Raw genomic sequence first — 56,291 nt, forward strand, 5'->3', positions numbered from 1 at the left:
CTGGAAGAACCTGGTCGCCTGGAAGAGGAACGCCGTCTGGCCTACGTGGGTATTACCCGGGCCATGCAAAACCTGGTGATGACCTATGCTGAGACCCGACGCCTGTACGGCAGTGAAACCTACAACAAGGTTTCCCGCTTCGTACGCGAAATACCGAAAGGGCTGATTCAGGAAGTGCGGCTGTCCAATAGCGTCAGCCGACCGTTCGGCGGCCAGAAGCAAAGTTCGAGCAGCATGTTCAGCGGCACGGAGATCCCGGAAACCGCGTTCAGCCTTGGCCAGCAGGTGCGGCACTCGGTATTCGGCGAAGGGGTGATCCTCAACTTTGAAGGCGCCGGCGCTCAGGCACGGGTCCAGGTGAACTTCAGCGAAGGCAGCAAGTGGCTGATGCTGGGCTACGCCAAACTGGAAGCAGTCTGAAGACTGCCTGAAAAAAACTTTGTGGGAGCGTGCTTGCTCCGGGCGGCGATCTGACGATGACGCGGTGTTTCTGATAAACCGCGGCGCTGCCATCGCGAGCAAGCCCGCTCCCACAGGTTTGATCTGATAGAAAGTGGTATTGGTCAGCCTGGCCTTGATTTTGTACGCCACGGGCCAATATGCCTTCAGGCGCTAGAAAAAAACATTCCTACAGATTTTATCCACCGGCCCTACAACCCAAACATTACTGGCCTTACGCCCCCGACTGAGTTTACTCACAGGCGGCCAGGCAAAAGCCCGAAACACTCTGCCGCTAGCCAGCAACACCTCACCTGTGCAACATGGCGCGAGTGCCATCCACAAATGGGAATTCCCTTTATGAAACGTTTTCTTAGCATCGCCATGGCGTTGTGCATCGGCCTGACGATGAGCCTCGAGGCCAACGCCGCCAAGCGCTTTGGTGGCGGCAAAAGCTCCGGCGCTGCGCCGACGCACCAGACTAGCCAGATGGCTCCGTCCTCCACCGGTGCCGGCTCTGCAGCCGCTACCGCAGGGGCTGCCGGTGCCGCAGGCGCTGCCGCCAAAGCTGGCGGTGCTTCGCGCTGGCTCGGCCCTCTGGCCGGCATCGCTGCCGGTGGCCTGCTGGCCTCCATGTTCATGGGCGACGGCTTCCAGGGCATGCAGATCCTCGACATCCTGATCATGGCGGTCATCGCCTTCCTGGTCTTCCGCTTCATTGCCGCTCGTCGTCGCAAGCAGCAAGAGCACATGGCTCCAGCTGGCCACGCACCGATGCAGCGTGAAGTGTTCGAGCAAAAGCCGGCTCAAGGGTCGATCTTCGGTGGTTCGGCCGCACCCGCAGCCGTTCGTCCGGTGATCAACGCACCGGCATGGTTCAACGAAGAGCGCTTCATTGAAGCGGCGCGCAGCCACTTCCAGTCCCTGCAACAGCACTGGGACGCCAATGAAATGGACAAGATCGCCGAATTCGTCACGCCACAGCTGCTGGAGTTCCTGAAAAAGGAACGTGCCGATCTGGGTGAAGGCTTCCAGTCCACTTACATTGATAACCTCAATGTACAACTGGACGGCGTGGATGATCGCTCCGACAAGACCGTCGCCACCCTGACCTTCAGTGGTGTGTCGAAAACTTCGCGCTTCGACCAGGGCGAAGTGTTCAACGAAAGCTGGAACATGGAACGCCCTCAAGGCGAAAACCAGCCATGGCTGGTTGCAGGTATCCGCCAGAACGGCTGATCCCAAGCACTGCGTTGAGTATGTTGAAACAAAAACCCCAGCCTCGGCTGGGGTTTTCTATTTCACGGTTGCACTTATACCGAGCTACTGTATAAACCGCCCCATACAAACCGCGCCATAGAGCAAGAGGATTGAGGTCGTGGAAGAAGTCATTGAAGAACTGCGTGAAAAAAATGAACCTGTGCCGGTCCCGTTGGAACTGCCAGATGAAGATTTACTGGTGGAGATCGAAGAACAGCTGTTCATCGACATTCCCTTTGTCTTCAAAGAGTTCCTGCTGACCGTCAGCGATGTCGTCTACGGCAGCCTGGAGCCGGTCACCGTTACGGACCCCCAGTCCCATACTTACCTGCCCGAGGTGGCTGCCAACGCTTGGGATGCTGGTGTTCCCCGGGAATTGATCCCGATCTGCCAGGATGGTGACGATTACTACTGCGTCGAGGAAGACGGCACCGTAGTGTTGTGGTCGGCCGAAGAAGAGCTGGTCACTGAAGAAACCTGGGAATCGGTGTGGCACTGGGCGCGGGACGTCTGGCTGGAAAGCTGATACCGCGAGCCCGCTCCAGCCTCGAGCTGGAGCGGGCCTCAATGCTCGTCAGAGCTCCTTGTGGTTATCCAGGGTCTCCAACAAGGCGACCTGCATCCGCGTATGCACTCGAATAAACCAGCGCCACAGCAGCGCCACGACCGCCGCCGCCACGATGGCAATCACTATCAACAGTTCGTTGGTTGGCAGAATGCTCGACGACAAGGCCGCCAGCAGCAAAAAGATCACCAGCAACGATAGAATCGGTATCACCTCGGCGATCACACGCCGCACGCGGTAAGTATGACGCCCCGCCATCTCCGGTTTCACCCCCATCTCTGCCAACAGCATCGACAAGGCCTTGAGCTTGCGATACGCGGCGATCAGGAACGGCAACGACAGCAGCAGAGCGCCGCCCCAGATCAATCCCTTCTGCCAACCAGGATCGCTGATCCAGCCTTGAAGGTAGCCGCCAAGGCGCTCGGCGAAAAAACCGCCAGACAAAAAGATCGCCATCACCAACGCCAGATTGACCCCCACTTGCAGCAGGATCCGCCGAATCATTTTCGCCAGCAGCGCCCCCTCCCCATGGGGCTGGATGCTGCGCAGCCATTCGCCGTACATCCCCAGTACCCGAGCCAGACTTCGTGGCATCAACGCCGCAAGCTTCAGCGACAATGGGTCGGCCGCGCGAATCAGGTAGGGGGTCAGCAACGTCGTTAACACCGACACGGCCACCGCCACCGGATAGAGGAAGTCGCTGGTAACCTGCAGGGTCATGCCCAAAGCGGCGATGATGAAAGAGAACTCGCCAATTTGCGAAAGCCCCATGCCAACCCGCAGTGAGGTGCGTCCGTCATTGCCGGCGATAAACGCGCCCAGCCCGCAGGACAGCATCTTGCCCAGCACCACGGCGACCGTGATCACCGCGATCGGCCAAGCGTATTGCAGCAGGATCTGTGGATCGATCATCAAGCCGATGGCGACGAAAAATATTGCACTGAACATGTCGCGAACTGGTTCGATAAGCCGTTCTATTTTCACCAACTGACGGGATTCAGCCATGATCGCGCCGATCAGGAAGGCCCCCAGCACCATGCTGTATTCCAGCTTGACCACCAGCAGGCAGAAGCCGAAACACAGGCCCAGCACAGTGATCAGCAGCATCTCGTCGCTTTCGAACCTGGCCACATAGGCCAGCAACCGCGGTACCAGCAGAATGCCGATTACCAAGGCAACAATCATGAACAAGGTAAGCTTGCCGACTGTGGAAAACACTTCGCCGGAACTGACCGTACCGCTGACTGCGATGCTCGACAGCAGCGCGATGATGCCGATCCCGAGAATATCCTCGACGATCAACACGCCGAAGATCAGCTGCGCAAAGCGCTGGTTCTTCATCTTCAGATCGTTAAGCGCCTTGACGATGATAGTGGTCGAGGAGATCGCCAGAATTGCGCCGAGGAACAGCGAGTCCATGGTCTTCCAATCGAACCAGCGGCCGATTTCATAGCCGATCCAGATCATCAGCACGATTTCGAGAAAGGCTGCGATAAACGCCGTGGCACCGACCTTGAACAATTTGCGCAGACTGAATTCCAGACCCAGGCAGAACATCAGTAAGATCACCCCGAGTTCGGCAAGCGTCTTGATCGTGCCTTCGTCGTGGATCAGGCTGAATGGAGGGGTGTGCGGGCCGATGATGAACCCGGCGACGATATAACCGAGCACCACCGGTTGTTTGAACCGATGAAAAAGAATGGTCACCACACCCGCGACCAACATGATCACTGCCAGATCCTGAATAAAACTGATGGCATGCATGGGGTGGGACTCCTTGGGTGCCGTGCTGAAGCTGTTGCTCAATCGCCCAGGCATCAGCAAAGGCCTGATTGAGCCAGATAAAATTCTCTTGTCCCGGTAGGAAAATGCCTTTTTCCCGGGCTTTTGAAGGGTAACACCGCGACTTCCGGGAGAAAGGCGGTGCAATATATGGAAACAGATCGATCCGGGCGTGACGGCTGCCACAAGCGCAGCGTCCCGTTAAGGATAGTTTTGAAAAAGTCATCAAGCGCCCGCAGAGGTGCCTCCCGCAATCCCTGCCTAGAACCGTGAGTGTGCTATGGAACCCGGAAACGCCCAGCTGTCGATGACGGTACTGATGACCCCCGACATGGCCAACTTCTCTGGCAATGTCCACGGCGGTACCCTGCTCAAGTACCTCGACGAAGTCGCCTATGCCTGCGCCAGCCGCTATGCCGGGCGCTACGTGGTCACCCTGTCGGTGGATCAGGTGATCTTTCGTGAGCCGATCCATGTCGGCGAACTGGTGACCTTCCTCGCGTCGGTCAACTACACCGGCAACACCTCGATGGAGGTGGGGATCAAAGTGGTGACGGAGAATATTCGCGAACGCTCGGTGCGCCATACCAATAGCTGCTTTTTCACCATGGTCGCGGTCGACGACCAGCGTAAACCTGCGGTCGTGCCACAGCTGCAGCCGGTAACCAGCGAAGAGCATCGCCGGTTCATCCAGGCCAAGCAGCGTCGGCAAATCCGCCAGGAGCTGGAAAAGCGCTATCAGGAAATCAAGGCGGAGCCTGAGGGCAGTGAGTAAAGCAAGGTAAGCCGAGCGCCTGACCTGTGGCGAGGGGGCTTGCCCCCGTTCGGCTGCGCAGCAGTCGCAAAACCGGCGAACGCGGTTATACCTGAAAAAATGTGATTGCAGATTTTAGGGCCGCTTCGCAGCCCAGCGGGGGCAAGCCCCCTCGCCACAAAAGTGATCGCCAGACTTGAGATCTGCTTAGCTCGGTTCAGAGGCTGATCGCTGTGGCCTCGAACCGCACCCGCGGGTGGGCGATCCGGTCCTGGGCGCGTACCAGTTCGAGCTCGTAGCTGGCACAGGCCTGGGTTTCCAGCAGCACCTCATGCACCGCCGCGGCGGCAAACTCGAAGGCTGCCAGCAGGCTGTCGCCCAACAGTACCCGGGCCAGGAACAGGCCAGACGTCAAGTCGCCGACACCCACCGGTTGACGCGGGAAAGCCAGCAGCGGCCGCCGCAGGTGCCAGCTACCCTCGGCGGTCACCAGCAACATCTCGAAGCAATCGGGCTGCTTGCCGGGATAATCCAGATGCTTGACCAGCACCGCCTTCGGGCCACGGGCCAATAGCGCTCGCGCCATGGCCAGGCAATCAAACAATGACTTCGGCTTGCGCCTGGAGAAGCTGTCCAGTTCCAGTTGATTCGGGCATATGAAGTCAGCCATCGCCGCAGCTTCTTCCAGCAGGAAGTCACTGACCTCGGCCGGCACGCTGCAGCCTTTTTCCGGATGCCCCATCACCGGGTCGCACAGGTACAAGGCCTTGGGATTGACCGACTTGATCCGCGCTACCCCAGTGAGGATCGCCCGGCCCTGAGCCGCGCTGCCCAGGTAACCGGACAACACCGCATCGCAGTTACCCAATTCGCCAATCGCCGCGATCCCTTCCACTAATGCCGGAATCTGCTGCGGCGCCAATACCTCTCCCGTCCACTGACCGTATTGAGTATGGTTGGAGAACTGCACGGTATTGAGCGGCCAGACATTTACCCCGACCCGCTGCATCGGAAACACAGCAGCGCTGTTGCCGGCATGGCCGAATACCACATGGGACTGAATGGCGAGCAAATGGGGTGTACGTTTCATGCGAGCTTTCCGTAAACCGATTGAAATTCGAGCGGCGCAGTATGCGACTAAACACAGCCTGTACGACAGACCAAAGACGCAGTTAAGCTGACACTACTTTGTTGGAGCGCGCGTTCATGCTGACCTTGGGAAATATCTTCGTGCTGATGTTGCTGGCCACCGGCGGCGCCTGGCTGTGGCACAACCACGGCTTGCGAGAACGGGCACTGGAGCGGGTCAAGCAACATTGCGCCAAGCTCGATATCGAGCTGCTGGACGGCAACGTGGCGTTGAAGCGGATCGGCTTCGTCAAGGACGCCAACGGTCGTCGGCGCCTGGCCCGCATCTATAATTTCGAATTCACCGTGACTGGCGAAACGCGCCACAGCGGCACCATCACTCAGTTCGGCGCCCACAGCGCGCAGATCGAGCTGGCGCCCTACCCGTTCGAGGTCAAGAATCCGACGCCGAGTGCCGAAGTGATCGAATTGAGCCAGTGGCGTCAGGAACATAACAAGTGGCGTAGTTGAAGGGGGACGCGGTCGGCGTAGATAGCGTTTTTTATGCCTGGGCGGCACGGCACGCTGCCAAGGCCTTTTGTAGCCCCTGCGCATCCTGCGGCTCGCTGAAAATCAACTCGATACGCGAATCACGCCGCCATTCGCTGGGTTGCCAGTGCAGATCCGGGTTATCCACCGCATTGGCAGAAACCCAGCCGTCGGTGCAGTGGATAACCAGCTTGGCTCTTTGCCAATCGAGGCTTTCAAGCCATTGCAGTACCTGCCTTGCCTGGAATTGCTGACTCGGATGCCAGCGCCAGCCAATACTCCAACCACCCTCCTGTTGCTGGCTAAGGCAAATCGGCACCCCTGGATCAGACCAGATCGCCGGTATCTGCGCCAGGCCTGGGGGCGCGCGGAAACTATCCACTCCCGCGCTCGCCCGGGTCTGCACGCCTGGCAATTGGTCGAGCGGCAAGGCAGCCTGTCGGGTCCAGTACAGCGGACAATCCGGTAACTGCGCGATGATCCGCTGGCGATCAACATCATTGAGCTGCTCGTCCTTGTTCAGCAACAACAGGCCGGCACTGGCCAACGCTTCCTGCTGCGCCGCAGGCAGAGGTTTTCCGGCGGCCAGTGCCTGGGCATCGAGCACCAGCACGCACGGCTGAACCACCAGCACGCCCTGCCACGGAGCATCGCGCAATAGCTTGAGCAGCTGTGCCGGATGCCCCAACCCGGAGGGCTCGATAAACAGCCGGTCGGGTCGCGCCTTGCGTAGCAAGCGACCAAGCCCGACCTGGAACGGCGCGCCATTCACACAACACAAACACCCCCCGGCGACTTCCCCCAGCGCGATACCATCGGCATCCTGAGTCAGCAGCGCAGCATCCAGGCCGATCTGACCAAACTCATTGATCAGCACCGCCCAGCGCTCATGGGCCGGCCGTTGCGCCAACAGGTGCTTGATCAGACTGGTCTTGCCGGCGCCAAGCGGCCCGGCAATGACGTGGGTAGGAATGTTCTGCAACATGTTCGACGGTTTCTAAGGAGGTGAAGGATGCGGGTGAATTGCTTGCCACTGCTATTGGCGCTTAGCTCCGGCGAGGTGCTGGCCCAGGCCTGTGTGGTCCACAGTCAGGCAGACCGACTCGATGTCAAAGTCTGCCAGCAAAACCGCAACATCCCGGAAAAACTGTTCAACGACGGCTTCTGCCAACCCAAACTGGCCGGTCAAAAAGTCGACGTTACGTTCACCGAGCAATGTCCCGCTGGCGCCTTTGGCGTTTGCAGCAATGCCCAAGTAGCCAATATGCCTTACCGGCAGGATATTCACTATTACGGCGTGGCGACCGATGCGGCGTATTTGCAGCCGTTCTGCGAAAACCAGAGCCAGGGCAAATGGCTGAAACCTTGAGTGTGCCTAACTCAGCCAGTCGAGAGTCAGGATCAACCGACGTTCACCCGGCGCCGGTTGCGGCGAACGATGGATCAGGCCGAAGCCTTCGTTGCCGTGCCATTTCTCGCCCTTGAGCAAGGCCACTTCACCACAAGCGACTTGCTGAATCGGTGAGTCGTCCTGGGGCTCGGCATCGGCCTGGCCCAATTGCCGGCGATCCATTGCCCCCTCCCGCAGCCATTGGCTGCCGATGCCGGCATAGGTGGTGATCAAGCGCACCGGCACATGATCGACGTGAAAACGCGGGCACATGGCCTTGTCCAGCACCTGCAGGCGCAAACCGATGCGCCTTGCGCCCAGCAGGCAGGCGAAGGCACTGACCAGCCAGGAGACGTCGGCGATGAAGCCTTCGTAGCCTTCCAGATCACTGAAGCCCGAGGCCAGGCCGCGCAGGTTTGGCTGCGCATCATCACTGCCCAGCTCCAATGACAGTGATTCGGCCAAGGGCTGACCGAGGGAGAGTAGCAAGGCGCCGAAGTCGGCGATATGAACAGGTAGTTGGCGCTGCCAGAGGGCGAGATTGACGTTGTCTTTGAGTATTTGGGTGAAGACTTCGAGGGTTTCGCCGTGAATTTGACCGGGTTTGTGCCGCAGGGGCTGTACCGGGAGCAGGATTGTCTTCGCGGGCAAGTCGGATTGCCGCACCGCCGCTCCCACAGGGTTCTTTAGCGGGCGTAACATCAAGCCGCCTCCTCTTCATGCCACGGACCGAAAGGGTCGATCATCAGTCGCCAGCCTTCCACGCCCAGGGCCATTTCGTCATCGGTCAGCAGGCAGTTATCGAGCTCTTCGGTAAGCCGGGCGAAGTCGATGTTCTGGCCGATGAACACCAGTTCCTGACGGCAATCACCGGTGGCCGCAGTCCAGTTTTCAATGATCGCCGAAGTGCTTTCCTGGTCCTGCGGCCACTGCGGTTTTGGCACAAATCGCCACCAGCGTCCGGCAAACCCATGACGCATCAAACCGCCAGCCTGGGACCAGCTTCCGGCGTCCTGATGTTTGCTCGCCAGCCAGAAAAAGCCCTTGGAGCGCAGCAGTTTACCGTTCACCCAAGGGCGGTCGATGAAGCTGTAAAAGCGCTGAGGGTGAAAGGGGCGCCGCGCTCGATAGGCTATCGAGGCAATGCCGTATTCCTCGGTTTCCGGTACATGTTCACCGCGCAGTTCCTGCAACCAGCCGGGTGCCTGGGCAGCACGTTCGAAGTCGAAACGACCCGTATTGAGGATCTTCTTCAATGGCACTTCACCCATGACCATGGGAATGATTTCAGCCTTGGAATTGAGCCGTTCAAGGATAGCGATCAGTTCCAGACGTTCACTGCTGCTGATCAGGTCGATCTTGCTGATCAGTATCACGTCGGCAAATTCGATCTGCTCGATCAGCAGATCGGTAATCGAACGCTCGTCCTCTTCACCCAGGGTTTCACCACGGGAGGCAAGGCTCTCGGCAGCCTGGAAGTCGATCAGGAAGTTCATGCCGTCGACCACCGTGACCATGGTGTCGAGCCGGGCAATGTCGGCCAGGCTCTGGCCCTCGTCGTCACGGAAGGTGAAAGTTTCCGCCACCGGCAACGGCTCGGAAATCCCGGTGGACTCGATCAGCAGGTAATCGAAACGGCCGTCCCTGGCGAGCTTGCTGACCTCTTCGAGCAAGTCTTCGCGCAGGGTGCAGCAAATGCAGCCGTTGCTCATTTCCACGAGTTTTTCTTCAGCGCGATTGAGCGTGACATCGCGCTGAACCTCGCTGCCGTCAATGTTGATTTCGCTCATATCGTTGACGATTACCGCCACCCGAAGATTCTCGCGATTGCGCAGGACGTAGTTGAGCAGCGTACTTTTACCTGCGCCGAGAAAGCCGGACAGCACGGTAACGGGGAGGCGATTGGGCACAAGGTGTTCCTCAAGTCAGGCTTTTATTGATGTTATATTATAACAATACAATTAAGCCAATCCCCCTTTCACCATCAGTTCTACGCCCTTCTGATCTCGCCGAATAAAAGCATCGCCCGACCGTAAAGATATGATATAACATAATTCAACACCCGCAACGATGGACCTGCCCATGAATGCGTTGACTCTGCCGGATATCGCCGCGCAAGCCTCACGCCAAACCTTGCCACTCGAATGGGTGGGCATGTGTGGCATTGCGCTACCGGTATTGTTCGATGGCCAGCGAATCCGCGCCAAGGCGGATGCCGGCGTCAGCCTCGATGATGGCGAGGCCCGCGGTATCCATATGTCGCGGCTGTACCTGGCGCTGGAAATGTTGGAACAGGAAAACCTCACCCCGCTGCTTTTACACCGGGCTCTGCAACGTTTCCTCGACAGCCATGGCGAATTGGCCAGCAGCGCCTACCTGCGTATCCACACCGAGTTGCTACTGAAACGACCCGCCTTGGTCAGCCCGTTGGCCGGCTGGAAAACCTATCCAGTGAGCATTGAAGCGCGGCTGAAAAATGCAATGTTCCACGTGGAACTAAAAATTGAAGTGACATATTCCTCAACTTGCCCGTGCTCAGCCGCACTGTCGAGACAGCTGATTCAGCAGCAGTTTGTCGATGACTTTGCCAACAAAGCGTTGCAGCATGCCGATGTGCTGGCTTGGCTCGGGTCTTCAAAAGGCATCGTTGCGACGCCCCATAGCCAGCGAAGCAGCGCGCAGTTACAGCTGCGTTTGGACAACTGTTTCGAAGGCCTGCCATTGATCGCCGTCATTAACGACACAGAAGCCGCCCTCGGCACCGCGGTTCAAACCGCAGTGAAGCGCGCCGACGAACAAGCCTTTGCCTTGGCCAACGGCCAGAACCTGATGTTCTGCGAAGACGCTGTCCGACGACTGAACCTGGCCATGAAAAGATCGCCAGGCATCAGCGCCTTCTACCTGCGAGTTGTCCACGCCGAAAGCCTGCACGCACACGACGCCGTGGCCGAAAGCCGCTGGAACTGGGAGACCGCATGATTCGCAAGAATCCGTCAGGCGATCTGCCGGTGATTGCCGAGTCCGCCTATATGGATAAAACCGCGATCATTTGCGGTAAGGTTGTGATCGGCAAGAACGTCTTCGTCGGCCCTTACGCGGTGATTCGTCAGCATCAGTGCTTCGGAATTTTCCGAGGACGTGGCGCGGACCAACGTTGACCTGGTTCGCGGCTACAAAGCCCTGCAGAACGAGTTTTAATCATTAGCAGTGTGCTGATTCGCAACGCCCGGCTGGTCAATGAAGGCTGTGAATTCGAGGGTGATTTGCTGGTGGACGCCGGGAAGCCAAGGTTACTCAGTGCATTTAATGGTGCCTGATCTGACGTATCCGCGGCAAACGAACGTCGCCCGGCCCTTCCCACAGGGTTCGCGCTGAACCTGTGGGAGGGCCGCTGCCGGCGAAGCTTTTAAGCTCTCGGTTTGACCGTTCCGCAATCCTGCCCCATCCATACCGCGCGGGTATCCAGGCTGCCCTTCTGCTGGATGCCGGTGGCATTGAAAGTGCCATTTACCTTGGTCGTGAACTCTCGGTCGCTAAGGAAGTTGGCCACACCGGTACCTTGGGCTTTCGGGCAGCTGAAGCGGAATTTCCACTGGTTACCCATACGCTCGGTGACTTCCTGTTTGCAGCCCGATTGCGGGTCTTGCAGCGGAATGGTGTCGGACTTTACCTGTTCCGGAGTCAGGCAAACCCGAATACCTTTGCCACCCATGGTGATGCCCTGCTTCTCCAGCGCAGCCCGTTGCTGCGGGGTCATCTGGTTCTGCAACTGACCAAGGATCAGTTGCAGATCGGGCAGATTCTGATCGTCGACTTTCATATTGCTCGAAGTCAATTCCCACAAGCCGGGTTGCAGCATCTGTGCCTGAGCAGCCACAGGAAGCGACAAACCAACAGCCATGGCCAAACCCAGCAGACGAACGTTCATCGAGTAACTCCTAGAGAATAGTGGCCGTTAGACGTCAAAAATCTACTTGGGTTGCATGGCGAATTAAATAGCGACAATCGCCGCAGAACATGGTCTGTTAAGCATTGAATCATCAGGAGTCAGGCTGCCCCCATGGATTATTTTGGCCCGCATTTTTTCGGTTATCTGATCGCCATTATTCACTCGCTGGGCACGATCGCCGCTATCCATGCGGTGTTCACCGTCCGCACCGCTCAAGGCGCGATTGCCTGGGCCCTGTCACTGCTGTTCATTCCTTATCTGACACTTATCCCCTATCTGGTCTTCGGTCGCAGTACATTTGATGCCTATATCAAGGCCAGGCGCCAGGCCAACGAAGAGATGCGCAAAGCCATTGCCGACCTGAACTGGCGCCCTTGGGTCGAAGAAGCGCTGGCCGCCCGCGCCTCAAAGGCCTATGCCTCGCTACGAGCCATGCCCAAACTGGGACGCATGCCGTGCCTGGCGAATAATCAGGTGCGCCTGCTGATCAACGGCGAAGCCACGTTCACGGCGATTTTCGAAGCCATCCGTAACGCTCGGCAAGCGGTATTGATCCAGTTCTTTATCATCCACGACGACCGGCTCGGTCGCCGGCTGCAGGACTTGTTGAAGGAGAAAGCCGCCGAAGGCGTCGCCATCTATGTGCTCTACGACCGCGTCGGCAGCCACTCCCTGCCTCACAGCTATGTTCAGCCGCTGCGTGATGCTGGCGTGCAGGTCAACGCCTTTGCCACCCGCAGTGGCTGGCTGAATCGCTTCCAGGTCAACTTTCGCAATCACCGTAAAATTGTCGTGGTCGATGGCCTGCTCGGTTTTGTTGGCGGGCACAATGTCGGCGACGAGTACATGGGAGAGAAACCACCACTGGCGCCCTGGCGCGATACCCATATAGCTGTCAGCGGACCGGTAGTGGCCTGCATGCAGGAGTCGTTCGCCGAAGACTGGTTCTGGGCTGCACGCCAGCTGCCGCCATTGATCCTGCCGGACACATTTCCGGACGCCGGCGTACTCTGCCAACTGCTCGCCAGCGGCCCTGCCGACTCCTATGAAACCTGCTCGCTGTTCTTTGTCGAAGCCATTCATGCCGCCAGCGAGCGGGTCTGGATCACCAGCCCGTATTTCATTCCCGATGAAGCGGTGTTCGCTGCGCTGCGCCTGGCGGTATTGCGCGGTGTCGATGTGCGAATTCTGCTGCCCTCGCGACCAGATCACCGCATCGTCTATGCCGCCTCCAGCCTCTTTGCTTTCGAAGCAGTGCGAGCCGGGGTGCGGGTGTTCCGTTATGAGCCAGGTTTCCTGCATCAGAAGGTGGTGCTGATCGACAGCGAAATCAGCGCAATTGGCAGCGCGAATCTGGACAATCGTTCATTCCGGCTCAACTTCGAAGTGATGCTGCTGACTGTCGACAGCCAATTCGCCGCCGAAGTAGAACAGATGCTCAACGCTGACTTTGCCCTGGCTCATGAGATCGCCAAGGGCGAAAGCCGGGAAACCCGCCGCCTGCAACAACTGGGCATGCGAGTCGCCCGGCTCATATCGCCGATCCTTTAAGGGATGTAGATATCGTCGCGAGTCCACGGCAGTTCATGGCTACCGTCGGGGTGGGTCTTTACCGCGAGGATCTGGTGCAGATTGATCCAGCCCCTGGCGAACGCGTAAGCACACCCGGCGAGATAAAGCCGCCAGATGCGTAGCGCTTGCTCTGGAACCAGTTTCGCGGCGGCCTCCAGATTGTCCTCCAGACGCTCGCTCCAATGGTCCAGGGTGCGCGCGTAATGCAGGCGCAAGCTTTCGACGTCGACAATTTCCAGCCCGGCCTCACTGATCTCGGCGGAGATCATCGACAGGTGTGGCAGCTCGCCGTTGGGGAACACATAACGTTCGATGAATTCACCGGCACCCCGCCCGACTGGCCGACCATCAGTGTGCTTGGCGGTGATCCCGTGGTTCATCACCAGACCACCCTCGCGCACCGCGCCGAACAGGGTCTTACAGTACTGCGCCAGATTCGCGTGCCCCACATGCTCGAACATGCCGACACTCACCACCTTGTCGAAACGGCCGTCTTGGGGCAACTCGCGGTAATCGAGCAGCTGCAATTCGACCTGATCTTCAAGGCCCTCGGCCGCCACCCGCTCACGAGCCAGGGCCAATTGTTCCTTGCTCAAGGTGATGCCGAATACCTTTGCGCTGAACTCCCGGGCAGCGAAGCGCGCCAGCCCGCCCCAACCGCAACCGACATCCAGCAGGTACTCGCCGGGTTGCAGGCGCAGTTTGCGGCACAGGTGACGGAACTTGGCTTGCTGGGCTTGCTCGAGCGTCTCGCTACCGGTCTCGAAATAGGCACAGGAATAGACCATGTCGCTATCAAGCCAGAGCTGATAGAAGGCATTGGACAGGTCGTAATGATAGGAGATGGCCGCCGCATCAGTGGCTTTATCGTGCTCGGAACGCACCGGCTGATACTCGTCGCCCTCATTCAGAAGGGCCTGGCTCAGAGCATCGCACACCCGTATGACTTCATGGATCGAGCCTTCGAGTTCCAGTTTGCCCTCAACAAAAGCGCTGCCCAGCAGATTCAGGTTGGGATGAGTGAATTGGGCAACCATCTGTGGATCCTTGACCACAATGGTGACGCTGGGTGTTGGGCCCAGATTGAACTCATGACCATCCCAGAGTCTGAGCCGTAATGGTACCTGCAGATTCTGTAAGGCCGGTGGCAGATGCGCGAGCATGGCTAGTCCCCTTGTTTCAGGCGTCTGATGTGAGGGTAGACCATCCGAGAAAACTAGCAGGCTATCGAATTCATAACCGCTCGCTATGACCCGCGACGCCGATCAAACTGCTGTAGACCCACTGTTTCAGCCAGGTTACAGCCTGTAATGCCGCTCCCTCTTCACAAGTGACTGCCAACTCGCCGCACAGTTCGGAAAAACTCCAACCGTGGTTCACCATACCGCTCAAGGCCTGAGCCTCCGGGCTCGGCAGGCTGCGGTATTGGCACACCTGGTCCGCGCGCCAGACCAGGCAAACCTGCGGTGTTGCAAGCAAAACGCTGTCGGGAAAATCGGTCTGGTCTTTCACTGCACGCCACAACGCCACGCTGTTGAAACGACATTCCAGCCACTGCACGCTGGGTCGCAAATTGATCTGTAACTGCGGCCATTCTATAGCCGGCAGGCTGGCCAGCGCCTGTATCGTCAGCGGTTCGCCCTCTGGCGCATCAAATGCCAGGGTAAACGCCCATTCCAGTTGTGCCAGCTCCGCCAAAGGCGCGCTTTGCTCTTCTATCAAATGACCGCGAATGAAAGCCTCGAAACCCTGGCCCAACCAACGCAGGCTGTAGTGGACTGAAGGGCACTGGCGGATATACGCCGCTGCCAATTGCTCGAACTCATGGTCGCCTAGCCAATGCCGAATTGTCGGGAAGTCCGCGCGCAATACTTCCTGGAGCCTGGCCTGATAAGCATTGTGGTAAATCGCCAGGCCCGTGCCGACGTCCAGGGTCGGGCCGCCAATCAGACTCTCGCCCAATTGCCTGCTGGCCGCTGAGTGCTCGCCCAGCAGGTAATCTTCGAAGGCCAGCTGCCAATCATTCAGGCGCATTTCAGCCTCCGGGCCAACGCGACATCGCCCAGTTCTCGGGCCTTTTGCAGCTCGACGAGCAGCTCGTCAAAGGGTGGAAAATGATCGTCGCGTTCCAGCAAGGTCGCAACCGGACCAAGGTGTTCGAGGGTACGTTGATAGAGCGCCCACACCGGATCACTGACCGGCTGATCGTGGGTGTCGATAACATAATCGCCATAGTCGCTGTGGCCGGCCAGATGCAATTGGCGAATGCTTTGGGCAGGCAAGCCCTGAATGAAGGTCCACGGGTCGAAGCCGTGGTTGCGCGAACTGACGTAAACATTGTTGATATCCAGCAACAGCTCGCAATCACTAAGACGGCTCAAGGCTTCAAGAAACTCCCATTCGGTCAACTCATCGCTGGCAGCACGCACATAGCTGGAGACATTTTCCAGCACCAGCGGCCGCTGCAATACGTCCTGAACCTGGCGAACCCGGCCGGCTACGTAGTAGAGACTTTCTTCGGTATATGGCAGCGGCAACAGGTCATGCAGCTGATGTGCATTGCCGCGACTCCAGCACAAATGATCGGAGATCCACGCCGGTTTGACCCGCTCGGCCAGCTGTTTGAGTTGCATCAGATAATCAGGATCGAGGGCGTGAGGGCCACCGATGGAGAGAGACACACCATGCATCACCAGTGGGTAGCGTTCGGCGATGGCGTCCAGGTAGTACAAGGCTTTCCCACCCTGCACCAGGAAATTCTCGGAGACCACTTCAAACCAGTCCACATTGGGCGACTGATCCAGGATCTGTTGATAGTAGGTGCTGCGCAAGCCCAGACCGTAGCCCAGGCAAGAATCGTAAGCAGACATCGCGGACTCCTTGCAAAGGTCCGCAATGGCGCCTGGCGCCACTGCGGTAGCACTCGGTCGTCGGTTACTCGCCGACGGTGCCGCCTGCCTTGGTGCATTCGGCCTGGGTCATGGCTTTGAAACCTTGCCCTTTGCAAGCGCCCATACCTTTACAGGCGTGGTCTTTGGTTTTGCAGTCGTTCATGCCTTTGCAGGAGGTCACACCGTAGCAATGCACCTGAGCAGCATCAGCTGCCTGGGCCTGAGTGGCGACACCGGCAAACAGGGTGGCTGCAGCAAAAGCGAGGGCGGCACCGGCAGCGGTTGTTTTGATGGTCATTTTTGTATCCTCAATAATCGCTAGGGGTGTCGGCTGGAAGGTTGTTCAGTCCCGACATAGCACTAGAGAGAGACACGCCCCGGCTGTTACAGCCGAGGCAAAAAAAAACCAGAAAAAACTCCTCGCTGATCAATCGTCTTCTTTGAGCTTGAGCAACGGCTCCTGAAAACGCAGCAACCGTCCCGCGTTACCCAATACCAACAAGGTACTGAGGTTATGCAGCACGGCCGCAATCATCGCCCCAGCGGCACCCAACCAGCCAAAGGCGGCAAAAGCGACAATCGCCAGGGTCCAGCCCAGACCGATGATCACGTTGACCTGCAGCGTCTGCCGACACTGGCGACTCAGACGCACACAGGTGCCCAGGCGCCGCAGGTCGCTGCCGATCAGCACGATATCGGCCGAGGCCAGCGCAATGTCCGCCCCGCCCGCGCCCATGGCTACACCGACGACCCCGGCCTTGAGGGCCAGCGAATCGTTTATCCCGTCCCCCACCACCATCGGCCTGAAACCACTGTGAATTTCTTCCAGTACCCGGTTGAGCTTGTCTTCGGGCAAGGCCTGAGCCTCGACATCGCTGATCCCGACTTCATGGGCCAGGCTATGGGCGACGCTTTGCCGGTCACCGGTGAGCAGCAATTGCCGCCCCAGGCCCAGTTCACGCAACTCGCTCAGGGCGTGGCGAGCCTCGGGTTTGATGCTGTCCGCGAGCAACAGCCAGCCGAGAAATTGCCCGTCCAGCGCGAGGCCGGCGATCGGGCCGTCATGCTCGGGCACGGCAGACGTGGCGATCTGCAGCTGGGCAAACAACTCTGGGCGACCGAGTGCCGCCTCGCCCTGCTCGGTCTGCGCAACCACACCCAGACCCTGGCGCTCACGAATATCCGACAACAGCAGAAAATGCTCTTGCGTCACCAACCCGGCCAACGCTCGGCTGACCGGATGGCTGCTGGCAGAGCCAAGGCTGGCTGCCAGCTTCAGCAATGGGCTGCGATCCTCGACCGGGCTGTCGATCGACTGCAGACGCAGGGTGCCGAAGGTCAGGGTCCCTGTCTTGTCGACCACCAGCGAAGTCAGGTCTGCCAGCTCTTCGAGAAACGCCGAGCTGCGAATCAGAATCCCGTGACGAGCCGCCACGGCAATCCCGGCAATTGCCGTGGCCGGCGCCGACAACACCAGAGCGCAAGGACAGGCCGCCACCAACACCGCCAACATCGCCTGGGCATCGTTGCTGATAAACCAGGTGACGGCCGCCAGCAACAAGACCAACACCATATAGCTGCCGGCATAACGTTCAAGCAGACGGGTGATTGGCGGTTTCGAACGCTCGGCGCTCTGCATCAGGGCGATCACTTTGCCCAACGTCGACTCAGTACCGGTGCGGGTGACTTCAATCCGCAGCAAGCCATCGAGGTTGATCGCCCCGCCGAATACCTGCATGCCAACACTCGCCTCCAGCGGCACCGACTCACCGGTGATAGGCGCCGTATCCAGGCTGGCTTGTCCGGAAAGTACCAGGCCATCCGCCGGCACCCGATCACCGGCGCGCACTTCCACCTGGTCTCCGGTCTTGAGCGTGGCGTTGTCCACTTCGATAATCGTGCCGTCGGCCTGTACTCGCCGCGCATGGCTACGAGTCAACTTGCCCAGGGCATGAATGGCTTCCTGGGAGCCAATCACGCTGCGCTCTTCCAGCACATGACCGAAGATCATGATGATCGGCAGCAAGGCCGCGGTCAGCAAATCGCCAGTCGCCCAGGCGCCCATCATCGCCAGAGCGATCAATTGATCGGTGATGCCGTGCAGACTCGGGTAACGCAGGCTGTACCAGGCCGAACGCATCACCGGCACGGCCACCAGCAATGAGGCAAAACCCAGCAGCAACTGACTGACGCCGCTTTGCTCCGGCGCCCACCAGCGCCAGACCAGCCCCAGGGCGAGCAACCCGAGAGCGAGCATGGCCAAGGTCAGTTGGCGAGCGGCGCTTCGTTGTTCGACAGACGTCAGCATGCTCACCGCAGGTTGTGTGGCGGAGGTTTGGGCAGTCATTGTTCGGCTCCCTGGATGATCAGGCGCGAATCGTCTTTAGGATCGACCGCGGTTACCGACCCGGCCTGGCCAAGGATTTTCGGTAGACGCTCGCGGTAAATGCGCAGGAGCATTTGCGGGTCGGCGCCCTTCTGCTGCGCTTGAGTCAGGCTCAATACTGTCGCGGTGTCGGCCGAGGCTTTGGCCAGGCGTTCACTGGCTTGGGCGTGGGCAACTTGCAGGGCTCGGTCGGCTTGCTGGGTGGCAGTCTGGGTGAGTTTTTCGGCGTCGGTTCGCGCATTTGCCACAGCTTTGTCAGCCTGTTGACTGGCGGTCAGCACGGCGTTGAAGGCGTTCACCGCGGGGCCGGGCAAACTCGATTGCACATCGACCCGCGCCACCTCGATCCCCAAGCCCTGTCCGGTCACGGTCAACTCGGCCAGACGTTGGTTAACCCCGCGCACCAGGTCGCCACGCAGTCGCTCGCGACGCTCAGCGGCCTGGTTGTCCGCGCCGATCAACTCGGGGCGCGCCACCAGAATAGTGTCCAGATCTCGCGCGGCAGTCAGCGCCACCGCACTGCGGGTTACCAGCCGATCCAGCGCCGGCAGTACATGTTCGCCTTGCAGGACGAAAGCATAGGGTTCGGTGACTTTGTAGAAGACTCGCACGTCGAGTTGCACCACACCGGCGTCACCCGTCAGCAAGTAACCGGAACCGGCCAGGGCATCACTGAGCGGTGTAGCGAAACTCGCCACTCGATCGCCCTGCAGTGCGGCATCCGAGCGCAGCAGGTTTTCCACCCGGCGCTCGATCACCCGATCTGCCGCCGGCAACAACACCACCTGCTCGAAGGGGCGCGGCCAGGCCAACAGCAAACCGGCATTCTGAATCCGATCCAGGGCGCCGAACTGCACCACCACAGCCCGATTCTGCGGATCGATTTGCCGCACATTGGAGAACAACCATGCCAGTGCCGCCAATATCGTCACCGCGTACAACGCGAGAAAAGCCAAACGGCCGGCTTGAATCCAAGGGCTGTCGACTGCATTTGTTCCACGTGGAACCTTATTCATGGTTGCGTCTCGGCCTTGGTCCCGAGACTGGGCGGCCCATCAACCAACACCCGGAATGGCGCGGCATCGGTGCGCAAAATCAGTTTGCTACCCGGAGTGACGACCGTGCCCAAGGTGTCCAACGAACGCAGCAAGTTATACAGCTGCGGCGAACCCGCGTATGCGCGGCCGTAAATCTGCGCGGCTTCGACCCGGGATTGAGCTTCGATATCAGCAGCTTTTACCGTTGCATCGGCTTGCATGATTCGCGCATCACGCTCGGCAGCGGAGCGAATCTGCGCCGCTTCGCGTTTGCCAATTGCCGTGCGCTCGGTGGCGATGGTTTCACGCTCGGCACGCATGCGGTCGACGGTGGCGGTCAGGGTCACCGATGGCAGGGTCAGCCGTTCGATGCCGACTTGCAGCACACGTACGCCATAGGTGGTGAGCAGTTGCTGATCGATCTGCTTGCGCAACTGCGCTTCGAAGTCGGCAATGCGGACCTGGTTGGCGTCAGTGTTCACCAGATTCGCCAGGTCGAAACTGCTGGCCGTGGTTTCCAGTGCCGAGCCGACAAAGGTGCGAATCTGCCGCGCCGCTTCGTCCGGCTGATTTTGCACCGCGCGCATAAAGCGCTGCACATTATCCGGGTCACCCTGCACCTGCCACGCCACGTAAGCCTGCACAATGATCCGCAAACCATCGCGGGTACCGACGTCCTGCAGACCGCTGGAGGTGGTGCGCAATCGCAGATCCACCGGGATCGCCGCTTCGAACGGTGCCGGCCAGCGCCAGCTCAGACCAGGATCGAGCAGCACCCGCGACGGGTTACCGAAGCGGGTAATCACCGTCGCTTCGCCGGAACGCACTTGCACCAGACTCGCGGCGGCAATGGCAAACAACACCAACAACGCGGCCCAGGCCATGCGCCGCCAAGGAAAAGGCCCGGCCTCCTGCGGCTCACCATGGTGATGATGGTGGTGGTGGTGACCATGATGATGCCCGTGCTCGTGGCTGGCAGGGTCTTGATGCTCATCGTGGGAATGCAGTTGGCTCATTGGGCGGCTCCTGGCTGAACGGCATTACGCGGCGCCGCAGGGTCAGCCGGTAGCGTGAAAGTGCGTAGATCGATGGTTGGCGCCCCGTTGGCACCGAGTCGATGGTCGAGAACCAGTAGCCTGGCGTTAGCCAGACCGAAGGTCAGCTGACTGAAGTATTGCTCCAGCACAAAAGCCTGGCCGGCCACGGCATAAGCCTTTTGCTCGGCAGCAAAACGCCGGTCGGCAGCCTGGGCAGTGGCGCTGATTTCATGGGCAATGGCCAGCGCTTGATCGCGGGCAATGCTGGCCTGCAACTGCGCCTGATTGGTCTGTTCGCTGGCCGCTCCGCGCTCACGGGAGATCAATGCCTGAGCGCCAATCTGCGCCGCCTGCACCCCGTGATAAGCATTGGCGGCACCCGCCGGCGGATGAATCGCTTCGACCACCGTAGCGAGAATTTCCACGCCACTGTCGAGCTTGTGCAAGTCAGCCTGCACGGCGCGGCCGATCTCTTCGGCAAGCCCCTGACGATCCTCGCCCAGCAAACCATCAAGCGTCCGCGAGGCGAAATCGTGAACCAGAATCCGGCTGGCGGTGCTGCGAATCAGGCTCGGTACATCTGCGCTGTTATAGGTCGCCGCCAGCGCCGCCTGATCGGTCAAGCCAATGCGATAGACAAAGCGTACGTCCATGTTGACGATCTGAAAGCTCTGTTTGTCAGCGCGACTGCTGGCGATCACCTGGGATTTGTCATTCACATGGCTGGCGTCCCACAGCCGATTGGCAATCAACGGCGCGGGACCTTCCGCCGGCTCGAGCACTGTTGCGACAGGCGCTTCACCACTGGTGGCCAACTCATGCACCACGCCATTCTCGACGCTCAGCACTCGGCCCAACGGCCACGGTAACCCGGCGTGCAGTCCGGGCCCGAAGACTTCCACCGGTTTGCCGAATCGTTCGTAAATGCCCCGCCCTTGCAGCGGAATTTCGTGAATCCCGCTCAGCAACCAGCCGACCGCCAGCACCACCAACAACACCGGCAAAAAGGCCCGGCGCATGTAACTGAAGGCCCAGATCTGCCTGAGGTCGATGCCAAAGCGGTTGTGCAGCTCGTGCTGCAACGCCAGCAAGGGCTGCGGTGGCCAGCGCAGCATATCGGCGACAAAACTCTGCGCCAGCAGACGTGGCTCAAGTTGTTCACGACGCGGGCTGAACAGCGACAACAGGGCACGCAGCAGAAATTCGACCGCGACCAAACCTGGCAATAGGCCGATCAACACCGCCAGACGCACCGGCCACACCGAAGCCTTACTGCTGAAAAACACACAAAGCGCGCTCAATACCAGGCAAATGATCGCTACCCGGACCAATTGCCCGAGTTGGCCGGCTTCGGGCCACTCGGCAGGGTTTTCCTGAGCCAGCTGACGTTCGAATACCAGCAAGCCGAAGGCCAGCAACAACGAAAGTGCCGCCCCGACACTGGCCGACAGCCCCACTGCCGCCCCGGGCAACGACAGGTTCCAGACCTGCTCGATACTCAACAGTGTCAGCAGCGCCCAACCGGCCAACCAGAGGGTCGGAGCGCCAATCTGCGCCAGCAGCCTGAACCATTGATGACTGATGCGCTCCAGCAACCGCTCGTACCAGCCAAGGGTTTCGGCGGGGGTGCTGGCGGCGGTTTCAACCGTCGCCGGCGGGTAAGACCCCAGTGCTTGCTGTCGCCAACGGCTCACCCACCAGGCCGATTGCAGGCCTGCGACCACGACCAGTAACGCCGCGGCCTGGTTGACCAGCAACGCAGGCCAGACCGACTGCGCTGTAAATACGCCGACAAAAAAGCCCAGCACCAGCGCAATCGCCGCCAACCCTGCCAGGCCAATAGCCATTCGTTTCAACCGTCGCGCGTGAAATGCCGCTTGTTGAAACCGTGGCAGCCCTTCTACATCCGCCCCATCCGCTTCCAGATCGATTTGCATACCACTCCAGCACTTGCCGTTGTCAAAACCTGACCTGAGGATAAGTCCCCGAGCCGTTGCAAACTGCTCATTTTGTTACGATATAACGATAGTAGTGAAATTTTCGCTTGGTGCACACTCGTGCTTGCTTGTGTTGATTGAGAGGCACCAGGGCAAGCTCCTTCGCCACAAGCTACTCTCAGGACCAGACATCAGTGCACTGATCATCCACAGTACCCGCGGCGGCGACACCGCCCCCGGGTCTTCACCCTCGACAAGGAACTGTCTCCTCCATGCCTTCCATCTACCAGCTCAAACCGGCCTTTCAAAACCTCCTGCGGCCCCTGGTTCAACGCCTGTTCGATAACGGCAACACCGCCAATCAAATCACCCTGTTGGCGGGGTTGGTCTCGGTGCTGGTGGGTGTCGCGGTGGCCAGTTTGGCCGAGCATCTGTGGGTGTTCGCACTGATACCAGTGTGGATGATTCTGCGCATGGCGCTGAATGCCATCGACGGCATGCTGGCCCGTGAGTTCGGCCAGCAATCGCCCCTTGGCGCCTACCTCAATGAGCTCTGCGACATCATCGCCGACAGCGCGCTGATCCTGCCGTTTGCCATGATCCCGGGAGTGGACCCGCTGATTGTGTTGCTGGTGACCTTACTGGCGCTGTTCAGTGAATACGCGGGAGTGCTCGGGCCAATGATCGGCGCTTCACGACGCTACGACGGCCCGATGGGTAAAAGTGATCGAGCGCTGGTGCTGGGTGTGCTGGCGACCGGGATTGCCCTGGGCTGGCTCGCGGCAGACTGGATCAACGGCCTGCTGCTAGTGGTCGCTGCCCTGCTGCTGTACACCCTGGTCAATCGGGTCCGTCAGGGCTTGAAAGAAGCCCGCAACAACGCCCCATCGGCATAAGGAGATCAGCATGCGCGAAGCCCGGGAACAGACTTTCAACACCCACGACGGGGTACCGCTGTTCTACCGCCACTGGCCTGCCAGCGCCTTGCCCGCCGGTGAGCCGCGCAAGGCCGTGGTGCTGTTTCACCGCGGTCATGAGCACTCCGGGCGTATCGCCCACCTGGTGGATGAACTGGACCTCCCCGAATTCGATTTCTTCGCCTGGGACGCTCGCGGTCATGGCCAATCCCCCGGTGCCCGGGGCGACAGCCCGGGTTTTGCCACCAGCGTGCGCGACGTGCAGACTTTCTGCGACCACCTGAGCGCGACCTGCCGGATTGACCAGGAGAACATGGCGGTAATCGCCCAGAGCGTCGGCGCGGTGATCGTGGCCACCTGGGTCCACGACTACGCGCCGCGAATCCGTGCACTGGTACTGGCCTCTCCGGCGTTCAAGGTAAAACTTTACGTACCCTTCGCGAGGACGGGCCTGGCCCTGATGCGCAAGTTTCGCGGCAATTTCTTCGTCAACAGTTACGTCAAGGCGCGCCTGCTCAGTCACGACCGGCAACGGGTGGCTTCCTACGACAGCGACCCGCTGATCACCAAAGCAATTTCGGTGAACGTGTTGCTCGGGCTGTATGAAGCGGCGGACCGCGTGGTCGCCGATGCCCAGGCGATCCAGGTGCCCACCCAGCTGCTGATCTCCGGCTCGGACTTCGTGGTGCATCGCAAACCCCAGGAGCAATTCTTCGACCGCCTCGGCAGTTTGCAGAAGGAAAAACACATTCTTCCGGGGTTCTTCCACGACACCCTTGGCGAACGGGACCGCGCCACTGCGCTGAGCAGCGCCAGGCGTTTTATCCTGCAAAACTTCCAGCGTCCGGCGCACCGCCCTTCCCTGCTCGACGCCGACCGCCTCGGCCTGACCTGTGCCGAATCCGAAGCGCTGGCGGCCCCCTTGCCACGCAACTCGCTGCGTGACCTGTACTGGCGGCTGACCCGCGCCAGCATGCGGCTGGGCAGTCAGCTGTCGGCCGGGGTCAAACTCGGTTTCGACAGCGGTTTCGACTCCGGCAGCACCCTGGATTACGTGTATCGCGAACAGCCGACCGGGCACACCGCCGTGGGCCGGATGATCGATCAGAACTACCTGAACTCCATCGGCTGGCGCGGCATTCGCCAGCGCAAACTGCACCTGGAGGAACTGCTGCGCCTGGCGATGGAACAACTCCGCGAACAGCACCGCGAAGTACACATCGTCGACATCGCCGCCGGCCATGGACGTTACATTCTCGAAGCCTTGCAGGGCGTCAGTCCGCTGCCCGAATCAATCCTGCTACGCGACTACAGCGACCTCAATGTGCGCGAAGGCAGCGCGCTGATTGCCGAGAAAGGGTTGAGCGAGATTGCCCGCTTCGTCAAAGGTGATGCCTTCGACCAGGGCGATCTCGCGGCGCTGCAGCCAAAACCGAGCCTGGCCGTGGTCTCTGGCCTCTACGAATTGTTCGCCGACAACCAACTGGTCGGCGGCTCGCTGGCCGGGCTGGCCGCCGCCGTCGAGCCCGGCGGCTATCTGGTCTACACCGGCCAGCCGTGGCACCCGCAACTGGAGCTTATCGCTCGCGCCCTGACCAGCCATCGCCAGGGTCAGGCCTGGATCATGCGCCGCCGCAGTCAGGCGGAAATGGATCAGTTGGTCGAAGCGGCGGGGTTTCGCAAGATCACGCAGCGGATCGATGAATGGGGCATCTTCAGCGTATCACTGGCGCAGCGGGTGCAATGATGACCAGTGCCGTAACGCCTCTGCGCGAGCCTGGCCTGCTGAAATCGGCGCTGCTCTGGTTGTTGCTGCTGGCGCCGTTGTTTTTCAGCACCTACGGTTTCGCCACCTGGGTTTCCGCTCAACGAGATGACGTCGGTAGCCTGGTATTTGGCTGGGAGTCGCACATTCCGTTCCTCGCCTGGACCATCGTGCCCTACTGGTCGATCGACTTGCTGTATGGGTTGTCGCTGCTGTTGCCGACCAGCCGCGACGAGCTCAGGCGCCATGCCTTGCGCCTGATCACGGCCCAGGCGATCGCGGTCAGCTGCTTCCTGCTCTGGCCGTTGCGCTTCACTTTCCAGCGCCCCGAAATGGATGGAGTGTTCGGTTGGCTGTTTGACGTGCTGGCGGGTTTCGACAAACCCTTCAATCAAGCACCGTCCCTGCACATTGCCCTGCTGGTGGTGCTCTGGGTCTGCTACCAACGTTATACACAGGGTGCCTGGCGCTGGTTGGTGCATGGCTGGTTCCTGCTGATCGGGATTTCCGTGCTCAGCACTTATCAACACCACTTTATCGACTTACCCACAGGCGCTCTGGCCGGTTGGCTGTGCGTCTGGTTGTGGCCGCTGGATCGGCCCAGCCCGCTGCAAACTGCCCGCCTGGCAGCTGATCAAAAACGCTGGCGACTGGCCCTTTTTTATACCTTGGGAGCAGTGGGGCTGGGCGTTCCGGCCTTCGCGGCTAGCGGCTGGTGGCTGTGGTTGCTCTGGCCGGCCGTGGCCTTGTTGATGGTGGCGTTGAACTACGCGCTGTTCGATGCCGCCGGCTTCCAGAAGGGTGCCGATGGCCGGCTAAGCCCGGCCGTTCGTTGGTTGCTGGCGCCGTATCTGGGAGCAGCCTGGATCAACTCGAGACTGTGGACAAAAACATATCCACAGTCGAATCGGGCTGTGGGTAACATTCCGCCGGGGTCAAAAGACATCCCGCACCGAAGATACCCACAGGCAAACCGGGTTGTGGATAACGTTTGGCTAGGGCGGATCCCGGCTTCGTCGGAACTGAAAGACAGCCCGTTCCGCGCGGTCCTCGACCTGTGTGCTGAATTGCCGATACACGCACCCAGCCTGCACTATCACTCGCTGCCCGTGCTCGACCTTATCGCCCCCACCGCCGAGCAATGCCTTCAAGCCGCGCAGGCGATTGAGCGCCTGCGTCAGCACGGGTCGCTGCTGGTTTGCTGCGCACTGGGTTATTCACGCAGTGCCACAGCCGTCGCCGCCTGGCTGCTGTACACCGGTCGCGCGGCCAGCGTCGAGGCTGCGCAGATGCACATTCGACAGAATCGGCCCGGGATCGTACTGCACCTGGCCCATCGCCAGGCACTGGAGCAAATAAGGACAGCCTATGGCCACTGACCTTTCCCTGGAAGTCGTCGCCAGCCTGTTGCGCCGGGGTCGGGCGCTGGATCAGTTATCGACAGGCATAACGCTACTGGGCCTGTTGCTCGGCCTGGTGCAATTGTTGCTGGCCACCATCAGCCCGGTTTGTCTAATCCTCAGCGCGTGGATGGTGCTGCTCGGGCTGTTGCAAAAGTACTGGGCGCTGCGGGTAGCCTTCGACGCGGACCTGTTTCAGCGCATGGCCACAGAAACCGAGCAACTGACGCAACGCACGCAAGCCATGGATCGGGCGTTGCAGAGCCTGAGCCTGCAAAAACCCAATCGACCTGCCAGGAGCTGGGCCGAGCGCAGCCGCGGCGCGCTGAAACTGCTGCGTCGGCAAGTACAGCTGCTGGCCGTGCAAGTGCTACCGCCACTCGCGGTCATCCTCGCCAGCCCTTGGCTGCCGTTCACTGGATAAGGAATCCACATGTTCGAACCCGTGGTCGCCACACTCATCACCTCCGCCGCCCGCACCGTCACCGGCGCTCGCAGCCTGTGGCTTGGTTGCGCGCCCCAGGCGGTGCAGCGCATCTACTTCGCCAACCACAGCAGCCACGGCGATTTCGTGCTGCTCTGGGCGTCGTTGCCGCCCGCATTGCGCAAGGTCACGCGGCCGGTGGCCGGCGCGGATTACTGGCAAAAAAGCCCGTTGCGTCGCTACATCATCAATCGAGTGTTCAACGGCGTGTTGATCGACCGCGAACGTAAGGACCCTGTGGATAACCCCTTGCAGCCCATGTTGAACGCTCTGGGAAACGGTGACTCACTGATCATTTTTCCGGAGGGCACGCGCAATCTTGAAGAGGGTCTGTTGCCCTTCAAAAGCGGGATATACCACCTGGCAAAAAATTATCCACAGGTCGAGTTGATCCCCGTGTGGATCGCCAATCTCAACCGGGTCATGCCCAAGGGTCGCGTCCTGCCACTGCCGTTGTTATGCACAACCAGCTTCGGGGCACCGCTTGTGCTCGAAGAGAGCGAGAGCAAAGTGCACTTCCTTGAACGCAGCCGCGACGCCCTGCTGGCCCTCGCCCCGGAGCACTCCTGAGATGGATAGGCAAACCCTGATGTTGTTCGGCGGGATCGGCGCGATTTTGCTGCTGGCCTCGCTGGTCGGTTTCATCCTCAAGCTGCGGACCCGCGACACGCCCAACCCAGTGATCGATAACCTCAACGCGCGGATCAATGCCTGGTGGGTGATGGTGGTGGTCATCGGCATCGCCTTCTGGCTCGGTACCAGCGCAGTGATCCTGCTGTTCTACGCGGTGTCCTTCTATGCCCTGCGGGAGTTCTTGACCCTGACACCCACCCGCCGCAGCGACTACCCGGCGTTGGTGGCGGCGTTCTACCTTGCGCTGCCCGTGCAGTACTTGCTGATCTATTTCGACTGGTACGGGCTGTTCTCGATCTTCATCCCGGTCTACGTGTTCCTGCTGCTGCCGATCCTTGCCTCGCTGGGAGGCGACACTACGCACTTCCTAGAACGCGCCTCGAAAGTCCAATGGGGGCTGATGATCGCAGTGTTCTGCGTGTCGTTCGTGCCGGCGCTGCTGACCCTCGACATTCCCGGTTACGAAGGCCGCAACCTGCTGCTGATCGCCTATCTGGTGATCGTGGTGCAGCTGTCGGATGTGTTGCAGTACGTCTGCGGCAAGCTATGGGGCAAACACAAGATCGCGCCGAATCTCTCGCCATCGAAAACCGTCGAAGGGTTTGTCGGCGGCATTCTGCTGGCTTCGCTGATCGGTGCCGCGCTGTGGTGGATCACCCCGTTCAACCCCTGGCAGGCGTTCCTCATTGCGTTGTTGATCAATCTGCTGGGATTTGCCGGCGGCATCGTCATGTCGGCCATCAAGCGCGACCGTGGGGTGAAGGATTGGGGCCATATGATCGAAGGCCATGGCGGCATGCTCGATCGGCTGGATTCAGTGTGCTTCGCCGCACCGATTTTCTTCCATCTGGTGCGTTACTGGTGGACCTGAGTGTGAGCAGTGCTCCTTGGGCTACTGCGCCTTTTTCTGGGATCGCTGCCCCTTGACGGCTATCACCCGAACCACTCAAATTACGATCATAATGTTTTACCCGGTCTACCTTTAGACGTTCCCTTCCCCCCAGCAGGAGAGCAGCCATGAGCACCTACGACGTCGTGATTCTGGGCGGTGGCCCCGGCGGTTACAACGCCGCCATCCGCGCGGGCCAGCTGGGTTTGAAGGCGGCGTGCGTCGAAGGCCGGGCGACCCTTGGCGGGACGTGTCTGAATGTCGGCTGCATGCCCTCCAAAGCATTGCTGCACGCCTCGGAACTCTATGACGCGGCCATGGGTGCCGAATTCGCCAACCTTGGCATCGAGGTCAAACCGACCCTCAACCTCGCGCAGATGATGAAACAGAAAGACCAAAGCGTCGCCGGGCTGACCAAGGGCATCGAGTTTCTGTTTCGCAAAAACCAGGTCGACTGGATCATCGGCTGGGGCCATATCGATGGCCCGAGCAAAGTCACGGTGACCGACAGCCAGGGTGGAAAAACCGAAATTCACGGTAAGCACATCATCATCGCCACCGGCTCCGAACCTACCCCATTGCCGGGCGTGGAGATCGACAACCAGCGCATTCTCGACTCCACCGGCGCGCTGGCGCTCAGTGAAGTGCCCAAGCATTTGGTGGTCATCGGCGCGGGGGTGATTGGTCTTGAGCTGGGCTCTGTATGGCGGCGCCTGGGCAGCCAAGTGACGGTGGTCGAATACCTGGATCGCATTTGCCCGGGGGTGGATGGCGAGGCCGGCAAAACCTTGCAACGCTCATTGGGCAAACAGGGCATTACCTTCAAGTTGAGTTCCAAAGTCACCAGCGCTATCACCTCGGCCAACGGCGTTCAGCTGAGCGTCGAACCGGCGGCGGGTGGTGCTGCCGAGCTGCTGGAAGCGGACTACGTGCTGGTCGCCATCGGGCGCCGACCTTACACCCAGGGCCTGGGCCTGGAAAACGTCGGCCTGGCGACGGACCCGCGCGGCATGCTGCCGAACAAGGGCTTGCGCACCGAAGCCGAGGGCATTTGGGTGATCGGCGATGTGACTTCCGGGCCGATGCTCGCCCACAAGGCCGAAGACGAAGCCATGGCCTGCATCGAGCAGATCGTCGGCAAGGCCAGTGAAGTCAATTACGAGCTGATCCCCAACGTGATCTACACCAAACCCGAGTTGGCCAGCGTCGGCAAGACCGAAGAGCAGCTCAAGGCCGAAGGCCGGGCTTATAAAGTCGGCAAATTCCCCTTCACCGCCAACAGCCGGGCGAAGATCAATCACGAGACCGAAGGCTTCGCCAAAGTGCTGGCGGACGAGCGCACGGATGAAGTGCTGGGGGTTCACCTGGTGGGGCCGAGTGTCAGTGAAATGATTGGCGAATATTGCGTGGCCATGGAGTTTTCCGCCTCGGCCGAGGACATCGCCCTGACCTGCCACCCGCACCCGACCCGCTCCGAAGCGCTGCGCCAGGCGGCGATGAATGTGGAGGGGATGGCGACGCAGATGTAGCGTGGCGCTGCCGATCAACCGTGGCGACCGCGTTCATCCGCAATAGCGTCGGTGTACACAAATCCCCCCTGTAGGAGCTGCCGCAGGCTGCGATCTTTAGCATTCTTCAATCCGGCAAATGCCCCAGCGGCAACGGCCCCGGGGTTTTTACGGTGTGGATCGCGAAGTTGCTGCGGATGTCGCTGACTCCCGGCAACTTGAGCAGGTTGCCGGTGAGGAAGCGCTCATAAGCCCGTAGATCCGGCACGACCACTTGCAGCAAAAAGTCCGATTCCCCCGATACCAGAAACGCTGAAATCACCTCGGGCAACGCGGTCACGGCCTGGCGAAAGGCTTCGGCTTCGGCGTCGTTGTGCCGTTCGACCTTGACCCCGACAAACACCGTCAACCCCAGGCCCACTTCGTCACGGTCAAGGTTGGCCTGATAGCCGCGAATCACTCCGGCCTCTTCCAGTAATCGAACCCGGCGCAAACAGGGCGAGGCTGATAAACCGATCTCGTCGGCCAGTTGCACGTTGCTCAGGCGCCCGTCCCGTTGCAGGGCGGCAAGGATTCGGCGGTCGTAGGCATCCAGTTTCATGCTTGGCAGTTCCAGACTGTTTTTATTCATGGATTGGCAGATTGTGCCAAGTCTAGCTGCTTTAGTGGCTGACTACGCAAGCACCTGCCCTGCCCTTCGGGCATAGACTTTGATCACCGAATCGATGACGAATGGGGTGGCAAGGTGGCAGAACTCTGGATGTTTTTTTTGGCCCTGGCGGTGGTGTATCTGCTGCCGGGTCCGGACATGATCCTGCTGCTGCAAACCGGCGCGCGTCAGGGCAAGGCCGCGGCGCTGGCCACGGCTGTGGGGCTGGCCATCGCTCGCGGTTGTCATGTGGCGCTGGCGGCGTTGGGCCTGGCGACCCTGTTCAAGGCCGCACCCTGGACCTTCGAAGTGGTGCGCCTGGCCGGTGCGGCGTACCTGCTGTGGCTGGGTATTCAGTGCCTGCGCTCCAACATGTTGCCAAGCCTGAACCCGGCCGAAGCACCGACAAAGACCTTGTTGTGGCGTGAAGCCATTCAGCGCGGGTTGCTGACCAACCTGCTCAACCCCAAGGCGTTGCTGTTTTGCTCGGTGTTGCTGCCGCAATTCATCGACCCGCACGCCGGCCCGGTGGCGACGCAATTTATCGAGCTGGGCGTGGTGCTGGTGATCGTCGGGTTATTGTTCGACAGCTGTTACGCCCTGGTCGGGGCCGGGCTCGGACGCTGGCTTGAGCGCAGCCCCTCGGCGCAGCGGGTGCAGCAATGGTTGTTCGGCAGCCTGTTGATCGGCTTCGCCCTAAGGCTGACGTTCGTGCAGCAGGCGTAGCGTCTGTAGCCCAGCAAAAAGGGCCATCAAGGCCCTTGTTGCACAGCCCGAAACCTACTCGGCCGCAGGTTTGCGGGCAATGATCACCTGACTTTTCGCCACGACCGCGTCCAGCGCCTGTTTGATCACTGCGCCGCGCGGCGACTCAAGCACCGCCCGCCAGGTCTCGGCCCAGTGGTTGAGCAGTGGATGATCGGGGTTAGCGAAATCGACCTTGGCCTCCCAGAACAGCAGCATCCACAGCGACCAGTAGAAGCCATATTGGTCGTGGCTGAGCACTTCCAGGCCGGCGTCGCTGACCATCTGTTTGAACTGTTCTTCGCTGATCACCCGGATGTGATTGGGCTTCTGAAAGTATTCGGGTGCGGCGATGTCTTTTTGCAGGGTCTCCGAACTCGGATGCGGGACGCTCAACAGGTACAAGGCGCCCGGTTTGCCGACACGCACCAGTTCCGAGAGAAACTGCGCCGGGTCGTCGACGTGTTCAATCACTTCGGTAGAAACCACCCGTGTCGCGGTGGCATCCGCCAGGGGCAGCGGGTTGCAGTCACTGACTACACACTGCACTTCCCGGGCCGGAGTATCGCCAAGCCGCTGTCGCGTGGCCTCGACTTTGGCCGCATCGATATCGGCGATGATGATTTTCGCCCCGCGCATGCCGCAAAAATGCACATTGCCGCCATCACCGCAGCCGACATCCAGGACGATATCGTCCGCACGAATCTCGAAGCCCTTGAACAACTCGTTGGTCTGCTGGTTGAACCAGCCGCTGAGTACCGCGTCCTGCAGGCCCAACATGTAAGGATCGACCTTGGCCGGCGCTGGCGCCTGAGGCTCTGGTTGCACGGGGGCGGGAGTACCCGAGGTGAGTTTCTTCAACAGGCTCAGCATGAGGTAGCTCCAGAGGATGGGACGGTGGTTCGGCTGGCGTTCAAGCGCTCGAGCAGTTTTGTACCCCGGTTGCGCATGGGCGTTTCGATGAAGCGATAGTTGAGTTCGCTCAACAGCACGATCAGGGTCGCGGCGATAATCAGGGTCGCAATTGGGTGACCGGCCGGGCTCGGCAGCCCCATCGACTGCAGGCGGAAGCAGAGTTCGCGGACCAGCAAGTAGGCCGGGATGTGGATCAGATAAATCCCGTAGGAGCGGCTGCCGACCCAGGTCAGCAGGTTTTTCAACGGGCCGCGCGGGAACAGGTAGTCGCGGTTGTAGGACGCGACCCAGACCAGTACCGCGCAGAGCACGGCCATGGCGCCAATGCGGTAGTGGGTCAAGTTGAAGGTTTCGGTGCCCAACACGCTCAGGATCAAGCCGATGCCAAAGAGCAACGGCACGCCGAGCCACGAATGCCGCAGCTGCCTGGGCTCCCAGCGAGCATGGCTGGGGCGCCCACTCCAGATTGCCAGCAAAATACCGAGGGCCAGGGCATCGGTCCTGATCACCATCAGCCAAGGCGTGCGCAGGGTGAAGAGTTGCAGTGCGACCAGCACCAGCAATGCCCAGACCAGCCGTTTTCGAAAGACCAGGATGAACAGCGGCAGCAGTATATAAAACTGCTCTTCCAGCGACAGGCTCCAGTAAACAAAACTGGCCCCGTATTCGTAGCGAAAGAAACTGTCGGCAAAGCGCAAGTTGGCAAACTGCAGGAAGCCCGCCAGGGTCGCCTGAAGGTTGGCCTGCAGGGTACCGAAGGCCCCGGACTGATTGAGAAACAGACTGGCCAGCAGAATCAGCAGCAACCACAACCAGGCTGACGGCAGCAGACGGAATGCCCGGCGAATCCAGAAGTTGCGGGTCTGCTGCCAGAACTCCTCGCGGGAGGTGCAGCCTTGCAAGGCCGGGAGCAGACTACGGGCAATGACGAATCCGGAAATGGCAAAAAACAGATCGACTCCCCACCAGAGCTGAAAACGCGCCGTGATCGCCTGCAGCAACGGAACGGGCCCGGCAAACAAACTATCCTGCAGGTGATGGAACAGCACGCTGAGCACGGCAATCGCGCGCAACATCTCGATGTCCATGATCCGTTTGTCGTTCATCATCAGCGTCCTGCTGCTGACGCTGTGTGCAGCGTGCCCGGCTTGCGGGCAATGATCACCTGGCTCTTGGGCATGAACTGATCCAGCAGCTGCTTGATCTCCAGGCCATTGGGTTGCGCCAGCAGCTCCTGCCAGGTTCTCGCCCAACCCTCCATCAATGGCGGATAAGGAGCGTGAATCCGATCACGCACGGCACCGCCGGGATCGCGTCCGGCAGCCCGTTCACTGGCCCAGAAAAAGATCATGCCCATGACCCAGAAGAAGCCGCTGGCCTGCCGATGCTCGATGACCAGGCCGGCGTCTTCAACCAGCGCGGCAAAGCGCTCCCGGGAAAATATCTGAATGTGATTGGGCGACTGGTAATAGCCCGGCGGCGCGATGCCTTTCTGTAACTCCTCGCCCACGGCATCTGGAACGCTGAGCAGATACTGCGCACCGGGACTGCCCATTCTCACCAGCTCGGCCATGAACTGCTCGGGTTGGTCGACATGCTCCAGCACTTCCATGCAGACAATCTTGTTCGCACAGCCATCGGCCAAAGGCAGCGGCAAGCTATTACTGACCAGGCCCAAGGAAGGCACTTGAGTCTGAGCGCCAACTTGCCGCGCAAGGTCGCGAACCTTGTCGAATTCGCTGTCGGTAAAAATCACCGACGCGCCCTGGCGCATCGCAAACAGCGTGGCGACACCCTCGCCGCAACCGACATCGAGCAACGTATCGTCGGCACCGATGGCAAAGCCTTTGAGCAGTTCACCGCTGTCGTTGAGAAACCAGCCATCGAGCACCGCGTCGTGAAAACCGATATCACGCGGCGACACTGGGACTACGGGCTCAGCCACCGGCGCCAGCAGTGGTTCGGCCGGTACGCCACGCAGACGCCTCATCAAAGAGCCGATCATGCGGGCGGGATTCCCACGGCGAGCGCCTTGCGGCTATCGAGCAGCTGCGCGAAAAAGCTTTTCAAGTGCTGTTCGGCGCTGGCCTGGCTGCAGAATTTTTCCAGACTGTGCACCGCATGCGCGGACATTCGCGCATAGCGCTCGAGATCGCCTTTGGCCACCTCATAGCTGGCCCGGTAAGCCGAGCACAACGAGTCCCAGTCAGTTTTGTAACGCAGCGTGCGGTAGGCGGCACGGGGATCGTGGGGCCAGGCGGTGAGTTCATCCGTCGAGTCGACGATGAAGGTGTTGTCGCTGTCCACGTAGTCGGCCATCGCCGTGTTGCAGGGGGCGACGGCGGGCTTGCCACAGGACATGAACTCCATCAGCGGCAGGCACTGGCCCTCGCCGTACGAGCTGTTGACCACATAGCGGGTGGCTTCCACCAGTCGCTCATAGTCCGGGTCGGCCAGGTAACCGTGGATCAACACGATACGGCAGCGATAGGACTGGTTTTTGTAGAGGTGGTGCAGCATGTCGCTCAGCGCGTCTTCAATGTCATGGTGGGTCAGCTTCAACACCAGGGTTGCATCGGCGGTATCGCGGAAGGTCGTGCAGAAGGCACTGAGCATGTCCTTCCAGTTCTTGCGACCGTCATACGGATTGAACACGGAGGTGTAGACCACGCCATCGAGCAGCAACTCGCAATCCTGCGCCGGCGCATCGAAGTCGATTCGTTGGCCTTCGCGCAAGGCTGGTGGCCCGTAGGGGCGCAGGTCCAGCTCACGGCTATCGACCAGCAAACCGCGCAAATTGAGTTTCACCTGCTCGGCTTGAGGCTGTCTGGCAAGCTGCCGGCCACGCGTGGCGAACCGATCCCAGACCGGCGCCGCAATGGCGCAGATCGGGTAATCCCGGCCCATGACATCGCGCACCGCGTTCACCGTGAAACTGGAGTGGGTAATCGCCGCCCCCAACGCGCCCAGTACCAGGCGCCAGTCATGCCGGGGTTCGCCTTGCCAGCTTTCGGTGGGGATGGTGCTGAACTCCCACGCGAACACCGGAATGGTCGGGCAGGCATAGTGGATCGGGGTGCGGTGCGGCGGTGAAAAGGACAGGAACACGCATTCCTCACCGCGACTCAGACAGTCGAAATACAAGCGGTCGACCAGTTCGTCGGGGTTGCTGACTTCGATGACCTGCCCCAGCCGTTCGAGCACCGGGCGGTACTCCTTGAGCACGAAATAGTAGCTGTACTCCGGCCGGCCGAGGTTCTGTTGGATGGTGCTCTTGTTGGTTTCCGAATGGATGATGATCAGCATGATGCGTTGTCCGCCACAGCCATGGCCGGCGCACTCGCGACCTCAATCGTCGGGGCCAGCCCGAAAAAATCCGCCAGGCGCTGTTGCACGGGGGCGAAGGCGCAGTAGTCACGCATACGTTCAGTCGCCGCCTCGGACATTGCCTGGAAGGCCTCAGGTTGTTCCTTGGCCATCCGGTAACTGGCCTGGTAGGCATCTTTCAGCGAACCCCAGTCGGGCCTGTGCCGTAACGTGCGAAACAGGATTCGCGCGTCTTGCGGCCAGACTGCCGGCTCCTGGCTGGATTTGACGACAAAGGCCACGCTCTCGTCGATGTAGTCTTCCATGGCGGTATGCGCCGGCACGAGTGCCGGTTTGCCACAGGCCATGAACTCCATCAACGGCAGGCAGAGCCCTTCGCAGCGGGACGCATTGACGTAGAAACTGGCGGCACCGTAGAGACGGGCATATTGCTCATCGTCCAGATAACCATGCATGACGACGACGCGACAGGCAAAGGGTGATAACTGCGAGAGCAAGGTGAGCATCTCGACGTAGTACAAGGACAAATCGCTCTGGGTCATCTTCAACACCAGCGTGGCGTCTTCTACGTCACGCATGGCCCAGCAGAAGGCAGTGATCAACTGGTGCCAGTTCTTGCGACCATCATTGGGGTTGAACACACTGGCGTAGACCACCCCGTCGACTTGGGTTTCGACCCGTTCGGTGGTGTCCGGGAACACGGCTTGCGGATGCTCGTCCGAAGGCTGTGGTTCGGGCTGAAGCTCAGGTACCAGCTCGGGGACCGGCACCACCACTGGCGCCGGCGGCACACGCGCCGGCCGCAGGCTGGCGACCATCGCCCGAACCCGCTCGGGTACCAGGTCGCGAAGCGCTTCGCGGTACCACTGAACCAGGTAGTGCTTGCTGATGAACAGACGTCGCCGCCAGGTCAAGGGTGGGGCCTCGATGGCTTCCTCGCATACAGGCGGTTCCTCCTCGGCCACTACCTCTTTCACCACTTCTGCAATCACCGGCGCAATCAAACCGTCAGCGGAAAGCCCGAGCCTGCGGCTGTCGATGATGCAACCTTTGATTTGCAGGGTCGTTCCAGGATTGATCGCCGCACTGGGATATTGACTACGGATACCGGCGAAGTTTTCCCACAGAGGCGTTGGTAGCACCAGCACCGGGAAGTCTTCCCCCAGCGCCTTGCGCACGGCACGGGCGGTATGGCTGGAGAGCGTGATAACCCGGCCATGACGAGCGAGTGTGCGGCTCCAGTCCTGATTCGGATCGTCATCCCACTGTTCATCCGGGATCGAGTCGAATTCCCAGGCCACTACGCAGAGGGTCGGGCAGACCAGGTCGGTCGGGGTCTTGTGGGGCGGCGAGAACGAGAGAAACAGGCACTCCTGACCGTTATCCAGGAGTTGCTGGTAGAGCGGGTCGACTTCGGCAGTCGACTGCACCACGTGAACCCGCCCAAGGCTTTCGAGTACCGGACGGTAGGCCTTGAGTACGAAGTAGTAACTGTATTCTGGACGTCCGAGGCTTTGGCTGATCGAGCTGTCGTTGACGTCCGAGTAAAGAATGAAATTCATGGCATCCCACGATGAAGCCGCCGTTGGGCAGATTCACTCTATGACGGTAGAGCCATTGACGAAGTCCTGCATTCACAGGCCTCGTCGATTGTCCTCATGCCCGTCTACGTTCTTGTTTTATTGGTCAGCTTTGCGTGGCCAGACTGCAGCCTTGCTGATCGCTGGGCGGTCGCGACGAGGGCCATTCTAAACACATCCGTTGGGGATTCGTGAACAGCCCGATGAGAAAAACCTGGCTACGAAAACGAGAACTGACCAGTCACGGATGGACTTATTGAAATTGCCGGTCAATTGGCACAGATTGTCCCCAAACAACTACAACAAAAAATTTCGCGCCACGGAAAACCTGAAAAAATCACTCAGGATTTTCCGAATTCTCAGCACACCCTGAGGGTGCCGAAGTTTACTGATTGAGGGGCTGCTGCTTGAAGAAGCGACTGTTCGTGACGGGTCTGACTGGATTCGTCGGGCATCACATTCAATCCCGTTTGACGTCTGCCGATTCGGTTTGGGAGTTCCTGCCTGTCGCTTCTCGCTACGACCTTTCCCAGCCACAAAGCCTGGAAGGCTTGTGGCCCGAACTGCCCGACGCGGTGATTCATCTGGCAGGCCAGACCTTCGTCCCCGAAGCGTTCCGTGATCCGGCCAGGACCCTGCAGGTCAATCTGCTCGGCACCCTGAATCTGCTGCAGGCGCTCAAGGCCCGCGGCTTCACCGGCACCTTCCTGTACATCAGCTCCGGCGATGTGTACGGCCAGGTGAGCGAGAGCGCCCTGCCCATCGATGAAAACCAGCCGCCCTGCCCCCGCAATCCGTATGCCGTGAGCAAACTCTCGGCGGAATTGCTGTGCCAGCAATGGGGCATGACCGAAGGCTGGCCAGTCATGGTCGCCCGCCCGTTCAACCACATCGGCACCGGGCAGAAAGACAGCTTTGTGATTGCCAGCGCGGCACGCCAGATCGCCAGGATCAAACAGGGTTTGCAAGCACCGCGACTGGAAGTCGGCGACATCGACGTGACCCGCGACTTTCTCGATGTGAGCGATGTGGTGTCGGCCTACCTGGCCATGCTCCATAGCGGCATACCCGGCCAGATCTATAACGTCTGCTCGGGCAAGGAGCAGAGTATCCGCGGCTTGATCGAACAGCTGGCGGACATCGCGCAAGTCGACATGCAACTGATCCAGGACCCGGCGCGCCTTCGCCGCGCCGAACAACGTCGAGTCTGTGGCAGCCATGCCAGGCTGCAGCACGCCACAGGCTGGACGCCAGAAGTAACTACACAACAATCCCTGCGGGCGATCCTGTCCGACTGGGAGACACGGGTACGACAAGAATGACAAAAAGCGCACTGATCACAGGGATCACCGGGCAAGACGGCGCCTATCTGGCCAAGCTGCTGCTCGACAAGGGTTATCAGGTTCACGGCTTGGTGGCGCGTCGCAGCAGCGATTCGCGCTGGCGCTTGCGTGAGATGGGCATCGAGGGCGAGATTCGCTATCTGGATGGCGACATGGCCGACGCCTGCTCAGTGCAGCGTGCGGTGATCAAGGCCGCCCCCGATGAAGTCTACAATCTCGCCGCGCAAAGCTTTGTCGCCGCCTCCTGGGACCAGCCGGTGACCACTGGCATCGTCGACGGGCTGGGCGTGACCCACTTGCTCGAGGCGATCCGTCAGTTCAGTCCGCACACGCGGTTCTACCAGGCTTCCACCAGCGAGATGTTCGGCCTGATCCAGGCCGAGCAACAGGACGAGAACACCCCGTTCTATCCTCGCAGCCCCTACGGTGTCGCCAAGCTCTATGGTCACTGGATCACGGTGAACTACCGCGAGAGTTTCAAGCTGCACGCCTCCAGCGGAATTCTGTTCAACCACGAATCACCGCTGCGCGGGATCGAGTTCGTGACGCGCAAGGTCACCGATGCCGCGGCTCGGATCAAGCAGGGCAAGCAGCAGGAACTGCGCCTGGGCAACATCGACAGCAAGCGCGACTGGGGTTTTGCCGGCGACTATGTCGAAGCCATGTGGCTGATGCTGCAGCAGGAAAAGGCCGATGACTATGTGGTGGCGACCGGTGTCACCACCACTGTCCGTGAGATGTGTCACATCGCGTTTGATCACGTCGGCCTGGATTACCGGGACTTCGTGAAAATCGATCAGGCGTTCTTTCGCCCGGCCGAAGTCGATGTGCTGCTCGGCAATCCGGCCAAAGCGCAACGGGTGCTGGGCTGGAAACCCAAGACCGGCCTGGAAAGCCTGATCCGCATGATGATGGATGCGGACATGAAACGCGTCGCCAAGGAGTAAGGCATGCTTATTCCCGTGATTCTCTCCGGCGGTGCCGGAACCCGACTGTGGCCGGTTTCACGCGAAGGTCATCCCAAGCCGTTCATGGCCTTGCCCGATGGCCAGAGCCTGCTGGGCAAGACTTACCGACGGGCTGCGGGGTTGCTGGCCGGGGGCGGCGATATCGTCACCGTGACCAACCGTGACTACTACTTCCAGAGCAAGGATCACTACCAGCAAGCGAACCTGAAACGCCATCGCGGGCATTTCATCCTGGAACCGTCGGGACGCAACACGGCGCCGGCGATCGCTGCCGCCGCGCTGTCCCTGCAAGCCTTGCATGGCGACGAAGCGATTCTGGTGGTGATGCCGGCCGACCATCTGATCCGCAACGAAGAAGCGTTGCGACGCAGTGTCGAACACGCCGTACACCTGGCGAAGGCCGGACACCTGGTGACCTTCGGCATTACCCCGACCGCACCGGAAACCGGATTCGGTTACATCGAGACCGGCGCCAGCCTTGATGAACAAGGCGCCGCCAGGGTCCGGCGGTTTGTCGAAAAACCCGATGCCAATACCGCCCGCCACTACCTCGAGTGCGGGAACTTCCTGTGGAACTCGGGCATGTTCTGCTTCTCTGCCGCCACGCTGCTGGCCGAGTTGCAGGTCCACGCGCCCGAGCTGTTGGCGCTGGGCAAGGCCTGCCTGGCGGCGAGCGACCCGGTCGAGACGGGCGGCTGCCTCCAGCAGGAATTGTCCGCAGCACATTTTGCCGACATGCCGGATATTTCCATCGACTATGCCTTGATGGAACTGTCCGAAAAGGTCGTGGTAATACCGGCAGGTTTCGACTGGAGCGATATCGGTTCCTGGGGTGCGGTCAGTGCCCTGGTCGAGCCTGACGCCCAGAACAACCGGGCCAGCGGCGACGCGCTGTTCATCGACAGCCACAACAATTTCGTACAGAGCGAAGGACGCCTGGTGGCCACGGTCGGCGTCGACAACCTGATCATCATCGATACCGCCGATGCCGTGCTGGTGGCGCATGCCGACCGTGCGCAGGATGTGCGCCAGGTGGCCAGGCAGCTCAAGGACCGGCAACACGAAGCCTATCGGCTGCACCGTACGGTCAGTCGCCCCTGGGGTTCCTACACCGTGCTGGAAGAAGGGCCGCGCTTCAAGATCAAGCGCATCGTGGTCAAGCCCGGTGCCGCCCTTTCCCTGCAAATGCACCACCATCGCAACGAGCACTGGGTAGTGGTCGAAGGCATGGCGAAGGTCACCAATAACGGTGACGGCGCGCACTTTGTCGCCAAAAACGAATCCACATTCATTGCCGCCGGCCACAAGCATCGCCTGGAAAACCCGGGGGTGATCGATCTGGTGATCATTGAAGTCCAGAGCGGCGAGTACCTGGGAGAGGACGATATCGTTCGCTTCGAAGATAGATACGGAAGGACGGTCTGAATGCTGCTTAACCTGTATCGCTCGCTGTGGGGTTACCGGGGTTTCATCCTCGGCAGCGTCAAGCGAGAGTTCCAATCGCGATATCGCAACTCGCTGTTCGGTGCCCTCTGGACCGTGCTCAATCCATTGTCGATGATCGTCGTCTACACGGTGATCTTTTCCCAGGTCATGCGCGCCCGGTTGCCCGGCGTGGAAGACAGCCTGGCCTACAGCGTATACCTCTGCGCAGGCCTGCTGACCTGGGGGCTGTTCGCCGAGATCACCCTGCGCAGCCAGAGCATGTTTCTTGAAAATGCCAACCTGCTGAAGAAGATCAGCTTTCCGCGCATCTGCCTGCCAGTGATCGTGCTGCTCAATGCCGCGATCAACTTCGCGATCATCCTCGGGTTGTTTCTGGGCTTCCTGCTGATCAGCGGACGGCTGCCCGGCATGGCGTTGCTGGCGCTGGTGCCGCTGCTGATATTGCAGGTTATTTTCTCGGCCGGCCTGGGGATGATTCTCGGGGTATTGAACGTATTTTTCCGCGATGTCGGGCAGTTCTTTGGCATCGTCCTGCAGTTCTGGTTCTGGCTGACGCCTATCGTCTATCCGATGGCGATCCTTCCCGAGTCGATTCAAGGTCTGCTCGGCTTCAATCCGCTGACGGCGCTGATGCACAGTTACCAGAACCTGTTCCTTTACAACCAATGGCCGGTCTGGAGTTCGCTGACACCGATGCTGGTCATCGGCGTGCTGTTCTGTGTCATGGGGCTGCGGCTATTCCGCCAGCGCGTCGGCGAAATGGTGGATGAACTCTGATGGGACACATACGCGTCAGCGGTCTGGGCAAGGCCTACAAACAGTATCCGAACCGCTGGAGCCGGCTGTTCGAATGGCTCATCCCCTTCTCCCGGGTACGGCATCACCAGCACTGGGTCTTGCAAGGTGTCGACTTCGAAATCGCCCCCGGCGAAGCCGTCGGGATCGTCGGCGTCAACGGCGCGGGCAAGAGTACCTTGTTGAAGATGATCACCGGCACCACCCAACCCACCTGTGGGCAGATCGAGTTGCACGGGCGGGTCGCTGCGCTGCTGGAACTGGGCATGGGCTTCCATCCCGATTTCACCGGGCGCCAGAACGTCTTCATGGCCGGCCAGTTACTGGGCATGCAGGTGGAAGAAATCGAGGCGCTGATGCCGGAAATCGAAAGCTTCGCGGAGATTGGCGAGGCGATTGATCAGCCGGTGCGCACCTATTCAAGCGGCATGCAGATGCGCCTGGCCTTCAGTGTCGCCACAGCGCGCCGACCGGACATTCTGATCGTCGATGAAGCGCTGTCGGTGGGTGACGCTTACTTTCAGCACAAGAGCTTCGAACGCATCCGCAGTTTCCGCAAGGCCGGTTCTACCTTGCTGATCGTTTCCCATGATCGTTCGGCGATCCAGTCGATCTGCGATACCGCGATTCTCCTTGAGCAAGGCCGCATGGCCATGCGCGGCAAGCCCGAAGAGGTGATGGATTACTACAACGCCATGCTCGCCGAACGCGAAGGCCAGACGGTGCGTCAGGAAATGCTCGCCAACGGTCAGGTGCAGACCATCTCCGGAACCGGTGAGGCCGCCATCCTCAGTGTGCGCTTGCTCGACCAGCGCCAGCGTTCGGTGGAAGTGGCCGAGGTCGGTCAGCCCATGGTGCTGGAGGTACAGGTTGAAGTGCGCAAGAACATCGAACGGTTGGTGCTGGGTTTCATGATCAAGGATCGCCTTGGCCAGCCTATGTACGGCATCAATACCCATCGACTGGATCAGGCGTTGACGGACTTGAGCGCCGGTGAACAGGTCACCTTCCGCTTTGCCTTCCCCATGCGCCTGGGCAAGGGTAATTACTCCGTCGCCTTGAGCCTGTCGCGCCTGGACTCGCACCTGGACCGCAATTTCGAATGGCGGGACTATGGTCTGGTGTTTCATGTGATCAATAACCGTCAGGAAGACTTTGTCGGTTGCTCCTGGCTCGAAGCGCAAACCTCCATCAGCCGATCGACAGAGTCGCCTGCCGAACCCACCACCTCGCAGGCCCAGCGATGACGCGCCTGTTGGTTGAATGCACCTACGTGTTCGAACACCCGGACGCCAATTCGGGAATTCAGCGGGTGGTGCGCAATGTCATTCGGCAATTGCCCGACGCCAACGAGGCGCTGGAATGTATTCCGGTGGTCATGCTCCAGGGCAAACTCTATCAGGTGCTCAGCCTGGCACCGCTTAAACCCCCAAAGCTGGATCTGATGGGCTTGCGCGTCCGTCTGGAGCAAATGGCCAATATTTTCTGGCTGCGCCATCGGACACTCGAGCGACGCCGGCCGTTTCGCCAATCGCTGTTCGCTCGCCGAGTGTTGTATGTCGGTTGCCGTTTGGCGGCACTGGCCTGTTTGAGCATTCCGATGCGGATACTCGATCGCTGCTTGAACAAGAACGAAATCCCTACCCGTTGTGTGCCACTGCAACACCAGCCGGGTGACCAGCTGGTGCTGCTGGATTCGTCCTGGCATGCCGATTTCTTTCCGCTGGCCGAGCAACTCAAGCGCGATGGCGTGGGTATTGTCTCGGTGATCTACGACCTGATCCCGCTGACTCACCCGCAATTCTGCGATGCCGGACTGGTCAAGGTGTTCAATGACTGGTTCGACTGGATCGCCCGCACGGCGGATGGCTATGTCGCCATTTCCACCACCATCCGCGATCAGGTCCACCAGGAAATGATCCGCCGGGTGGGCGCCGAGCAGGTCCAGCAGCGCTGGTTCGACTATTTTCACCTGGGCTCCGAACTGGACCTGAGCCATGAGACGTCAGTGGTGGAGCCGGGCCTTGTGCGGTTGTTCAAGCAGCGAGCTCCGGTGTTCCTCATGGTCAGTACCATCGAGCCGCGCAAGAACCATGGCTACCTGATCGATGCCTTCGAGCAAGCCTGGGCTGCCGGCTCAAGCGCCCGACTGTGCATCGCCGGGCGCATTGGCTGGAAGTGCGAGGCCTTGATCGAACGCATTCGCAGCCATCCCGAACTGAACAAGCGCCTGTTCATGTTCAACTCGCTCACCGATAAAAGTCTCGAGCATGCGTATACCCACTCGACGGCGCTGGTGTTCCCTTCGTATGTCGAAGGTTTTGGCTTGCCGCTGGTCGAAGCCATGCAGCGTGGCCTGCCAGCGATGGGCAGCGATATTCCGGTGTTCCGCGAGATTGGCGGCGAGTTCATGGCCTATTTCGATCTGGCTGAGCCACAGAGCCTTGCCGAGCTGGTCATGCACATGGAACGCACCGGCGAGTTTCCGGCAGCACGCAATGTCCGCGAGTGGCGCTGGCTGGGTTGGCGCGAGGCCAGTGCGCAGCTGGTCGAGCGTGTCCAGCGCAACCTCAAGTGTGCGCCCGCCGGGATAGCGAGGCAGCATGCAGATTGCCCTTAACGCACGGATTCTCCAGGCGCCGCGCACCGGCATCGGCCACTACCTGGCCGAGTTGGTGACAGCCCTGGCGGCAGAGCCGGACCTGGAGCTGTCGCTGTTCCATGGTTGGGGCTGGAGTTCTGCCCTGCCAGCCGCCGCCATGCCTGGCTATTCCCGGCTGACGCCCTGGCTACGACGCGTGCCGGGGGCTTATCAGGCTCGGCGTTGGCTGGAGCAGCGGCGCTTTGACCAGGGACGGTCCCAGGCCATCGACCTCTATCATGAGCCGAGCTTGTGGCCCCTGGCATTCAAAGGCCCGACCATCATCACCCTGCACGACCTGACCCACCTGCACTATCCCTCGACCCAGCCACTGGCGCGGTTGAAAGAGATAGAGCGGCGACTTGGCCAGGGTTTGCAGCAGGCGCGATTGATCCTGACCGACTCACAATTCGTCGCCGATGAAGCCCGGCAATACTTTGGTCTTCCGGCTGAACGCTTCATTGTTGCGCCACTGGGCGTCGCCGCGCGCTTCCACCCACGTTCGCTCGATACCTTGCAGGAGGCACTCAAGCCCCATGGCGTGCAAGCGCAGGCGTATTTCCTCTGTGTTGGCACCCTGGAACCGCGCAAGAACCTCGCGCTGGCCTTGCACGCTCATGGGCAACTGCCTGAGCGGACGCGCCAGCGTTACCCGTTGCTGATTGTCGGGATGAGCGGCTGGGAACGCGGACAGTTCAGTGATGAGCTGCAAAAAGCCCTGGCCTGCGGTCATGTCCGGCTGCTGGGTTATCTGCCGGATGAGCAAGTGGCACAGCTGGTGGCTGGTGCCAGGGCGCTGGTATTCCCATCGATCTATGAGGGCTTTGGCCTTCCGGTCCTGGAGGCCATGGCCAGTGGTACTCCGGTGATTGTGACCCGACGTTCGGCGATGCCAGAGGTCGCAGGTGACGCTGGCAACTATATTGAACCTGACGATGTGGATGGCTTGCGCGAGGCGATGAGCCGCTTGATCGACGATCAAGCGCATTGGCAGGAATGCCAAGAGGCTGGATTGCTACAGGCAAGGCTTTTTTCCTGGGGGCGCTGCGCGAAGATAACCGCGAGTGCATACCGTCAGGCCATGGGAGGTTGAATGCGTGTTCTGCACTTTTACAAAACGTATCTGCCCGACTCTATGGGTGGAATCGAGCAAGTCATTTTTCAGTTGAGCGAAAGCACATCCCGCCACGGTATCGATAGCCATGTACTGACCTTGAGCACTGACCCGGCCCCCGCGCCCATTCAGATTGGCCAGCATCAGGTGCATCAGGCCAGGTTGGACCTGCAGCTGGCTTCCACCGGCTTTTCCTTTAGCGTCTTCAAACAGTTTCGTGAGTTGGCCGCCGAAGCGGACGTGGTCAACTACCACTTCCCCTGGCCTTTCATGGACGTCGTGCATTTCTGCAGCGCGATCAAGAAACCCTGCGTGGTGACTTACCACTCGGACATCATCCGCCAGCGGTCCTTGTTGAAAATGTACCGTCCGCTCATGCGTCGCTTCCTCAACAGTGCCGACCGGATTGTCGCCGCATCGCCCAACTATCTGCATACCAGCGATGTCTTGCAGGAGTACCGGGAAAAGACCCGGGTCATCACCTATGGCCTGGACAGATCCGCCTATCCAACACTGGAACCAGAGCGCCTGGCTTATTGGCGGCAACGCTTGCCGGAGCGGTTTTTCCTGTTCGTCGGGGTGATGCGCTACTACAAAGGGCTGCACATCCTGCTGGACGCGCTCAAGGGCGTGAATTATCCAGTGGTGATTGTCGGCGCAGGACCACTGGAGGCCGAGCTGCATGCCCAGGCGGCGGCCCTTGGCCTGCAAAACCTGCACTTCCTTGGCCGGCTCGGCGACGAGGACAAGGTGACGTTATTGGAGTTGAGCTACTCGGTGGTATTCCCTTCACACCTGCGCTCCGAGGCTTTCGGTATCTCATTGCTCGAAGGCGCGATGTTTGGCAAACCGATGATCTCCAGCGAGATCGGCACCGGGACCAGTTACATCAACATTCACGGCGAGACCGGCCTGGTGGTTCCTCCGAGTAATCCACAGGCTTTCCGTGAGGCGATGCGGACCTTGTGGGAAAACCCGCAACACGCGGCAGAGATGGGACGGCGCGCTGAAGCGCGCTACCGAAAACTGTTCACGGCCGATGAAATGGGCCAAAAGTGGGCGCAGTTGTATCAGGAGTTGCTGGAGGAAAAGGCGCTTTCCTATGCCTGAGTGCCGAACACAAAGAGATTCGAACGACGAAAACCCTATTCCCAGCGGCCAGTCATCCGACTGTTGGGAGAGAACGCCTCGAACCGCCAGCGCAAACCCAGCGCTGCGGGCCGGCGGACAACCTGTTCCACCTGCAGCTTCCAGAGCCGCTCGGCGCCTTGAAAGGCGTCGACCTGTGGCCCTTCAAGAATCACTTCGGTCCGCCCACTGACCTGCAGCAAATCCCCTGTAGTGAAATCGATGAACAGCAAACCGGCCCGCGGATTGAGCAGCAGGTTGCCCAAGGTATTGAAATGCAGGTTGCCGGCGAAATCGGGAATGGTCAGGCAGTTACCTTCAACCTGAACGAACCCGCTCTGCCCGCCCCGATGGGAAACATCCACCGAACGTTGGTTTTCAACATCGACGTAACTGGCGACAAAGAAGGTGTCGGCCTCCCGAATCATTGCGCTCGCCCTATCATCCAATGAGCTTGGACGCTGAACCACAGGCGCCGAGGGAGCTGCGACAGTCACCGATTCGAATTGGCGCAGCTGAATGTACTGCGGGCAATTGCCGAAAGCCTGTTCCACCACCACGGTCAAGCCATTAGCGGTCATCTCGCTGACTCGCCCATTGATCCGGTTGCGCCGCCGCGTATGCAGCTCGATCCCCAGCAAGCCGATCGCCGCACCTGCCTGCAATTGAGCCGGGTCGTCCTGGCGCGGCAGACTGTCGAGCTGCAACAGCACAGGCTCGGGAGAGTGGGCGAAACCCGGTTGTCCCTCGAGAATGCTGGCCCAAGGATTACCCTCGGCATCCACCACGCCGAACAGCATGAAGGGCAATTGCAGATAGAACTGACGATGCTGCTCAGGCAGGAAATTGCGGATGACCTTGGGGCCGATTGCTTCCATGCGCTCAGCGACACCAACGTATGCTTGCAACTGCTTCTCGCCGGCATGCCAGGGTGATTGAAGATTCATCGCGGTTCCCCCTGCGCCTACGGCGCGGTCTGAATGGGCCCGGGGCGGGTTCGCTGGTCTCAGGCGGTTTGCAGGCCGGCCACCGTGCGCGGCATCGCGACAAATCCGGGCAAGACTTCGATGCGGGCCAGCCAGGCGCGCACATTGGCATAGTCGGCCAGTGACACATTGCCTTCCGGCGCATGGGCTATGTAGGTGTAGGCGGCGATATCGGCAATGGTCGGTTCTTCGCCCGCCAGGTAGGGAGTGCTGGCCAATTCTTGATCGATCACCTTGAGCAGGCTGTGGGAGCGGGCGATCACTTCTTCAGCGTTATACGGAGCGCCAAACACGGTGATCCGTCGAGCCGCGGCCGGTCCTGAGGCAATCTGCCCCGCGGCGACCGACAACCAACGCTGGACCCTGGCAGCGCCAACCGGGTCCGCCGGCAGCCAGCGGCCTTTGCCATATTTCTGCGCCAGATACACCAGAATCGCATTGGAGTCAGCCAGCACCACGCCCTGGTCATCGATGACCGGCACCTGACCAAAAGCATTCAACGCGAGGAACTCGGGTTGTTTATGAGCGCCCTTGGCCAGGTCGACGAACACCCGTTCAATCGGCAGACCGAGCAGCGAGAGCATCAGCTCGACTCGATGGGCGTGACCGGAGCGCGGGAAGTTGTAGAGTTTGATCGCTGGCTGGGACATGCAGGACTCCGCAGGGTAATCGCGCACTCCAGGACAGAGCCGCGTCGATGGGAGCTATCTTCCACCCGCAACCAAAACAACAGAATAACCAGTAAACGCAATCCATTATTTCACCAGGCGCAATAACGTTTCAGGCTTTCAGCGCTGGATGTTGACGCAGCGCCTGCACCACGAAATCGACAAAACTGCGCACCCGGGCCGGGGCCTTGCGCCCGCCCTGATACACCACATGGATGGGCAGTGGTGGCAGCTCGAAGTCTTGCAGAACGATTTCCAGCTCGCCGGCGGCGACCTTGCTGGCGACCTGATAAGACAGAACCCGGGTCAGCCCCCACCCAAGGCAGGCCGCAGTGATCGCCGCCTGATTCGCGGTGACCACCAGCCGGGGCTCCGGGCGAACGCTCAGGGTTGTACCCGCCTGCTGAAATTGCCAGCTCCTGGCCTGCCCGATGGACGAGGGAGCGACGATCCGTGCCTGACACAGGTCATCAGGATGCAAAGGTCGGCCATGACTCGCCAGGTAACCGGGCGAGCCGCAGATCACCCGCCGCACTTCCCCTACCAGGATCGCGTGCTGATTGCTGTCCGGCAGCTCACCGATGCGCACCGCCACATCAATCCCTTCCTCGACCATGCTCACCACACGGTCGACGAGCAAGGCATTGATGCTGACCTCGGGGAACTGATCCAGGTAAGCGACCATGACTGGCGTTACGAATAACTCACCGAACAATACCGGCGCGGTGATCGTCAGTTGTCCACGCGGCTGGGCATGGCTGCCCGCCGCCGAGGCTTCAGCTTCCTGGAGTTCGGCAAGGATGCGTCGGCAGTCTTCCAGATAACGCTGACCGGCTTCGCTCAGGTGAACGCTACGGGTAGTGCGCGTCAGCAATTGCGCGCCGATGCGTTTCTCCAGTGCGGCGACCGCCCGCGTGACGCTGGCCGCCGACATGCCCAAACGCCGCGCCGCCGCAGAAAAACCCTGCTCCTGCGCCACGGCAAGGAACACCTGCATTTCCTGGAACCTGTCCATGGCGGCTCCTCTTGGGCGATAGCAAGCGCTAATGCCGTTCAGTTAAGCACCAGCTATCCCCAAAAGATCGTCCGAACGCGGCCCGAACCTTCGGCAGCTCCTACGCCGACCGAGTTTATCCGTCGCTACGCCGATCACCTGTAGGAGCTGCCGCAGGCTGCGATCTTGGCGATCCAGCCTGCGCTGAAAGCCTTGGGTAAATGTCGATTAACCATCAGTTTCTCTTGGCTGATTTCAATTCAATCGACAGTCCCAGGCTGTGGATAACTCACTCCACCGTGACGGATTTCGCCAGGTTGCGCGGCTGATCGACGTCGGTGCCTTTGAGCACGGCGACGTAGTACGACAGCAGTTGCAGCGGGATGGTGTAGAGGATCGGCGACAGGGTGTCGTGGATGTGCGGCATATTGATGACGTGAATGCCTTCGCCATTGGTCATGCCCGCCTGTTCGTCGGCAAAGACCACCAGCTCGCCGCCACGGGCACGAACTTCCTGCAGGTTGGATTTGAGTTTCTCCAACAGCTCGTTGTTCGGCGCCACGGTCACTACCGGCATGTCGGCGTCGACCAGCGCCAGCGGGCCGTGCTTCAGCTCACCGGCCGGGTAGGCTTCGGCGTGGATATAAGAGATTTCCTTGAGCTTGAGCGCACCTTCCATCGCTACCGGGAACTGCGCGCCACGGCCGAGGAAAAGCGTGTGGTTCTTCTCGGCGAACAGCTCGGCGGTTTTCTCGATGATGCTGTCCATGGCCAGGGCTTCGCCCAGGCGAGCCGGCAAACGGCGCAGTTCTGCGACCAGTTCGGCTTCCACGCCCTTGGCCAACGTACCGCGGACCTGGCCCAGGGACAGGGTCAGCAGCAACAGCCCGACCAACTGAGTGGTGAAGGCTTTGGTCGAGGCCACGCCGATTTCGCGACCGGCCTGGGTCAACAGGGTCAGATCGGACTCACGCACCAGCGAGCTGATGCCCACGTTGCAGATTGCCAGGCTGGCGAGGAAACCCAGTTCCTTGGCATTACGCAACGCAGCCAAGGTGTCGGCGGTTTCGCCGGATTGCGAGATGGTCACGAACAGCGTGTCCGGTTGCACTACTACTTTGCGGTAGCGGAACTCACTGGCGACTTCGACCTGGCACGGAATGCCGGCCAACTCTTCGAGCCAGTAACGGGCAACCATACCCGCGTGGTAGCTGGTGCCACAGGCTACGATCTGTACATTGTGGACCTTGGCGAACAACTCGGCCGCTTGTGGACCAAAGGCCTGGACCAGTACCTGGTTCTGGCTGAGGCGGCCTTCCAGGGTGCGCTGGACCACAGACGGTTGCTCGTGGATTTCCTTGAGCATGAAGTGGCGGTACTCGCCTTTTTCGGCGGCTTCGGCACCATCACGGTACTGCACGGCTTCACGTTCGACTGACTGACCGTCGACATCCCAGATCTGCACGTTGTCGCGGCGGATCTCGGCGATGTCGCCTTCTTCCAGGTACATGAAACGGTCGGTGACCTGACGCAACGCCAACTGATCGGAAGCCAGGAAGTTCTCGCCCAGACCCAGGCCGATTACCAACGGGCTGCCACTGCGGGCCGCCACCAGACGATCAGGCTGATGGGCGCTGACGACCGCCAGGCCATAGGCGCCGTGCAGTTCTTTCACGGTAGCCTTGAGCGCAACCGTCAGATCGCGCACGTCTTTGAGTTTGTGGTTGAGCAGGTGGGCGATGACTTCGGTGTCAGTGTCGGAGGTGAACACATAACCCAGTGCTTTCAACTGTGCACGCAGGGCTTCATGGTTCTCGATGATGCCGTTGTGCACCACCGCCAGATCCCCGGAGAAGTGCGGGTGGGCATTACGCTCGCACGGCGCACCGTGAGTCGCCCAGCGGGTGTGGGCGATCCCGAGGCGACCGGCCATAGGCTCACCGGCCAGAGCTTGTTCCAGTTCGCTGACCTTGCCTGGGCGGCGCATGCGCTCAAGCTTGCCGGCGTTAGTGAAAACTGCCACGCCGGCACTGTCGTAGCCGCGGTATTCAAGGCGCTTGAGGCCTTCGAGCAGGATGGCAGTGATATTCCGCTCAGCGACCGCGCCAACAATTCCACACATGCTATTTCTCCTGGTTGACTGCCGCGCATATCAAGGTGATGCCGCGGGCCTGAATATGCTCGCGTGCCTCGAGTGGCAAGCGATCATCGGTAATTAGGGTATGGACACTGCTCCAGGGCAGCTCCAGGTTGGGAATCTTGCGGCCGATCTTGTCGGCCTCGACCATCACGATCACCTCACGCGCCACTGCCGCCATCACCCGGCTGAGGCCGAGCAGTTCATTGAAGGTCGTGGTGCCCCGGATCAGATCAATGCCATCGGCTCCGATGAACAGCTGGTCGAAATCATAAGAGCGTAGTACCTGCTCGGCGACTTGCCCCTGGAAAGACTCGGAGTGCGGGTCCCAGGTGCCGCCGGTCATTAACAGCACAGGTTCGTGTTCCAATTCGCTCAGGGCATTGGCAACGTGCAGCGAGTTGGTCATCACCACCAGACCTGGCTGCTGGCCGAGCTCCGGAATCATTGCGGCGGTGGTGCTGCCGCTGTCGATAATGATCCGCGCATGTTCGCGAATCCGCGCCACGGCGGCACGGGCGATGGCCTGCTTGTATTTCGAAACGGGTTGCCCAAGATCGCTCACCAGTTCTTGCGGCATGGTGATCGCACCACCATAACGGCGCAGCAACAGACCATTGCTCTCCAGAGCAGCCAGATCCTTGCGAATCGTGACTTCCGAGGTTTCGAAACGCTTGGCCAACTCATCCACACTGACTTCGCCCTGCTCATTGAGCAAGGCGAGGATATTGTGGCGACGTTGTGGTGTATTTCGTTTCGACATGGGCTGATAAGTTTCGTTTCGAAAGATAACGAAGGCAATCAAAACCTATTAGGCGAAACTCGTCAAGTTGATAGCTGAAAAAATATCTGTGGATAAACCAAAAAGATCGCAGCTGTGGATAACTCAGCTTTTCTTGATTTTCACCGGCCGCTTCCAGCCATCGATGTTGCGCTGACGAGCACGGCCGACTGCCAATTGCTCGGCGCACACCTCGGAGGTGATGGTCGAACCCGCAGCGGTAGTCGCACCGTTGCCGATATCCACAGGCGCCACCAACGAGTTGTTGGAGCCGATGAACACGTCTTCACCCAGCACGGTCTTCCACTTGTTGGCGCCATCGTAGTTGCAGGTGATGGTACCTGCGCCAATGTTGGTGCGCGCACCGACCTCGGCGTCGCCCAGATAGGTCAGGTGACCCGCCTTCGCGCCTTCACCCAGGTGGGCATTCTTCAACTCGACAAAGTTACCCACATGGGCGCGGGCTTCCAGCACGGTCCCCGGCCGCAGACGCGCAAACGGGCCGGCATCGCTGCCTTCGCCCAGCACTGCGCCTTCGATATGGCTGTTGGCCTTGATCATCACGCCTTTGCGCAAGGTGCTGTCCTTGATCACGCAGTTCGGGCCGATGACGACGTCGTCTTCGATAACCACCCGGCCTTCGAGAATCACGTTGATGTCGATCAGCACGTCACGACCGACACTGACTTCGCCGCGAACATCAAAACGTGCCGGGTCACGCAGGGTAACGCCCAGTGCCATCAGACGACGACCTTCGCGCAGTTGGTAGTGACGCTCCAGCTCGGCGAGCTGCTTGCGGTCGTTGGCGCCCTGCACTTCCATGGCGTCATGGGGTTGTTCGGTGGCCACCACCAAACCGTCCTTGACCGCCATTTCGATCACGTCGGTCAGGTAGTACTCGCCCTGGACGTTGTTGTTCGACAAGCGGCCCAGCCAATCGGCCAACCGTGCGCCAGGCACCGCGAGAATCCCGGTGTTGCCTTCGCAGATGGCCTTCTGGGCGTCAGTGGCGTCCTTGTGTTCGACGATGGCAGCGACTTTTCCGTCCGCATCGCGAACGATCCGGCCATAACCGGTAGGGTCGGCCAGGGTTACGGTCAACAGGCCGAGTTGTTCAGGGCTCACTTTTTTCAGTAGACGCTGAAGCGTATCGACTTCAATCAGTGGCACGTCGCCGTAGAGGATCAGTACGTTTTCAGCCGTCAGAAACGGCAAGGCCTGAGCCACGGCATGGCCGGTGCCGAGTTGTTGGTCTTGCAGGACGAAGTTCAGGTCATCGGCCGCCAGGCGCTCACGCACCACTTCGGCACCGTGACCGATCACCACGTGGATGCGCTGCGGATCGAGTTGCCGGGCGCTGTGGATAACATGGCCGAGCATGGAATTGCCCGCCACCGGGTGAAGCACTTTCGGCAGTGCCGAACGCATGCGAGTGCCTTGACCGGCAGCGAGGATTACGATTTCAAGAGACATGACTGGCTACCAATCCTGGGTGGTCAGCGGCTGCGACCAAAAATTGAACGACGGAAAAAGAAAAAGGGTAGCCGAGGCTACCCTTTTTAATCAATCACACAAAAAGCCTGGCTTAGCCGCCGAACTTCTTGCGGATCTGCTGGACGGTGCGCAGCTGAGCTGCAGCCTCGGCCAGACGTGCGGCAGCGGAACCGTAGTCGAACTCCCCGCCTCTGTCGTGCAGAGCCTTCTCGGCAGCCTTGACGGCTTCCAGAGCGGAGGCTTCGTCCAGGTCGGCAGCACGTTGCACGGTGTCGGCAAGAACCTTGACCATGTTCGGCTGAACCTCGAGGTAACCACCGGAGATGTAATACACCTCGGCTTCCCCACCCTGCTTGATCAGGCGGATCGGGCCCGGCTTCAGTTCAGTGATCAGCGGAGCGTGACCTAGAGCGATACCAAGATCACCCAGGCTGCCGTGCGCGACCACCATCTCGACCAGACCGGAGAAGATTTCTCCTTCCGCGCTGACGATATCGCAATGGACTGTCATAGCCATCTGATTGCCTCACCCTAAATTAGCGCCCGTTGCCGGGCGCCGGGATTACAGTTTTTTGGCTTTCTCGATCGCTTCTTCGATGCCGCCGACCATGTAGAACGCTTGTTCTGGCAGGTGGTCGTAGTCACCGTTGAGGATGCCTTTGAAGCCAGCAATGGTGTCTTTCAGGGAAACGTATTTACCCGAAGCACCGGTGAAGACTTCAGCCACGAAGAACGGCTGCGACAAGAAGCGCTGGATCTTACGAGCACGGTTTACCAACTGCTTGTCGGCTTCCGACAGCTCGTCCATACCCAGGATCGCAATGATGTCCTTCAGTTCTTTGTAACGCTGCAGAACATACTGTACGCCGCGAGCGGTGTCGTAGTGGTCCTGGCCGATCACGTTCGGGTCCAGCTGGCGCGAAGTCGAGTCCAGTGGATCGACCGCTGGGTAGATACCCAGGGAAGCGATGTCACGGGACAGTACGACGGTGGCGTCCAAGTGGGCGAAGGTGGTCGCAGGCGACGGGTCGGTCAAGTCATCCGCAGGTACGTATACCGCCTGGATCGAGGTGATCGAACCTTCCTTGGTGGAAGTGATGCGCTCTTGCAGCACGCCCATCTCTTCAGCCAGGGTAGGCTGGTAACCTACTGCAGAAGGCATACGGCCCAGCAGTGCGGATACTTCAGTACCGGCGAGGGTGTAACGATAAATGTTGTCAACGAACAACAGTACGTCGTTACCTTCGTCACGGAACTTCTCGGCCATGGTCAGGCCGGTCAGTGCTACGCGCAGACGGTTACCCGGCGGCTCGTTCATCTGACCGTAAACCAGTGCCACTTTGTCCAGAACGTTGGAATCCTTCATCTCGTGGTAGAAGTCGTTACCCTCACGAGTACGCTCACCCACACCGGCGAACACGGAATAACCGCTGTGCTCGATGGCGATGTTACGGATCAGTTCCATCATGTTTACGGTTTTGCCTACACCGGCACCACCGAACAGACCGACTTTACCACCCTTGGCGAACGGGCAAACCAGGTCGATAACCTTGATGCCGGTTTCCAGCAGGTCGTTGCCGCCCGCCTGTTCAGCGAAGGACGGCGCAGGACGGTGAATGCCCCAGCGTTCTTCGGTGGCGATCGGGCCAGCTTCGTCGATCGGGTTGCCCAGTACGTCCATGATCCGGCCCAGAGTCGCTTTACCGACCGGTACGGAAATGGCTGCGCCAGAGTCGGTAACACCCAGGCCACGTTTCAGGCCTTCGGTGGAACCCATCGCAATGGTACGAACCACGCCGTCGCCCAGCTGTTGCTGAACTTCAAGAGTGGTCTCCGCGCCTTGTACACTCAGCGCGTTGTAGATGCTCGGTACGCTGTCGCGTGGAAATTCCACGTCGATAACGGCGCCGATGATTTGAACGATACGTCCGCTACTCATAGCTGGATCCTCTGAATATTTGAACCGTTAAACCGCGGCAGCGCCGCCGACGATTTCCGAGATCTCTTGGGTGATCGCAGCCTGACGCGCCTTGTTGTAGATCAGCTGCAAATCGCTGATCAAATCACCGGCGTTGTCGGTAGCGTTCTTCATTGCGATCATCCGCGCGGCTTGTTCAGCTGCGTTGTTCTCGACCACCGCCTGGTACACCTGCGACTCCACGTAGCGGACCATCAAGCCGTCAAGCAGCTCCTTGGCGTCCGGTTCGTAGAGATAGTCCCAGTGGTGCTTGAGCTTCTGATCCTGGGTCGCCACCAGCGGAATCAACTGTTCCACCGTAGGTTGTTGCGTCATGGTGTTGATGAACTTGTTGGACACCACGGACAGGCGGTCAATACGGCCGTCCAGGTAGGCATCCAGCATCACCTTGA

Annotated in this window: 52 protein-coding genes and 2 pseudogenes (2 of these 54 only partly in view); 25 read left to right on the forward strand and 29 right to left on the reverse strand. The window is 60.0% G+C overall.

Annotated features, from left to right (window positions below; translation table 11 throughout):
* From uvrD to AC3IUA_RS30215, 3 genes are all read left to right on the forward strand, one after another.
* Positions 1-420, forward strand: the 3' portion of a protein-coding gene (uvrD, locus tag AC3IUA_RS30205; protein WP_489358427.1) for a DNA helicase II. It extends 1,761 nt beyond the left edge of the window; the window shows 420 of its 2,181 coding nt (coding positions 1,762-2,181); its start codon lies off the left edge, out of view; its stop codon occupies positions 418-420.
* A gap of 378 nt (positions 421-798) precedes the next feature.
* Positions 799-1,677 (forward strand): Tim44 domain-containing protein, encoded by an 879-nt coding sequence (locus AC3IUA_RS30210; protein WP_489358428.1) that lies wholly within the window; start codon positions 799-801, stop codon positions 1,675-1,677.
* Between the two features lie 139 nt (positions 1,678-1,816).
* Positions 1,817-2,224 carry an SMI1/KNR4 family protein gene (locus tag AC3IUA_RS30215; RefSeq protein ID WP_150803847.1) on the forward strand — a complete coding sequence of 136 codons (408 nt, stop codon included), beginning with the start codon at positions 1,817-1,819 and terminating at the stop codon, positions 2,222-2,224.
* Between the two features lie 48 nt (positions 2,225-2,272).
* On the opposite strand, the gene AC3IUA_RS30220 is transcribed toward AC3IUA_RS30215, so the two are convergent.
* The gene (locus AC3IUA_RS30220; RefSeq protein WP_489358429.1) at positions 2,273-4,027 is read right to left on the reverse strand and encodes a cation:proton antiporter; all 1,755 of its coding nucleotides are present in this window, start codon (positions 4,025-4,027) and stop codon (positions 2,273-2,275) included.
* A 298-nt stretch (positions 4,028-4,325) separates the two neighbouring features.
* Between AC3IUA_RS30220 and AC3IUA_RS30225 the strand changes: the two genes are divergently transcribed.
* Complete coding sequence (locus AC3IUA_RS30225; RefSeq protein ID WP_489358430.1) at positions 4,326-4,820, forward strand: acyl-CoA thioesterase; 495 nt, start codon at positions 4,326-4,328, stop codon at positions 4,818-4,820.
* A 196-nt stretch (positions 4,821-5,016) separates the two neighbouring features.
* On the opposite strand, the gene pdxY is transcribed toward AC3IUA_RS30225, so the two are convergent.
* The gene (gene pdxY / locus AC3IUA_RS30230) at positions 5,017-5,889 is read right to left on the reverse strand and encodes a pyridoxal kinase PdxY (RefSeq protein ID WP_489358431.1); all 873 of its coding nucleotides are present in this window, start codon (positions 5,887-5,889) and stop codon (positions 5,017-5,019) included.
* A 116-nt stretch (positions 5,890-6,005) separates the two neighbouring features.
* Between pdxY and AC3IUA_RS30235 the strand changes: the two genes are divergently transcribed.
* On the forward strand, positions 6,006-6,398 hold the full coding sequence (locus AC3IUA_RS30235; protein ID WP_150803851.1) for a DUF3301 domain-containing protein: 393 nt from the start codon (positions 6,006-6,008) through the stop codon (positions 6,396-6,398).
* Between the two features lie 31 nt (positions 6,399-6,429).
* Here the strand turns inward: AC3IUA_RS30235 and AC3IUA_RS30240 are convergent, their stop codons facing one another.
* Entirely contained in the window at positions 6,430-7,401 is a 972-nt protein-coding gene (locus AC3IUA_RS30240; RefSeq protein WP_489358432.1) for a CobW family GTP-binding protein, read from the reverse strand.
* Positions 7,402-7,428: 27 nt separating this feature from the next.
* Between AC3IUA_RS30240 and AC3IUA_RS30245 the strand changes: the two genes are divergently transcribed.
* Positions 7,429-7,785: an NADH:ubiquinone oxidoreductase gene (locus tag AC3IUA_RS30245; protein WP_489358433.1), complete on the forward strand. Its 357-nt coding sequence runs from the start codon at positions 7,429-7,431 to the stop codon at positions 7,783-7,785.
* 6 nt (positions 7,786-7,791) lie between these two features.
* Here the strand turns inward: AC3IUA_RS30245 and AC3IUA_RS30250 are convergent, their stop codons facing one another.
* Both AC3IUA_RS30250 and zigA read right to left on the reverse strand, forming a co-directional pair.
* Positions 7,792-8,442: a DUF1826 domain-containing protein gene (locus AC3IUA_RS30250; RefSeq protein ID WP_489362529.1), complete on the reverse strand. Its 651-nt coding sequence runs from the start codon at positions 8,440-8,442 to the stop codon at positions 7,792-7,794.
* A 65-nt stretch (positions 8,443-8,507) separates the two neighbouring features.
* Positions 8,508-9,716: a zinc metallochaperone GTPase ZigA gene (gene zigA / locus AC3IUA_RS30255; protein ID WP_489358434.1), complete on the reverse strand. Its 1,209-nt coding sequence runs from the start codon at positions 9,714-9,716 to the stop codon at positions 8,508-8,510.
* A gap of 172 nt (positions 9,717-9,888) precedes the next feature.
* Between zigA and folE2 the strand changes: the two genes are divergently transcribed.
* A complete protein-coding gene (folE2, locus tag AC3IUA_RS30260; RefSeq protein ID WP_489358435.1) occupies positions 9,889-10,785 on the forward strand; it encodes a GTP cyclohydrolase FolE2 in 897 nt (298 codons plus the stop codon).
* Positions 10,782-10,913 (forward strand): annotated as a pseudogene (locus AC3IUA_RS30265) (carbonate dehydratase); the annotation flags it as partial. The gene folE2 and the pseudogene AC3IUA_RS30265, both read left to right, overlap by 4 nt.
* 299 nt (positions 10,914-11,212) lie before the next feature.
* Here the strand turns inward: AC3IUA_RS30265 and AC3IUA_RS30270 are convergent.
* Positions 11,213-11,734 (reverse strand): DUF3617 domain-containing protein, encoded by a 522-nt coding sequence (locus AC3IUA_RS30270; protein WP_489358436.1) that lies wholly within the window; start codon positions 11,732-11,734, stop codon positions 11,213-11,215.
* A gap of 132 nt (positions 11,735-11,866) precedes the next feature.
* On the opposite strand from AC3IUA_RS30270, the gene cls reads away from it, so the two are divergent.
* On the forward strand, positions 11,867-13,306 hold the full coding sequence (cls, locus tag AC3IUA_RS30275) for a cardiolipin synthase (RefSeq protein ID WP_489358437.1): 1,440 nt from the start codon (positions 11,867-11,869) through the stop codon (positions 13,304-13,306).
* Here cls and cfaB read toward each other — a convergent pair.
* The 8 genes from cfaB to hflK (AC3IUA_RS30315) all read right to left on the reverse strand — a co-directional run bounded on the left by cfaB (position 13,303) and on the right by hflK (AC3IUA_RS30315) (position 22,615).
* Complete coding sequence (gene cfaB, locus AC3IUA_RS30280; protein WP_489358438.1) at positions 13,303-14,490, reverse strand: C17 cyclopropane fatty acid synthase CfaB; 1,188 nt, start codon at positions 14,488-14,490, stop codon at positions 13,303-13,305. The two genes, cls and cfaB, sit on opposite strands and share 4 nt — an antisense overlap.
* A gap of 70 nt (positions 14,491-14,560) precedes the next feature.
* Positions 14,561-15,361: an HvfC/BufC family peptide modification chaperone gene (locus tag AC3IUA_RS30285; protein WP_489358439.1), complete on the reverse strand. Its 801-nt coding sequence runs from the start codon at positions 15,359-15,361 to the stop codon at positions 14,561-14,563.
* Positions 15,352-16,197 (reverse strand): MNIO family bufferin maturase, encoded by an 846-nt coding sequence (gene bufB, locus AC3IUA_RS30290; RefSeq protein WP_489358440.1) that lies wholly within the window; start codon positions 16,195-16,197, stop codon positions 15,352-15,354. Before bufB ends, AC3IUA_RS30285 begins: the two co-directional genes overlap by 10 nt.
* A gap of 64 nt (positions 16,198-16,261) precedes the next feature.
* Positions 16,262-16,516 carry a BufA2 family periplasmic bufferin-type metallophore gene (bufA2, locus tag AC3IUA_RS30295; protein ID WP_489358441.1) on the reverse strand — a complete coding sequence of 85 codons (255 nt, stop codon included), beginning with the start codon at positions 16,514-16,516 and terminating at the stop codon, positions 16,262-16,264.
* Between the two features lie 129 nt (positions 16,517-16,645).
* On the reverse strand, positions 16,646-18,565 hold the full coding sequence (locus AC3IUA_RS30300) for a cation-translocating P-type ATPase (RefSeq protein WP_489358443.1): 1,920 nt from the start codon (positions 18,563-18,565) through the stop codon (positions 16,646-16,648).
* Complete coding sequence (gene hflK / locus AC3IUA_RS30305) at positions 18,562-19,620, reverse strand: protease modulator HflK (protein WP_489358445.1); 1,059 nt, start codon at positions 19,618-19,620, stop codon at positions 18,562-18,564. Before hflK (AC3IUA_RS30305) ends, AC3IUA_RS30300 begins: the two co-directional genes overlap by 4 nt.
* A complete protein-coding gene (gene hflC / locus AC3IUA_RS30310; protein WP_489358446.1) occupies positions 19,617-20,657 on the reverse strand; it encodes a protease modulator HflC in 1,041 nt (346 codons plus the stop codon). The genes hflK (AC3IUA_RS30305) and hflC overlap by 4 nt, the downstream gene beginning before the upstream one ends.
* Positions 20,654-22,615, reverse strand: a complete 1,962-nt coding sequence (gene hflK, locus AC3IUA_RS30315) for a protease modulator HflK (RefSeq protein ID WP_489358447.1) — start codon at positions 22,613-22,615, stop codon at positions 20,654-20,656. The genes hflC and hflK (AC3IUA_RS30315) overlap by 4 nt, the downstream gene beginning before the upstream one ends.
* Positions 22,616-22,887: 272 nt before the next feature.
* Between hflK (AC3IUA_RS30315) and AC3IUA_RS30320 the strand changes: the two genes are divergently transcribed.
* From AC3IUA_RS30320 to lpdA, 7 genes are all read left to right on the forward strand, one after another.
* The gene (locus AC3IUA_RS30320; RefSeq protein ID WP_489358448.1) at positions 22,888-23,511 is read left to right on the forward strand and encodes a CDP-alcohol phosphatidyltransferase family protein; all 624 of its coding nucleotides are present in this window, start codon (positions 22,888-22,890) and stop codon (positions 23,509-23,511) included.
* A gap of 10 nt (positions 23,512-23,521) precedes the next feature.
* Positions 23,522-25,279 carry a bifunctional alpha/beta hydrolase/class I SAM-dependent methyltransferase gene (locus AC3IUA_RS30325; protein WP_489358449.1) on the forward strand — a complete coding sequence of 586 codons (1,758 nt, stop codon included), beginning with the start codon at positions 23,522-23,524 and terminating at the stop codon, positions 25,277-25,279.
* On the forward strand, positions 25,279-26,676 hold the full coding sequence (locus AC3IUA_RS30330) for a phosphatase PAP2/dual specificity phosphatase family protein (RefSeq protein ID WP_489362531.1): 1,398 nt from the start codon (positions 25,279-25,281) through the stop codon (positions 26,674-26,676). Before AC3IUA_RS30325 ends, AC3IUA_RS30330 begins: the two co-directional genes overlap by 1 nt.
* Positions 26,666-27,121 (forward strand): hypothetical protein, encoded by a 456-nt coding sequence (locus AC3IUA_RS30335; protein WP_489358450.1) that lies wholly within the window; start codon positions 26,666-26,668, stop codon positions 27,119-27,121. Before AC3IUA_RS30330 ends, AC3IUA_RS30335 begins: the two co-directional genes overlap by 11 nt.
* A 9-nt stretch (positions 27,122-27,130) precedes the next feature.
* Positions 27,131-27,751, forward strand: a complete 621-nt coding sequence (locus tag AC3IUA_RS30340; protein WP_489358451.1) for a lysophospholipid acyltransferase family protein — start codon at positions 27,131-27,133, stop codon at positions 27,749-27,751.
* Between the two features lies 1 nt (position 27,752).
* Positions 27,753-28,685: a phosphatidate cytidylyltransferase gene (locus tag AC3IUA_RS30345; protein WP_489358452.1), complete on the forward strand. Its 933-nt coding sequence runs from the start codon at positions 27,753-27,755 to the stop codon at positions 28,683-28,685.
* Between the two features lie 146 nt (positions 28,686-28,831).
* Positions 28,832-30,232, forward strand: a complete 1,401-nt coding sequence (gene lpdA, locus AC3IUA_RS30350; protein ID WP_489358453.1) for a dihydrolipoyl dehydrogenase — start codon at positions 28,832-28,834, stop codon at positions 30,230-30,232.
* A 106-nt stretch (positions 30,233-30,338) separates the two neighbouring features.
* Here the strand turns inward: lpdA and AC3IUA_RS30355 are convergent, their stop codons facing one another.
* The gene (locus AC3IUA_RS30355) at positions 30,339-30,812 is read right to left on the reverse strand and encodes an Lrp/AsnC family transcriptional regulator (RefSeq protein ID WP_489362533.1); all 474 of its coding nucleotides are present in this window, start codon (positions 30,810-30,812) and stop codon (positions 30,339-30,341) included.
* Positions 30,813-30,956: 144 nt separating this feature from the next.
* Between AC3IUA_RS30355 and AC3IUA_RS30360 the strand changes: the two genes are divergently transcribed.
* A complete protein-coding gene (locus AC3IUA_RS30360; RefSeq protein WP_489358454.1) occupies positions 30,957-31,586 on the forward strand; it encodes a LysE family translocator in 630 nt (209 codons plus the stop codon).
* Positions 31,587-31,640: 54 nt separating this feature from the next.
* On the opposite strand, the gene AC3IUA_RS30365 is transcribed toward AC3IUA_RS30360, so the two are convergent.
* From AC3IUA_RS30365 to AC3IUA_RS30385, 5 genes are read right to left on the reverse strand one after another with little or no spacing between them, the layout of a single operon-like run.
* On the reverse strand, positions 31,641-32,477 hold the full coding sequence (locus tag AC3IUA_RS30365; RefSeq protein WP_489358455.1) for a class I SAM-dependent methyltransferase: 837 nt from the start codon (positions 32,475-32,477) through the stop codon (positions 31,641-31,643).
* Complete coding sequence (locus tag AC3IUA_RS30370) at positions 32,471-33,625, reverse strand: acyltransferase family protein (RefSeq protein WP_489358456.1); 1,155 nt, start codon at positions 33,623-33,625, stop codon at positions 32,471-32,473. The genes AC3IUA_RS30365 and AC3IUA_RS30370 overlap by 7 nt, the downstream gene beginning before the upstream one ends.
* A gap of 2 nt (positions 33,626-33,627) precedes the next feature.
* The gene (locus AC3IUA_RS30375) at positions 33,628-34,524 is read right to left on the reverse strand and encodes a class I SAM-dependent methyltransferase (protein WP_489358457.1); all 897 of its coding nucleotides are present in this window, start codon (positions 34,522-34,524) and stop codon (positions 33,628-33,630) included.
* Positions 34,521-35,825 carry a glycosyltransferase gene (locus tag AC3IUA_RS30380; RefSeq protein ID WP_489358458.1) on the reverse strand — a complete coding sequence of 435 codons (1,305 nt, stop codon included), beginning with the start codon at positions 35,823-35,825 and terminating at the stop codon, positions 34,521-34,523. Before AC3IUA_RS30380 ends, AC3IUA_RS30375 begins: the two co-directional genes overlap by 4 nt.
* Positions 35,819-37,408: a glycosyltransferase gene (locus AC3IUA_RS30385; RefSeq protein ID WP_489358459.1), complete on the reverse strand. Its 1,590-nt coding sequence runs from the start codon at positions 37,406-37,408 to the stop codon at positions 35,819-35,821. The genes AC3IUA_RS30380 and AC3IUA_RS30385 overlap by 7 nt, the downstream gene beginning before the upstream one ends.
* A gap of 425 nt (positions 37,409-37,833) precedes the next feature.
* Between AC3IUA_RS30385 and AC3IUA_RS30390 the strand changes: the two genes are divergently transcribed.
* From AC3IUA_RS30390 to AC3IUA_RS30425, 8 genes are read left to right on the forward strand one after another with little or no spacing between them, the layout of a single operon-like run.
* The gene (locus AC3IUA_RS30390; protein ID WP_489358460.1) at positions 37,834-38,748 is read left to right on the forward strand and encodes a GDP-mannose 4,6-dehydratase; all 915 of its coding nucleotides are present in this window, start codon (positions 37,834-37,836) and stop codon (positions 38,746-38,748) included.
* Positions 38,745-39,716, forward strand: coding sequence for a GDP-mannose 4,6-dehydratase (gene gmd, locus AC3IUA_RS30395; protein ID WP_489358461.1), 972 nt, complete (start codon positions 38,745-38,747; stop codon positions 39,714-39,716). The genes AC3IUA_RS30390 and gmd overlap by 4 nt, the downstream gene beginning before the upstream one ends.
* Positions 39,717-39,719: 3 nt before the next feature.
* The gene (locus tag AC3IUA_RS30400; RefSeq protein ID WP_489358462.1) at positions 39,720-41,162 is read left to right on the forward strand and encodes a mannose-1-phosphate guanylyltransferase/mannose-6-phosphate isomerase; all 1,443 of its coding nucleotides are present in this window, start codon (positions 39,720-39,722) and stop codon (positions 41,160-41,162) included.
* Positions 41,163-41,960 carry an ABC transporter permease gene (locus AC3IUA_RS30405; RefSeq protein WP_489358463.1) on the forward strand — a complete coding sequence of 266 codons (798 nt, stop codon included), beginning with the start codon at positions 41,163-41,165 and terminating at the stop codon, positions 41,958-41,960. It begins immediately after the preceding gene.
* Positions 41,960-43,225: an ABC transporter ATP-binding protein gene (locus AC3IUA_RS30410; RefSeq protein WP_489358464.1), complete on the forward strand. Its 1,266-nt coding sequence runs from the start codon at positions 41,960-41,962 to the stop codon at positions 43,223-43,225. Before AC3IUA_RS30405 ends, AC3IUA_RS30410 begins: the two co-directional genes overlap by 1 nt.
* Entirely contained in the window at positions 43,222-44,598 is a 1,377-nt protein-coding gene (locus tag AC3IUA_RS30415) for a glycosyltransferase family 4 protein (protein WP_489358466.1), read from the forward strand. The genes AC3IUA_RS30410 and AC3IUA_RS30415 overlap by 4 nt, the downstream gene beginning before the upstream one ends.
* On the forward strand, positions 44,582-45,712 hold the full coding sequence (locus AC3IUA_RS30420; RefSeq protein ID WP_489358467.1) for a glycosyltransferase family 4 protein: 1,131 nt from the start codon (positions 44,582-44,584) through the stop codon (positions 45,710-45,712). Before AC3IUA_RS30415 ends, AC3IUA_RS30420 begins: the two co-directional genes overlap by 17 nt.
* Positions 45,713-46,843 carry a glycosyltransferase family 4 protein gene (locus AC3IUA_RS30425; protein ID WP_489358469.1) on the forward strand — a complete coding sequence of 377 codons (1,131 nt, stop codon included), beginning with the start codon at positions 45,713-45,715 and terminating at the stop codon, positions 46,841-46,843. It abuts the gene before it with no gap.
* Between the two features lie 41 nt (positions 46,844-46,884).
* Here AC3IUA_RS30425 and AC3IUA_RS30430 read toward each other — a convergent pair.
* From AC3IUA_RS30430 to atpG, 9 genes and pseudogenes are all read right to left on the reverse strand, one after another.
* A pseudogene (locus AC3IUA_RS30430) lies at positions 46,885-47,808 on the reverse strand (FAD-binding oxidoreductase); the annotation flags it as partial.
* A 59-nt stretch (positions 47,809-47,867) separates the two neighbouring features.
* The gene (locus AC3IUA_RS30435) at positions 47,868-48,497 is read right to left on the reverse strand and encodes a glutathione S-transferase family protein (protein WP_489358470.1); all 630 of its coding nucleotides are present in this window, start codon (positions 48,495-48,497) and stop codon (positions 47,868-47,870) included.
* Between the two features lie 130 nt (positions 48,498-48,627).
* Complete coding sequence (locus AC3IUA_RS30440) at positions 48,628-49,530, reverse strand: LysR family transcriptional regulator (RefSeq protein ID WP_489358471.1); 903 nt, start codon at positions 49,528-49,530, stop codon at positions 48,628-48,630.
* A 268-nt stretch (positions 49,531-49,798) separates the two neighbouring features.
* The gene (glmS, locus tag AC3IUA_RS30445; RefSeq protein ID WP_489358472.1) at positions 49,799-51,631 is read right to left on the reverse strand and encodes a glutamine--fructose-6-phosphate transaminase (isomerizing); all 1,833 of its coding nucleotides are present in this window, start codon (positions 51,629-51,631) and stop codon (positions 49,799-49,801) included.
* Between the two features lies 1 nt (position 51,632).
* A complete protein-coding gene (locus AC3IUA_RS30450) occupies positions 51,633-52,409 on the reverse strand; it encodes a DeoR family transcriptional regulator (protein ID WP_489358473.1) in 777 nt (258 codons plus the stop codon).
* 123 nt (positions 52,410-52,532) lie between these two features.
* Positions 52,533-53,900, reverse strand: coding sequence for a bifunctional UDP-N-acetylglucosamine diphosphorylase/glucosamine-1-phosphate N-acetyltransferase GlmU (gene glmU, locus AC3IUA_RS30455; RefSeq protein ID WP_489358474.1), 1,368 nt, complete (start codon positions 53,898-53,900; stop codon positions 52,533-52,535).
* A gap of 112 nt (positions 53,901-54,012) precedes the next feature.
* A complete protein-coding gene (locus AC3IUA_RS30460) occupies positions 54,013-54,438 on the reverse strand; it encodes a F0F1 ATP synthase subunit epsilon (protein ID WP_489358475.1) in 426 nt (141 codons plus the stop codon).
* A 45-nt stretch (positions 54,439-54,483) separates the two neighbouring features.
* The gene (atpD, locus tag AC3IUA_RS30465; protein WP_489358476.1) at positions 54,484-55,860 is read right to left on the reverse strand and encodes a F0F1 ATP synthase subunit beta; all 1,377 of its coding nucleotides are present in this window, start codon (positions 55,858-55,860) and stop codon (positions 54,484-54,486) included.
* A 27-nt stretch (positions 55,861-55,887) separates the two neighbouring features.
* A protein-coding gene (gene atpG, locus AC3IUA_RS30470) for a F0F1 ATP synthase subunit gamma (RefSeq protein WP_489358477.1) crosses the window boundary here: on the reverse strand, positions 55,888-56,291 show its 3' end. 457 nt of this gene lie beyond the right edge of the window; the window shows 404 of its 861 coding nt (coding positions 458-861); its start codon lies beyond the right edge, outside the window; the stop codon is at positions 55,888-55,890.

The sequence above is a fragment of the Pseudomonas sp. KH_050 genome (assembly GCF_057838875.1).

Excerpts from the sequence above, each read along its gene's own strand:
- AC3IUA_RS30210 (WP_489358428.1), top strand. The coding sequence starts at position 799 with ATGAAACGTTTTCTTAGCATCGCCATGGCGTTGTGCATCGGCCTGACG.
- AC3IUA_RS30220 (WP_489358429.1), bottom strand. The coding sequence starts at position 4,027 with ATGCATGCCATCAGTTTTATTCAGGATCTGGCAGTGATCATGTTGGTC.
- AC3IUA_RS30225 (WP_489358430.1), top strand. The coding sequence starts at position 4,326 with ATGGAACCCGGAAACGCCCAGCTGTCGATGACGGTACTGATGACCCCC.
- pdxY (WP_489358431.1), bottom strand. The coding sequence starts at position 5,889 with ATGAAACGTACACCCCATTTGCTCGCCATTCAGTCCCATGTGGTATTC.
- AC3IUA_RS30235 (WP_150803851.1), top strand. The coding sequence starts at position 6,006 with ATGCTGACCTTGGGAAATATCTTCGTGCTGATGTTGCTGGCCACCGGC.
- AC3IUA_RS30240 (WP_489358432.1), bottom strand. The coding sequence starts at position 7,401 with ATGTTGCAGAACATTCCTACCCACGTCATTGCCGGGCCGCTTGGCGCC.
- AC3IUA_RS30245 (WP_489358433.1), top strand. The coding sequence starts at position 7,429 with ATGCGGGTGAATTGCTTGCCACTGCTATTGGCGCTTAGCTCCGGCGAG.
- folE2 (WP_489358435.1), top strand. The coding sequence starts at position 9,889 with ATGAATGCGTTGACTCTGCCGGATATCGCCGCGCAAGCCTCACGCCAA.
- AC3IUA_RS30270 (WP_489358436.1), bottom strand. The coding sequence starts at position 11,734 with ATGAACGTTCGTCTGCTGGGTTTGGCCATGGCTGTTGGTTTGTCGCTT.
- cls (WP_489358437.1), top strand. The coding sequence starts at position 11,867 with ATGGATTATTTTGGCCCGCATTTTTTCGGTTATCTGATCGCCATTATT.
- cfaB (WP_489358438.1), bottom strand. The coding sequence starts at position 14,490 with ATGCTCGCGCATCTGCCACCGGCCTTACAGAATCTGCAGGTACCATTA.
- AC3IUA_RS30285 (WP_489358439.1), bottom strand. The coding sequence starts at position 15,361 with ATGCGCCTGAATGATTGGCAGCTGGCCTTCGAAGATTACCTGCTGGGC.
- bufB (WP_489358440.1), bottom strand. The coding sequence starts at position 16,197 with ATGTCTGCTTACGATTCTTGCCTGGGCTACGGTCTGGGCTTGCGCAGC.
- bufA2 (WP_489358441.1), bottom strand. The coding sequence starts at position 16,516 with ATGACCATCAAAACAACCGCTGCCGGTGCCGCCCTCGCTTTTGCTGCA.
- AC3IUA_RS30300 (WP_489358443.1), bottom strand. The coding sequence starts at position 18,565 with ATGACTGCCCAAACCTCCGCCACACAACCTGCGGTGAGCATGCTGACG.
- hflK (WP_489358445.1), bottom strand. The coding sequence starts at position 19,620 with ATGAATAAGGTTCCACGTGGAACAAATGCAGTCGACAGCCCTTGGATT.
- hflC (WP_489358446.1), bottom strand. The coding sequence starts at position 20,657 with ATGAGCCAACTGCATTCCCACGATGAGCATCAAGACCCTGCCAGCCAC.
- hflK (WP_489358447.1), bottom strand. The coding sequence starts at position 22,615 with ATGCAAATCGATCTGGAAGCGGATGGGGCGGATGTAGAAGGGCTGCCA.
- AC3IUA_RS30320 (WP_489358448.1), top strand. The coding sequence starts at position 22,888 with ATGCCTTCCATCTACCAGCTCAAACCGGCCTTTCAAAACCTCCTGCGG.
- AC3IUA_RS30325 (WP_489358449.1), top strand. The coding sequence starts at position 23,522 with ATGCGCGAAGCCCGGGAACAGACTTTCAACACCCACGACGGGGTACCG.
- AC3IUA_RS30330 (WP_489362531.1), top strand. The coding sequence starts at position 25,279 with ATGACCAGTGCCGTAACGCCTCTGCGCGAGCCTGGCCTGCTGAAATCG.
- AC3IUA_RS30335 (WP_489358450.1), top strand. The coding sequence starts at position 26,666 with ATGGCCACTGACCTTTCCCTGGAAGTCGTCGCCAGCCTGTTGCGCCGG.
- AC3IUA_RS30340 (WP_489358451.1), top strand. The coding sequence starts at position 27,131 with ATGTTCGAACCCGTGGTCGCCACACTCATCACCTCCGCCGCCCGCACC.
- AC3IUA_RS30345 (WP_489358452.1), top strand. The coding sequence starts at position 27,753 with ATGGATAGGCAAACCCTGATGTTGTTCGGCGGGATCGGCGCGATTTTG.
- lpdA (WP_489358453.1), top strand. The coding sequence starts at position 28,832 with ATGAGCACCTACGACGTCGTGATTCTGGGCGGTGGCCCCGGCGGTTAC.
- AC3IUA_RS30355 (WP_489362533.1), bottom strand. The coding sequence starts at position 30,812 with ATGAAACTGGATGCCTACGACCGCCGAATCCTTGCCGCCCTGCAACGG.
- AC3IUA_RS30365 (WP_489358455.1), bottom strand. The coding sequence starts at position 32,477 with ATGCTGAGCCTGTTGAAGAAACTCACCTCGGGTACTCCCGCCCCCGTG.
- AC3IUA_RS30370 (WP_489358456.1), bottom strand. The coding sequence starts at position 33,625 with ATGAACGACAAACGGATCATGGACATCGAGATGTTGCGCGCGATTGCC.
- AC3IUA_RS30375 (WP_489358457.1), bottom strand. The coding sequence starts at position 34,524 with ATGATCGGCTCTTTGATGAGGCGTCTGCGTGGCGTACCGGCCGAACCA.
- AC3IUA_RS30380 (WP_489358458.1), bottom strand. The coding sequence starts at position 35,825 with ATGCTGATCATCATCCATTCGGAAACCAACAAGAGCACCATCCAACAG.
- AC3IUA_RS30385 (WP_489358459.1), bottom strand. The coding sequence starts at position 37,408 with ATGAATTTCATTCTTTACTCGGACGTCAACGACAGCTCGATCAGCCAA.
- gmd (WP_489358461.1), top strand. The coding sequence starts at position 38,745 with ATGACAAAAAGCGCACTGATCACAGGGATCACCGGGCAAGACGGCGCC.
- AC3IUA_RS30400 (WP_489358462.1), top strand. The coding sequence starts at position 39,720 with ATGCTTATTCCCGTGATTCTCTCCGGCGGTGCCGGAACCCGACTGTGG.
- AC3IUA_RS30405 (WP_489358463.1), top strand. The coding sequence starts at position 41,163 with ATGCTGCTTAACCTGTATCGCTCGCTGTGGGGTTACCGGGGTTTCATC.
- AC3IUA_RS30410 (WP_489358464.1), top strand. The coding sequence starts at position 41,960 with ATGGGACACATACGCGTCAGCGGTCTGGGCAAGGCCTACAAACAGTAT.
- AC3IUA_RS30415 (WP_489358466.1), top strand. The coding sequence starts at position 43,222 with ATGACGCGCCTGTTGGTTGAATGCACCTACGTGTTCGAACACCCGGAC.
- AC3IUA_RS30420 (WP_489358467.1), top strand. The coding sequence starts at position 44,582 with ATGCAGATTGCCCTTAACGCACGGATTCTCCAGGCGCCGCGCACCGGC.
- AC3IUA_RS30425 (WP_489358469.1), top strand. The coding sequence starts at position 45,713 with ATGCGTGTTCTGCACTTTTACAAAACGTATCTGCCCGACTCTATGGGT.
- AC3IUA_RS30435 (WP_489358470.1), bottom strand. The coding sequence starts at position 48,497 with ATGTCCCAGCCAGCGATCAAACTCTACAACTTCCCGCGCTCCGGTCAC.
- AC3IUA_RS30440 (WP_489358471.1), bottom strand. The coding sequence starts at position 49,530 with ATGGACAGGTTCCAGGAAATGCAGGTGTTCCTTGCCGTGGCGCAGGAG.
- glmS (WP_489358472.1), bottom strand. The coding sequence starts at position 51,631 with ATGTGTGGAATTGTTGGCGCGGTCGCTGAGCGGAATATCACTGCCATC.
- AC3IUA_RS30450 (WP_489358473.1), bottom strand. The coding sequence starts at position 52,409 with ATGTCGAAACGAAATACACCACAACGTCGCCACAATATCCTCGCCTTG.
- glmU (WP_489358474.1), bottom strand. The coding sequence starts at position 53,900 with ATGTCTCTTGAAATCGTAATCCTCGCTGCCGGTCAAGGCACTCGCATG.
- AC3IUA_RS30460 (WP_489358475.1), bottom strand. The coding sequence starts at position 54,438 with ATGGCTATGACAGTCCATTGCGATATCGTCAGCGCGGAAGGAGAAATC.
- atpD (WP_489358476.1), bottom strand. The coding sequence starts at position 55,860 with ATGAGTAGCGGACGTATCGTTCAAATCATCGGCGCCGTTATCGACGTG.